The 41,523-nt window shown below is 62.0% G+C and carries 61 protein-coding genes and 2 pseudogenes; 23 read left to right on the top strand and 40 right to left on the bottom strand.

The window, feature by feature from the left end:
- Window positions 1–175: 175 nt before the first annotated feature.
- Window positions 176–391 (top strand): chlorophyll a/b-binding protein, encoded by a 216-nt coding sequence (locus H9532_RS09245; RefSeq protein ID WP_296367664.1) that lies wholly within the window; start codon window positions 176–178, stop codon window positions 389–391.
- A gap of 65 nt (window positions 392–456) precedes the next feature.
- On the opposite strand, the gene H9532_RS09240 is transcribed toward H9532_RS09245, so the two are convergent.
- The 5 genes from H9532_RS09240 to H9532_RS09220 all read right to left on the bottom strand — a co-directional run bounded on the left by H9532_RS09240 (window position 457) and on the right by H9532_RS09220 (window position 2,401).
- Entirely contained in the window at window positions 457–693 is a 237-nt protein-coding gene (locus H9532_RS09240; RefSeq protein WP_296367663.1) for a chlorophyll a/b-binding protein, read from the bottom strand.
- Between the two features lie 4 nt (window positions 694–697).
- Window positions 698–841, bottom strand: a complete 144-nt coding sequence (locus H9532_RS09235) for a chlorophyll a/b-binding protein (RefSeq protein WP_217796560.1) — start codon at window positions 839–841, stop codon at window positions 698–700.
- A gap of 335 nt (window positions 842–1,176) precedes the next feature.
- Window positions 1,177–1,371, bottom strand: a complete 195-nt coding sequence (locus H9532_RS09230; protein ID WP_296367660.1) for a hypothetical protein — start codon at window positions 1,369–1,371, stop codon at window positions 1,177–1,179.
- A 93-nt stretch (window positions 1,372–1,464) separates the two neighbouring features.
- Window positions 1,465–1,632 (bottom strand): hypothetical protein, encoded by a 168-nt coding sequence (locus tag H9532_RS09225; protein ID WP_296367658.1) that lies wholly within the window; start codon window positions 1,630–1,632, stop codon window positions 1,465–1,467.
- A gap of 94 nt (window positions 1,633–1,726) precedes the next feature.
- Window positions 1,727–2,401, bottom strand: a complete 675-nt coding sequence (locus tag H9532_RS09220) for a DUF305 domain-containing protein (protein WP_296367656.1) — start codon at window positions 2,399–2,401, stop codon at window positions 1,727–1,729.
- 76 nt (window positions 2,402–2,477) lie between these two features.
- Here H9532_RS09220 and H9532_RS09215 point away from each other — a divergent pair, with 76 nt between their 5' ends.
- Window positions 2,478–2,672 (top strand): hypothetical protein, encoded by a 195-nt coding sequence (locus tag H9532_RS09215; protein WP_296367655.1) that lies wholly within the window; start codon window positions 2,478–2,480, stop codon window positions 2,670–2,672.
- 39 nt (window positions 2,673–2,711) lie between these two features.
- Here the strand turns inward: H9532_RS09215 and H9532_RS09210 are convergent, their stop codons facing one another.
- The 10 genes from H9532_RS09210 to H9532_RS09165 form a co-directional block, all read right to left on the bottom strand.
- Window positions 2,712–2,969 carry a hypothetical protein gene (locus H9532_RS09210; RefSeq protein WP_296367654.1) on the bottom strand — a complete coding sequence of 86 codons (258 nt, stop codon included), beginning with the start codon at window positions 2,967–2,969 and terminating at the stop codon, window positions 2,712–2,714.
- 232 nt (window positions 2,970–3,201) lie between these two features.
- Entirely contained in the window at window positions 3,202–3,726 is a 525-nt protein-coding gene (locus tag H9532_RS09205) for a cytochrome B (protein ID WP_296367652.1), read from the bottom strand.
- 3 nt (window positions 3,727–3,729) lie between these two features.
- On the bottom strand, window positions 3,730–4,383 hold the full coding sequence (locus H9532_RS09200) for a TMEM165/GDT1 family protein (protein ID WP_296367651.1): 654 nt from the start codon (window positions 4,381–4,383) through the stop codon (window positions 3,730–3,732).
- A 32-nt stretch (window positions 4,384–4,415) separates the two neighbouring features.
- Window positions 4,416–5,753, bottom strand: a complete 1,338-nt coding sequence (locus tag H9532_RS09195; protein WP_296367649.1) for a HAMP domain-containing sensor histidine kinase — start codon at window positions 5,751–5,753, stop codon at window positions 4,416–4,418.
- Window positions 5,710–6,390, bottom strand: coding sequence for a response regulator transcription factor (locus H9532_RS09190; RefSeq protein WP_296367647.1), 681 nt, complete (start codon window positions 6,388–6,390; stop codon window positions 5,710–5,712). The genes H9532_RS09195 and H9532_RS09190 overlap by 44 nt, the downstream gene beginning before the upstream one ends.
- Before the next feature lie 72 nt (window positions 6,391–6,462).
- Window positions 6,463–7,071 carry a hypothetical protein gene (locus tag H9532_RS09185; RefSeq protein ID WP_296367645.1) on the bottom strand — a complete coding sequence of 203 codons (609 nt, stop codon included), beginning with the start codon at window positions 7,069–7,071 and terminating at the stop codon, window positions 6,463–6,465.
- Window positions 7,072–7,154: 83 nt separating this feature from the next.
- Entirely contained in the window at window positions 7,155–7,481 is a 327-nt protein-coding gene (locus tag H9532_RS09180; RefSeq protein WP_296367643.1) for a hypothetical protein, read from the bottom strand.
- Between the two features lie 61 nt (window positions 7,482–7,542).
- Window positions 7,543–9,159 carry a phospholipid carrier-dependent glycosyltransferase gene (locus H9532_RS09175; protein WP_296367642.1) on the bottom strand — a complete coding sequence of 539 codons (1,617 nt, stop codon included), beginning with the start codon at window positions 9,157–9,159 and terminating at the stop codon, window positions 7,543–7,545.
- A gap of 83 nt (window positions 9,160–9,242) precedes the next feature.
- Window positions 9,243–10,568: a HAMP domain-containing sensor histidine kinase gene (locus H9532_RS09170; protein WP_296367670.1), complete on the bottom strand. Its 1,326-nt coding sequence runs from the start codon at window positions 10,566–10,568 to the stop codon at window positions 9,243–9,245.
- 5 nt (window positions 10,569–10,573) lie between these two features.
- On the bottom strand, window positions 10,574–11,257 hold the full coding sequence (locus H9532_RS09165) for a response regulator transcription factor (protein ID WP_296367640.1): 684 nt from the start codon (window positions 11,255–11,257) through the stop codon (window positions 10,574–10,576).
- Between the two features lie 204 nt (window positions 11,258–11,461).
- Between H9532_RS09165 and H9532_RS09160 the strand changes: the two genes are divergently transcribed.
- Window positions 11,462–11,647 carry a hypothetical protein gene (locus tag H9532_RS09160; RefSeq protein ID WP_296367638.1) on the top strand — a complete coding sequence of 62 codons (186 nt, stop codon included), beginning with the start codon at window positions 11,462–11,464 and terminating at the stop codon, window positions 11,645–11,647.
- Between the two features lie 7 nt (window positions 11,648–11,654).
- On the opposite strand, the gene H9532_RS09155 is transcribed toward H9532_RS09160, so the two are convergent.
- The 3 genes from H9532_RS09155 to H9532_RS09145 are packed head-to-tail and all read right to left on the bottom strand — an operon-like array spanning window position 11,655 to window position 12,562.
- Window positions 11,655–11,882 carry a Nif11-like leader peptide family natural product precursor gene (locus tag H9532_RS09155; RefSeq protein ID WP_296367636.1) on the bottom strand — a complete coding sequence of 76 codons (228 nt, stop codon included), beginning with the start codon at window positions 11,880–11,882 and terminating at the stop codon, window positions 11,655–11,657.
- A gap of 10 nt (window positions 11,883–11,892) precedes the next feature.
- Entirely contained in the window at window positions 11,893–12,321 is a 429-nt protein-coding gene (locus H9532_RS09150; RefSeq protein ID WP_296367632.1) for an EamA family transporter, read from the bottom strand.
- A gap of 31 nt (window positions 12,322–12,352) precedes the next feature.
- Complete coding sequence (locus H9532_RS09145) at window positions 12,353–12,562, bottom strand: hypothetical protein (RefSeq protein ID WP_296367630.1); 210 nt, start codon at window positions 12,560–12,562, stop codon at window positions 12,353–12,355.
- 160 nt (window positions 12,563–12,722) lie between these two features.
- On the opposite strand from H9532_RS09145, the gene H9532_RS09140 reads away from it, so the two are divergent.
- Entirely contained in the window at window positions 12,723–13,430 is a 708-nt protein-coding gene (locus tag H9532_RS09140) for a 16S rRNA (uracil(1498)-N(3))-methyltransferase (protein ID WP_296367628.1), read from the top strand.
- A 79-nt stretch (window positions 13,431–13,509) separates the two neighbouring features.
- Window positions 13,510–13,680: a hypothetical protein gene (locus H9532_RS09135; RefSeq protein WP_296367626.1), complete on the top strand. Its 171-nt coding sequence runs from the start codon at window positions 13,510–13,512 to the stop codon at window positions 13,678–13,680.
- A 342-nt stretch (window positions 13,681–14,022) separates the two neighbouring features.
- On the opposite strand, the gene H9532_RS09130 is transcribed toward H9532_RS09135, so the two are convergent.
- Window positions 14,023–14,181, bottom strand: coding sequence for a chlorophyll a/b-binding protein (locus tag H9532_RS09130; protein WP_296367669.1), 159 nt, complete (start codon window positions 14,179–14,181; stop codon window positions 14,023–14,025).
- Window positions 14,182–14,668: 487 nt separating this feature from the next.
- Here H9532_RS09130 and H9532_RS09125 point away from each other — a divergent pair, with 487 nt between their 5' ends.
- Complete coding sequence (locus H9532_RS09125) at window positions 14,669–14,878, top strand: hypothetical protein (RefSeq protein ID WP_296367624.1); 210 nt, start codon at window positions 14,669–14,671, stop codon at window positions 14,876–14,878.
- Window positions 14,879–14,887: 9 nt separating this feature from the next.
- On the opposite strand, the gene H9532_RS09120 is transcribed toward H9532_RS09125, so the two are convergent.
- From H9532_RS09120 to H9532_RS09110, 3 genes are all read right to left on the bottom strand, one after another.
- Complete coding sequence (locus H9532_RS09120) at window positions 14,888–15,073, bottom strand: hypothetical protein (RefSeq protein ID WP_296367622.1); 186 nt, start codon at window positions 15,071–15,073, stop codon at window positions 14,888–14,890.
- Between the two features lie 586 nt (window positions 15,074–15,659).
- Complete coding sequence (locus H9532_RS09115; protein ID WP_296367620.1) at window positions 15,660–16,577, bottom strand: cation diffusion facilitator family transporter; 918 nt, start codon at window positions 16,575–16,577, stop codon at window positions 15,660–15,662.
- 3 nt (window positions 16,578–16,580) lie between these two features.
- Window positions 16,581–16,766, bottom strand: coding sequence for a hypothetical protein (locus tag H9532_RS09110; protein WP_296367617.1), 186 nt, complete (start codon window positions 16,764–16,766; stop codon window positions 16,581–16,583).
- A 37-nt stretch (window positions 16,767–16,803) separates the two neighbouring features.
- Here H9532_RS09110 and H9532_RS09105 point away from each other — a divergent pair, with 37 nt between their 5' ends.
- The gene (locus H9532_RS09105; RefSeq protein ID WP_296367615.1) at window positions 16,804–17,211 is read left to right on the top strand and encodes a hypothetical protein; all 408 of its coding nucleotides are present in this window, start codon (window positions 16,804–16,806) and stop codon (window positions 17,209–17,211) included.
- Here the strand turns inward: H9532_RS09105 and H9532_RS09100 are convergent.
- Window positions 17,156–19,519, bottom strand: a complete 2,364-nt coding sequence (locus H9532_RS09100; RefSeq protein WP_296367614.1) for a cation-translocating P-type ATPase — start codon at window positions 19,517–19,519, stop codon at window positions 17,156–17,158. The two genes, H9532_RS09105 and H9532_RS09100, sit on opposite strands and share 56 nt — an antisense overlap.
- Before the next feature lie 585 nt (window positions 19,520–20,104).
- On the opposite strand from H9532_RS09100, the gene H9532_RS09095 reads away from it, so the two are divergent.
- From H9532_RS09095 to H9532_RS09085, 3 genes are all read left to right on the top strand, one after another.
- Window positions 20,105–20,293 (top strand): hypothetical protein, encoded by a 189-nt coding sequence (locus H9532_RS09095; RefSeq protein ID WP_296367611.1) that lies wholly within the window; start codon window positions 20,105–20,107, stop codon window positions 20,291–20,293.
- 273 nt (window positions 20,294–20,566) lie between these two features.
- A complete protein-coding gene (locus H9532_RS09090; RefSeq protein ID WP_296367609.1) occupies window positions 20,567–20,791 on the top strand; it encodes a hypothetical protein in 225 nt (74 codons plus the stop codon).
- A complete protein-coding gene (locus H9532_RS09085; RefSeq protein ID WP_296367606.1) occupies window positions 20,791–21,174 on the top strand; it encodes a type II toxin-antitoxin system VapC family toxin in 384 nt (127 codons plus the stop codon). Before H9532_RS09090 ends, H9532_RS09085 begins: the two co-directional genes overlap by 1 nt.
- A 276-nt stretch (window positions 21,175–21,450) precedes the next feature.
- Here H9532_RS09085 and H9532_RS09080 read toward each other — a convergent pair whose 3' ends face one another.
- The 6 genes from H9532_RS09080 to H9532_RS09055 all read right to left on the bottom strand — a co-directional run bounded on the left by H9532_RS09080 (window position 21,451) and on the right by H9532_RS09055 (window position 24,174).
- The gene (locus H9532_RS09080; protein ID WP_296367604.1) at window positions 21,451–21,801 is read right to left on the bottom strand and encodes a hypothetical protein; all 351 of its coding nucleotides are present in this window, start codon (window positions 21,799–21,801) and stop codon (window positions 21,451–21,453) included.
- A 51-nt stretch (window positions 21,802–21,852) separates the two neighbouring features.
- Window positions 21,853–22,293, bottom strand: coding sequence for a cupin domain-containing protein (locus tag H9532_RS09075; protein WP_296367602.1), 441 nt, complete (start codon window positions 22,291–22,293; stop codon window positions 21,853–21,855).
- A gap of 395 nt (window positions 22,294–22,688) precedes the next feature.
- Window positions 22,689–22,901 (bottom strand): type II toxin-antitoxin system HicA family toxin, encoded by a 213-nt coding sequence (locus H9532_RS09070; protein WP_296367600.1) that lies wholly within the window; start codon window positions 22,899–22,901, stop codon window positions 22,689–22,691.
- Entirely contained in the window at window positions 22,901–23,098 is a 198-nt protein-coding gene (locus H9532_RS09065) for a type II toxin-antitoxin system HicB family antitoxin (RefSeq protein WP_255116873.1), read from the bottom strand. Before H9532_RS09065 ends, H9532_RS09070 begins: the two co-directional genes overlap by 1 nt.
- Before the next feature lie 258 nt (window positions 23,099–23,356).
- Entirely contained in the window at window positions 23,357–23,752 is a 396-nt protein-coding gene (locus H9532_RS09060) for a type II toxin-antitoxin system VapC family toxin (RefSeq protein WP_296367594.1), read from the bottom strand.
- On the bottom strand, window positions 23,749–24,174 hold the full coding sequence (locus H9532_RS09055; RefSeq protein WP_296367591.1) for a hypothetical protein: 426 nt from the start codon (window positions 24,172–24,174) through the stop codon (window positions 23,749–23,751). The genes H9532_RS09060 and H9532_RS09055 overlap by 4 nt, the downstream gene beginning before the upstream one ends.
- 224 nt (window positions 24,175–24,398) lie before the next feature.
- On the opposite strand from H9532_RS09055, the gene H9532_RS09050 reads away from it, so the two are divergent.
- Window positions 24,399–24,764 carry a nucleotidyltransferase family protein gene (locus tag H9532_RS09050; RefSeq protein ID WP_296367589.1) on the top strand — a complete coding sequence of 122 codons (366 nt, stop codon included), beginning with the start codon at window positions 24,399–24,401 and terminating at the stop codon, window positions 24,762–24,764.
- Window positions 24,765–25,002: 238 nt separating this feature from the next.
- On the opposite strand, the gene H9532_RS09045 is transcribed toward H9532_RS09050, so the two are convergent.
- The 3 genes from H9532_RS09045 to H9532_RS09035 form a co-directional block, all read right to left on the bottom strand.
- On the bottom strand, window positions 25,003–25,245 hold the full coding sequence (locus H9532_RS09045; RefSeq protein ID WP_296367587.1) for a HEPN domain-containing protein: 243 nt from the start codon (window positions 25,243–25,245) through the stop codon (window positions 25,003–25,005).
- Window positions 25,232–25,534 carry a nucleotidyltransferase domain-containing protein gene (locus H9532_RS09040; protein WP_296367585.1) on the bottom strand — a complete coding sequence of 101 codons (303 nt, stop codon included), beginning with the start codon at window positions 25,532–25,534 and terminating at the stop codon, window positions 25,232–25,234. Before H9532_RS09040 ends, H9532_RS09045 begins: the two co-directional genes overlap by 14 nt.
- A 322-nt stretch (window positions 25,535–25,856) precedes the next feature.
- Complete coding sequence (locus H9532_RS09035; RefSeq protein WP_296367583.1) at window positions 25,857–26,813, bottom strand: cation transporter; 957 nt, start codon at window positions 26,811–26,813, stop codon at window positions 25,857–25,859.
- A gap of 259 nt (window positions 26,814–27,072) precedes the next feature.
- Between H9532_RS09035 and H9532_RS09030 the strand changes: the two genes are divergently transcribed.
- Together H9532_RS09030 and H9532_RS09025 are read left to right on the top strand one after the other, a co-directional pair.
- The gene (locus H9532_RS09030; RefSeq protein WP_366664551.1) at window positions 27,073–28,374 is read left to right on the top strand and encodes a DUF2252 domain-containing protein; all 1,302 of its coding nucleotides are present in this window, start codon (window positions 27,073–27,075) and stop codon (window positions 28,372–28,374) included.
- Between the two features lie 180 nt (window positions 28,375–28,554).
- Entirely contained in the window at window positions 28,555–29,001 is a 447-nt protein-coding gene (locus H9532_RS09025) for a hypothetical protein (RefSeq protein ID WP_296367581.1), read from the top strand.
- A gap of 43 nt (window positions 29,002–29,044) precedes the next feature.
- On the opposite strand, the pseudogene H9532_RS16030 reads toward H9532_RS09025, so the two are convergent.
- Window positions 29,045–30,544: pseudogene (locus tag H9532_RS16030) on the bottom strand (N,N-dimethylformamidase beta subunit family domain-containing protein).
- A gap of 568 nt (window positions 30,545–31,112) precedes the next feature.
- Here H9532_RS16030 and H9532_RS09010 point away from each other — a divergent pair.
- Window positions 31,113–31,238, top strand: coding sequence for a hypothetical protein (locus H9532_RS09010; protein WP_296367575.1), 126 nt, complete (start codon window positions 31,113–31,115; stop codon window positions 31,236–31,238).
- Between the two features lie 178 nt (window positions 31,239–31,416).
- Here H9532_RS09010 and H9532_RS09005 read toward each other — a convergent pair whose 3' ends face one another.
- The 5 genes and pseudogenes from H9532_RS09005 to H9532_RS16025 all read right to left on the bottom strand — a co-directional run bounded on the left by H9532_RS09005 (window position 31,417) and on the right by H9532_RS16025 (window position 33,087).
- A complete protein-coding gene (locus H9532_RS09005; RefSeq protein WP_296367573.1) occupies window positions 31,417–31,653 on the bottom strand; it encodes a DUF433 domain-containing protein in 237 nt (78 codons plus the stop codon).
- Between the two features lie 23 nt (window positions 31,654–31,676).
- A complete protein-coding gene (locus H9532_RS09000) occupies window positions 31,677–32,075 on the bottom strand; it encodes a type II toxin-antitoxin system VapC family toxin (protein ID WP_296367571.1) in 399 nt (132 codons plus the stop codon).
- A gap of 8 nt (window positions 32,076–32,083) precedes the next feature.
- The gene (vapB, locus tag H9532_RS08995; RefSeq protein WP_296367569.1) at window positions 32,084–32,320 is read right to left on the bottom strand and encodes a type II toxin-antitoxin system VapB family antitoxin; all 237 of its coding nucleotides are present in this window, start codon (window positions 32,318–32,320) and stop codon (window positions 32,084–32,086) included.
- A gap of 39 nt (window positions 32,321–32,359) precedes the next feature.
- Entirely contained in the window at window positions 32,360–32,470 is a 111-nt protein-coding gene (locus H9532_RS08990) for a hypothetical protein (protein ID WP_296367667.1), read from the bottom strand.
- A 27-nt stretch (window positions 32,471–32,497) separates the two neighbouring features.
- Window positions 32,498–33,087, bottom strand: a pseudogene (locus H9532_RS16025) (RAD52 family DNA repair protein).
- A gap of 769 nt (window positions 33,088–33,856) precedes the next feature.
- Between H9532_RS16025 and H9532_RS08975 the strand changes: the two are divergent.
- Window positions 33,857–34,822 carry a DMT family transporter gene (locus H9532_RS08975; RefSeq protein WP_296367565.1) on the top strand — a complete coding sequence of 322 codons (966 nt, stop codon included), beginning with the start codon at window positions 33,857–33,859 and terminating at the stop codon, window positions 34,820–34,822.
- Here H9532_RS08975 and H9532_RS08970 read toward each other — a convergent pair.
- Both H9532_RS08970 and H9532_RS08965 read right to left on the bottom strand, forming a co-directional pair.
- On the bottom strand, window positions 34,819–35,625 hold the full coding sequence (locus H9532_RS08970) for a substrate-binding domain-containing protein (protein ID WP_296367564.1): 807 nt from the start codon (window positions 35,623–35,625) through the stop codon (window positions 34,819–34,821). The two genes, H9532_RS08975 and H9532_RS08970, sit on opposite strands and share 4 nt — an antisense overlap.
- A 103-nt stretch (window positions 35,626–35,728) precedes the next feature.
- Window positions 35,729–36,421 carry a cupin domain-containing protein gene (locus H9532_RS08965; RefSeq protein ID WP_296367563.1) on the bottom strand — a complete coding sequence of 231 codons (693 nt, stop codon included), beginning with the start codon at window positions 36,419–36,421 and terminating at the stop codon, window positions 35,729–35,731.
- A 615-nt stretch (window positions 36,422–37,036) separates the two neighbouring features.
- Here H9532_RS08965 and H9532_RS08960 point away from each other — a divergent pair.
- From H9532_RS08960 to H9532_RS08925, 8 genes are all read left to right on the top strand, one after another.
- Entirely contained in the window at window positions 37,037–37,894 is an 858-nt protein-coding gene (locus H9532_RS08960; protein WP_296367562.1) for a phosphate ABC transporter substrate-binding protein, read from the top strand.
- A gap of 6 nt (window positions 37,895–37,900) precedes the next feature.
- Window positions 37,901–38,761, top strand: coding sequence for an ABC transporter permease subunit (locus tag H9532_RS08955; protein WP_296367560.1), 861 nt, complete (start codon window positions 37,901–37,903; stop codon window positions 38,759–38,761).
- Window positions 38,754–38,963, top strand: coding sequence for a hypothetical protein (locus tag H9532_RS08950; RefSeq protein WP_296367558.1), 210 nt, complete (start codon window positions 38,754–38,756; stop codon window positions 38,961–38,963). Before H9532_RS08955 ends, H9532_RS08950 begins: the two co-directional genes overlap by 8 nt.
- Window positions 38,900–39,625: a phosphate ABC transporter permease PstA gene (gene pstA, locus H9532_RS08945; RefSeq protein WP_366664552.1), complete on the top strand. Its 726-nt coding sequence runs from the start codon at window positions 38,900–38,902 to the stop codon at window positions 39,623–39,625. The genes H9532_RS08950 and pstA overlap by 64 nt, the downstream gene beginning before the upstream one ends.
- Window positions 39,626–39,629: 4 nt before the next feature.
- The gene (locus H9532_RS08940; protein WP_296367556.1) at window positions 39,630–39,905 is read left to right on the top strand and encodes an ATP-binding cassette domain-containing protein; all 276 of its coding nucleotides are present in this window, start codon (window positions 39,630–39,632) and stop codon (window positions 39,903–39,905) included.
- A 140-nt stretch (window positions 39,906–40,045) separates the two neighbouring features.
- Window positions 40,046–40,405, top strand: coding sequence for an ATP-binding cassette domain-containing protein (locus H9532_RS08935; protein WP_366664549.1), 360 nt, complete (start codon window positions 40,046–40,048; stop codon window positions 40,403–40,405).
- Window positions 40,402–40,821: an ArsC family transcriptional regulator gene (locus tag H9532_RS08930; RefSeq protein WP_296367554.1), complete on the top strand. Its 420-nt coding sequence runs from the start codon at window positions 40,402–40,404 to the stop codon at window positions 40,819–40,821. Before H9532_RS08935 ends, H9532_RS08930 begins: the two co-directional genes overlap by 4 nt.
- 167 nt (window positions 40,822–40,988) lie before the next feature.
- The coding region (locus H9532_RS08925) for an iron uptake porin (protein WP_296367552.1) at window positions 40,989–41,523 on the top strand (535 nt) is incomplete at its 3' end.

Below are 41,523 nucleotides of genomic sequence, written 5' to 3'. Positions count from 1 at the left end.
CACTCTTTCCTGCTCACTGCGGTCGCTCAAACCCGTTTGTCCAGAGATTCCCTAGGGCCGAGGGCGGCTAGGCCGAAAACGCAGGGTGGGCCGCGGCTAAAGAGCCTTGCTACCTAGCCTGGTGGGCCGATCGTTTCGTGGGCAAGCCCGTGCGAAACGGCTCCCCCCGTTGATGATGACGAAACAGGACTACCTCTACGAGCCGCTCGAGGCCTTTGGTGAAGGTCTCACCACCCGTCGCCCCTGGAACACCCAGGCTCTGGCTGGGGTGGAGCGGCTCAATGGTCGGGTGGCGATGCTGGGTTTTGCGGCGGCCTTGATTGGCGAGTGGCTCACCGGCTGTGGCCCAGCTGGCCAAGTTCTGGCGCTCTTGCGTTGGTATCTCTCCTGAGAGAAGCATAAAAAAGCTCCAGGCTTGTGGCCTGGAGCTCAGATCAGAACGCAACGCTCCGGGGTTCAGAAGCAGAAGGGAAGGAACTGGGTGCGGCAGGCGGCATAACCGTCCACCAGAGGGCCCAGACCGATTTGGTGGGCAATGCCCGAGCCGGTGATCGCTTCGGTGACGATGCCGATCACGATGCCGAGCATGGCGGCGCGGCCGTTGAACAGTTCAACGCGCTTCAGCTGTTCCATATGGATCTGCTGCGTGGCGCGATCCCAGTACCACTTCTCGTTGGCGGGGCTGTTGGTCATGGCTTCAGCCCAGGCCGATCTGGGAAAGGATGCCCTGGCCGGTGAGCAGCTCGGTGCCGAGGCCGATCACGAAGCCGAGCATGGCCAGGCGGCCGTTCCAGGTTTCGGCAAAGCCGACGAAACCGAAGCGGGAGGTGGAGTCGGACATGAGACGTTACGGAACGTTTCGACAACCGTAACGGATCGTGAACGCTTTTGGGTGTGGGGTTGCCAAATTTGTGTGAGCGCTTCAGTACGGCTCCTGCTGAGCCAAGGTGTGCGCCGGTTCTCTGTGAACACCGCAACCGTTTCGGGCTGGCTAGGAGGGGTTTTTGCCGATGAGCCCAATCTTTCCCTGCAAGGGTTGCGGCACGTTCATCGAGCGCTCAACCCAGCACTACCGGCGGGTGAAGGGGCAGGTGCTTTGCTCCACCTGCGCTGATGCGCGGCAGGCGCAGGAGGTCCAGGCGCGGCCGGGGTTCTGGCGCCGGTTGCTTCAGCGCGTCAGCCGGCGGAGCGAAGGCGCGTGCTGATGCCAAGGCCCACTTCGATCGGCACGGTGCCGTCAGGTCGTAGAGCCTGAGGGGTGGATTGCAGGGTGTGCAGCAGTTGGGCCCGCTGTTCGGGACTCAGCTGGAGCAGCTCAGCGAGGGCGTGAGGGTCGATGCGGCCCAGGCGGGCGCGGGAGAGATCCGTCACAGGGTGGCTCCACCACTGGTGATGGGCCGGACACTAGCCACCGCATCTGGTGGTGTCATCCCTTTGCGGTCAGCTCTGCATCGCCCTGAGATCTCAACGGCGCGAGGTGATGCGCTCCCAGCCCAGGTCAAACAGGTAATAGATCAAGGTGAGGCCAATATGAATTTCAAGCGATGTCTTGATACCCGTGAAGATCGCTGTAAACGCAATGGCGACCACCCTGTAAGCCAGGGCCTTCCAGATGAGTGAGCGCCGGATCAAGGACGTGCCCTCGCCATTGGATCGCTTTTTATCACTCTGGCCGAGCCGCGGTTCAAGGCGCCCCGTGTGGATTTTGAGCAGCAGCGGCGTGGTTTCAGCGGTGGCGCACGTCGTGGCGGAGCATGCGCCGCAGCTCGATGATTTCGCGGCGCTGAGCCACGATGATCTCCCGCGCTAGGCGGCGGATGGTGGGGTTGTTGCTCTTGCGCAGGGCGTCGTGCGCCATCTTCAGCGCCCCGCCGTGGTGCTCGATCATTCCTTCCAGGAACCAGTTCACTCGCGTGTCGGGGCTTGGTGCCGTTCCGGCCATCTGCATCGCCGTGATCTGCGCGGCGGACATGCGCCTGAGCGCCGCCAGGCTGTTGGGGTCGCCGCTCGGCGGCAGCGTCACCGGATAGACGGGCGCCTGGGGGTACCAGGCCTTGCGCCACTGACCCATGGCCTTGATCTCGCGGGCCTGATCGTTCCAGATCGTGTTCGCCAGGGCCCCCACGCCGGGGGAGCCCACGTTGAACATAAACTCACTCATGCGCAGCGCGCCGGTGTGGTGCTGCACCATCGCGTCGATCCAGCGCAGGTCATAGGTGCTGCCAGCCGGGCCGACGTCATGGCCATGGCTGCCGTGGCCCCCGTGGTCACTCGCGCCGCTCTCCGGCAGCGGCGTGGCGTGCTGGCCGTGATCGTGTTGGTGGTGCTCATGGCCCGACTGAGCCAGCACAGGCGGCGTGGCAAGGGCCGCAGAGACTGTGAGAGCCAGCAGGAGGCGCATGGCCGGTTTCGCAATGCACCCAGGATTGACTCTCCCCTAAGGGGAGAGTCAAGAGGTGTGAGTGTCTTGGAGGCCGGTGAAAACGATTCGCTTCTGCGGCGATCGAGAGCTGCTCCAACCCGCGTCGCGATTCGAGGGGCGTTACCGGCTGTTTGATCAGACCGTCTATGCCGAACTGGCTCTGATTCGCAACCTCAGAGCGATGGGTCTGCCGTTGAGCTGGCAGCACCTGCGCGGATCTGCAGGCCACGCTCTGCGGCAAGCGCCATGACATCCAAGGCCGTCTTGCCGTGGTCGTTAACCGAAAGGGTCAGAGCCCTTCGCAGTGCTGCACCGCCTTGAGGTAGATCAGTTTTCCAGGGCTGTCCTGTCCCTGCAGTGCGTTCGATTGGCGCAGCTTGATCTGGGCGTCGACGCAGCGGTTGTAGCGATGCGCTTTCACGGCCTGCGGGATCTGCAACAGCGCGATGGCCACCAGGCTGAGGCTGCTCAGAGCGGCCAGCACGGGGTAGGCATGGGCGCGCACCATCTCTCGGGCGGTGAGGCTTTGGTTGCTGTGATCGCTCATGGCGCATCGGATCCTGCGCTGATGATGCCCGGTTGACAGCGCTAGGCGAGCTGGCTGGCACAGGTGTACTTCGCTTCAGGGTGATGGCTGTCGCCTCTCCGTATGTCGTCTTTCGTGACGCGGATGTGATCTGGCCGCTATCGCCGCGGCCACTGCTGGTGCCGACTTCGCTGTCTGCCGGGTTGGCGCGGGAGAAGCTGCCGTTGGGGTCTCCTCCGGCGTGCCGGACGCGTCAGCGGCGCTGCAGCAGTTGCGATACCCAGTGGCGCGGGCCATCGTTCTCGCGCACATGCAGTTGGGCCATCGAGGCAGCGAGGCGCACGCCGCCCCGACGCAGCACCGAACCGATGTGCCAGATCACGGCACCGGTGATCAGCATCCAGGCCAGGAGGTGCAGGTGGTAGGCCAGATGGTCGAGTTGGCCTGTACGCAGCCAGTCCTCCTGCATCAACTTGCCGCTGCCCACCGCCAGCACCAGCCCAAGCAGGGCTGCCGCGTTTGCGGCCTGGCGCAGGCGGGCGCGACCCAGACCGATCGCGTACACCACAAACAACAGAGCCACTGGCCAGAGCAGCGCGCCAACCGAGCCGTGGATGTCAATCCAGTCGCCCGGCACGGCAAACGGCAGGCGGACCCAGCGGCCGTCGTGCTTGGCAAGCACCACCAAGCCGCTCAGCCAGGCCAGCGGGATCAGGACAGCCGTGATGCCGTGCAGCAAGCGCAGCAGCGATGGTTGGTAGGGAATCGTGCGTGCCATGGTTCAGCTCAGGGCTTGCTGGAGCGACACAAGCGCAAAGGCAATGAACAGTCCGCCACTGAGGCGGTACAGCAGTTTCTCGCTAATCCGCCCGCCGATCCACTTGCCGGCCCCCACTGCAAGCCAGGTGACCAGGGCATGGCCGGCCAGTGTGCCGGCCAGGAGGCCTGCGAAGCCGAAGGCCGGTGCTGTCGCCAGAAAGATGGTGGTGAATTGGGTGCGGTCGCCCAGTTCCGCGATAAACACCAACGCAAAGGCTTCCCAGATCACCGCCCAGGCCGTGGTGATCCGTGATCGACTCTCCACTTCCGCAACGGCTTTCTCGGCTTCCTGCTCTTCCACCTCGGCTTCGTTGGTTGCCATGCGTTGCGCGTCGAGCAGCAACTTGCCGCCGAAGCCGGCAAAGAGCACGGCGGCCAGCCACGGCACCGCGCTGCTGGGAAGCAGTTCCTTGAGGCCGTAGCCCAGGCCCAGAGAGATCAGGGTGACAGCCGTCAGCGCCGCGAAAGCGCCGATGAACACGTCGCGCGCGCGATGTTTGGCCGCCAGGATCAAGGCCATGAAGAAGGTCTTGTCACCCAGTTCGGCCAGGGTGATTGCAGTGAGGCTGGCGCCGAAGGCCGCCAGGCCTGAGTCAGGTGGAAGCGGAGTGCTCATGCGTCAAACCTGCCGCATCACCCATGAAGAAATCATGAGGATTGACGCGCCATCGGCAGCAACACCTGCATGACGCAGCGCCCGGGTTGAGCCGTTAACACGCTGAGATCACCGCCATGGCTACGGGCAATGCTGCGGGCGATCGCCAGGCCCAGGCCGCTATGCCCCCCCTGATCACTGCTGCGCCAGAACCGTTCAAACACCTGCTCGTGGACGTGGCTGGGGATGCCCGGCCCGCGATCAATCACCTGCACGGTGACCTGGCGGGCGCTGGCGTGAACCTCGATGCCGACATGCCCGCCCACGGGGCTGTGGCGCAGGGCGTTGAGCAGCAGATTGGTGAACAGGCGCAGGATCTGATCGCTGCGGGCCTCAACCGGTGCACGAAAGCTGGCTGGATCGGGGCTGAGGCTGAGCTGGATCGACCGCTCGCTGGCCTGAGCGCTGTAGCAGCGGATCAGATCCTCCAGCAGCTCCATCAGATCGAAGTGCTCCAGGTTGCGCGCGGATGCGGCTGGGCTGTGGATCTCCTGGCGTTGGCGGGCCAGGAGCAGCAGGTCATCCACCAGTTCGCCCAGCTGGGCGGTGAGTTGGTTCAGTTCGCGCCAGGCCAGTTGGGGCTGTTGGCGCAGCTCCTCGGGAACGGCCGCCAGCAGCGCTCGCAGGGCCGAGAGGGGGTGGCGCAGTTCGTGGGAGGCATCGGCGGTGAACCGCTCCAGGGCCCGCACCTGCTGCTGCAGGGGCCAGAACGCCGCGTTGAGCATGCGGCGGCCCACCAGCAGGGCCGCCACCACGGTGACGATGCCCCCGAGCAACAGGCCACTGCGTAGTCGCCGCAGATCAGCCTGGGCAGCCCGATCGGAGAGTGCTACCCGCACGGAGCCCAGGGCTTGCGGCGTGGCCTGGGGGCTGGTGCGCACCAACACCGGCTGCCAGAGGCTGATGCCACCGGGCCATTGCTGCCACTGCGGCTCAGAACGGCTCGGTACTGGCGTGCGCGTGCCACGCGGCAGCTGGAGCTTCCCTTGTTCAAGCAGCAGTTCGCCCCCCAGGCCAAACCACTGGATCCGTTGCTCCAGCAAGGCCGGCACGGCGATCAGCTCAGCCTTCGGCTGGAATTTGCGTGCTCCGGCGGCCTCGCTGGTTTCGTGGGCAATCAGCGGCAACTGGCTGGCGGCCGCGGCCATCAGCTGCCGCAGCTCGGTGCGTTGGTCGACCTGGCGTTGCTGCGCCACCTTGAAATACAGCGAACCGGCAAAGGCGCACAACAGCAGCAGTGCAAAGCCTCCGCCCTGCCGCACGAGCCTGCGCTTGAGCCGCAACGGATCAGGGTGCAGCGAGCCGGTAGCCAAGGCCGTAGACCGTTTCAATCAGATTGGCGTGGCCCCCTGCGGCGCTGAGTTTGTGGCGGAGGTTGCGCATGTGGGCGCGCAGCGCGTCATCACCCACGACGCGTCGCCCATCCTCAAAGCCATCGAGTAAGTGCTCCTTTCTGCAGGCCGCGCCTTGGGCGCGGATCAGTTGTTCCAGGATCAGTGATTCCTTGGGGGTGAGCTCCACCAGCTGATCACCCAGCAGCGCAGTGGGATTTCCTGGTTGGATCTCGAGATCCCCCCAGCGGATCGACGGGCGCAGTGGCCGGTGGGCCCGGCGCAGCAAGGCGCGGATGCGCGCTTGCAGCAGCTCGGGATCAAAGGGTTTCACCACATAGTCATCGGCGCCGCCCTCCAGGCCGGCGAGCTTGTCGTCGCGGCGATCCCGGCCGGTGAGCATCAGCACCAGCGGTTGCAGCTGTTCCGGCCGCTGCCGCAGAACGCGGCAGACCTCCAGCCCATCGCGGTCGGGTAGGCCCAGATCCAGCAGCACCAGATCAAAAGCATCCAGCTCCAGCCAATCGATCGCTTCAGCAGCGTTGGCGGCGGACTGCGCGGCGTAGCCCCACTGCGCCACCAGCCGCAGCAGCGCCTGGCGCAAGGTGGGTTCGTCTTCCACCACCAGCAGCTTCATGCCCTCCTGAGAGCGGTGCCAAGCACCACTCTCACAGCAGAACAGCTGAGCTGATGAGGGAGATGGCTTGGCTCAGAAGGATGCAGTGAACACCTCACGCACCTTGGTGAAGAGTCCATCGCCATTGGGATCTGTGAAGGTGCTGATCTCGCGACCGTCGTGTTCACGCTCGGTTTGGATCAGATTGGTGCCGTCAAACGTCCAGGTTTCGTTGGCTTCGATGCGTTCCAGACGCCATGCGCCATCGTCGAACTCCTGCAGGTTGGTCACCTGGCCATTCACCAGATCGAAGCGATAGGCCTCGTTGCTGGAGCCTGAATCATGCCCCCAGGTCTTGTCGTCGCTGGATGACATACGCCCACCGGAGATCACGGGATCCAGGCTTTCAGCACGCCTCAGCGTGTTTTGTCCGCGACCCAGATTGGTTCGGGTCCAGATGCCGTCGTTGTTGTCGTCGGCGTAATAGCGCACCCGGCCACCACGGTTGTGCACCAGGAGCCCATCCCTCAGGACGTAGCGCTCATTGCGATCGATGTCCTCCCGTTTCCAGCGCGCGCCATACCACTCCCTCACGCTGATGACCGTCGATCCGCGGGCGCGAATCTTCAGCGCATCATCGCGGTCATCGCCACGACCCTGATCCCCATCGTTGGAATCGTGGTCACGCTCGTCGTTAGACATCAGGGTTGCCCAGCTAGGAGGTGCCGACCTTAACCAGACTGTCGTGAAGAACTCGTGAAGAGGGAGCGCTGGTGCCGGGCGTCTCAGGCCAGTGGATCGGGCGTAGCGATCAGGCTGAAGCGATCAGACTCGTGGTCGCTGTCGTGATGGTCGATGGATGATCCACCCAGGGAATACTCCGATTCATCGTGGTAGACCTCATGGCCATAGCCATGGTGATCGTCGTGGCCGTTGTGTTGATCACGAACCATGTATTCACGCTCATCAAGCCCTGATTCGCCGCCCGAGATGATCGGGTCGTTGCTGAAGTTGTCGGCTGATGTGCTCAGCGACTGGCGGCGATGGTTGTGGTCATTGTGGCGATCGCGGCGATGACGATCTCGTTGATTGCGTTGACGGTCGCGGGACATCGACAGTCTCCGGAGAACTTCTTCAACGTAGGCAGCCTCTCGTGAGGAACTCGTGAGGGAATTAACTCGGCTTGCAGCGGTAGAGGTCTGGCCCCGGTTGTGAGGTTTGATCCGCCTGGCCGATCAGGCTGCAGTTGAGCTGAGGCCTGCTGGGATTGCTGGTGCTGAGCACCAGGCGCTCCTGGTTGGTGGTGCGCAGTTGGCGCCGCGCCCTTGATCCGGTGGTGACGTCTTGTCCCAGATACCAGTTCAGGCTGGGGCGTTCGTTCTCCTGGAGCAGCAGCGGAGGGGGACCCTCCGCGCTGATGAGTGGCTGTAGCCAAGCCACTGCGGGTTGCACGCTCCATTGCTCGCTCAATTCCCAGAGCCAGATGGGGCTGGCAAACAGGTTGAACAGAGCCCCCCACAGCAGGGCGACCAGCGCTGCAGCGCCCCATTGCCGCCAGCGCGGCGTGGGCGTGATCAAGAGTCCCCCTCCGAACACCAGGCCGAGTGCGGCGGGGATCGTGACAGTCGCCGGCACGTTGAGCTGCCCTTGCACGGCCAGCAGCCCGGTGCCAGCGAGGATCCAGAAGCAGGGCACCGCCAGCAGCAGGCGATGGGTGAGCGTTGAGGTGGCTCCGCTGCGTTGGATCAACTGGGCCAAGAGTGGCCCCACGCTCAAGGCGAAGGAAGGCCAGAGCAAATGGCTGTACCAGGGAAGTTGGGTGCGCAGCGGCAGCACAGCTGCCGCGGTGAGCAGGGTGAGCCCGAGGCACCAGAACCCCCAGCGGCTGCGGCGCTGCTGCAGCGCCGTGAGCATCGCCAGCGGCCAGAGGGCCAGCCAGGGCCAGCCGCCTTCCAGTACCTCAAGCACCGGCACCCGCCAGCCGCCGCTATGCCCTTCGACCGGACTCACCACCCGTGCGAGCCCCTGACGGCCCCACATGGCGAGCGCTTCCGGCCCGCGCTCCAGCAGGTGCCATCCGTGCCAGAGCAGCCCAGGCAGCAGGCCGATCACGATCCAAATGAGGAGAGGGAGCCATTGCCTTGGCGTCCAGCGCCGCTCCCAGGCGAGCAGCAGGCAAGCGCCCACCAGTAAGGGAAGGCTGGCCGGTGCCTTCAGGAGCAGGATGGCGGAGCCAGCGGCGCCCGCGATCAAACCCCAATGGCGTTGTTGCGATCGAGAAGGGGCTGAAGGCAGGCTCAGTAAGGCCCACCATTGCAGCGCCATCGCGCTGATCAAGCTGCCATCCAGCATGGCCAGCCGGCCATGGCGCATCAGCGGCAGCAGGGTGAGGGCCACCGCGGCGGTGCAGATGGCAGCCACGCGATCGCCAGGCCGAAGGCGCCATTGCACCAAGGCCACCAGAGGAACGATCAAGCTGGAGCACAGTGCCGGAATGGCGCGCACCAGCCATTCCGGCGGGACCTGCCGGATCGCTTCGCTGCCAACGGTGTGGCGCCAGAGGCCAATGGCCAGGCCAATCAGCGCATGCAGCAGGGGTGGTTTGTTGAGGTAGGGCTGATCCCACAGGGTGGGCAGGAGGTTGGTGGGAAAGGGCCGCAGGCTGATCTCTTCGGCTACCCGTGCCACGAGAGCCTCATCCCAGTCCCGCAGGGGTACGTCGCCGAGATGCTGGAACAGCAGCACGATCGCTCCAGCCCAGAGCAGAACAATCCACCAACGCCAGGCCATGCGTGCGGCGCTGATGGCGCCCAACCAGAAACTCCTCCATAACTAGGTGAAGACCCAGTGAGGCGCCGGTCACACCTGCCGGCTTAGGCGGCGGCGGGTAGCAGCACCACCATGCGGCAGCCGCCGCTCGGGGCGCTCTGTGCCTCAATCAGCCCTCCATGCACCTGGGTGATGCTGCGCGCGATCGAGAGCCCCAGACCTGCATTGGGTCCGCTGCGGGCGGCATCGGCCTGCCAGAAGCGCTCAAACACCAGCCGCCGTTGGTCGGATGGGATTCCAGGCCCTTCGTCTTCGATCACCACCATCACCTGTTGGCCTTGCAGTTGCACCTGCAGCGTCACCGCCCCACCAGCCGGCGTGAACTGCATCGCATTCACCAGCAGGTTGCTCACCAAGCGCCTCAGCTGATCGGGGTGCCCGTGAACCATGGCTGGAGGCTTCAGCTCACAGTGCAGGTGGAGCTGCTGGCTACTGGCTCGATCTTGATAGAGAGCGGCCAGATCCTCCGCTAGTTCACAGAGATCAAAGTGCTGCCAATGCTGTTGATCCGGTGCTGCACGATCCAGGCGAGTGAGCAGGAGCAGATCCTCAACCAGGCGCGTCATCTCGGCTGTCGCCTGATCGATCCGATTGATTTTCTGGCTGAGCTCCGGTTCAGCGCGATCGAGTTGTCCCCGTTCCCGCGCGGTGCCGATCACGGCGAGGATGGCGGTGAGGGGATGCCGCAGCTCGTGGGATGCATCACTGGTGAAGCGAATCAAGCGGTGAAGCTGATCGCGGATGGGTTTGAGCGAACTGCTCACCATCCACTGGCTGAGCACAGCTGCAGCGATGGCCCCAACGGCGCCGCCCACCATCAGGCCATTGCGCAGGCGCACCAGTTCACGATCTGTTGTGGCCGTGGAGACGGCGCTGAAGACATACCCCTCCAATTCGCGGTTCGCTGCTGTCGAGTCCCGTAAATACACAGGGCGCCAGTAGGCCACGCCATTGGGCACGGCCAGAAATTGACGTTCATTGGGATTTCTCAGGCTCTGCAGGGCCTTGAGATCAGCCGGTAGTTTTCCGAATTGGCTGAGAATCTGCCTGTCTTTATCGAACAGAACGATCTTCTTGTTCTCCAGCGCTGAAGCACGTGACTCCAGCAGTGCCACATGCCCCGATTCCAATTGCAGCTGCTGATTGGGGAGGTGGCTGTATTCCTCCACTTCATGCAGGATCAGGGGCATCTGTGAGGCGGCCGCAGAAGCCAGTTGCTGCACCTGTTCCCGCAGCAGGGCTGATCGGGCGCGGCTCACCTCCAGGAACACGGCGATGCCAAACACCAACAGCACAAAGGCCGAAATCAGTACGTAGCGGCCGGTGAGCTTCCAGCGAATGCGGCTGAGATCCGGCTCCATCGCGGGCACTGCGTTCAAGCGTGGCTGGCGTTGAGGCGGAAGCCAACGCCATACACCGTTTCAATGAGATCAGGTGGGGCTCCCACCTGATTGAGCTTGGCTCGGATGTTTTTCACATGGGTTTTCACGCTTTCATCCCCCGGCACATCCGCCCAGGCCCATGCAGATTCGATCAGTTGCTCCTTGGAGCAGGTGCGTCCTCCGGCTTTCAGCAGCGCCTCCAGCAGAGCGTGTTCCTTGGGGGTCAGCCGTAGGTCTTGTGCGTTGAAGGTGGCGGTGCGGCCATCGAGGCCGAGTTGCAGCGCTCCCCAGCTCCAGTCTTCGCGCAGCGGCCGTGCGGCGCGGCGCAGCAGGGCCTGGATGCGCGCCTTGAGCAGGGCCGGCTCGAATGGCTTCACCAGGTAGTCATCGGCGCCCTGCTCGAGCCCGAGCACGTTGTCATCCAGGCTGTCGCGAGCGGTGAGCATCAGCACCAGGGGCTGATTCACAGGGAGGTGCCGCAGTTTTCGGCACACCTCCAGCCCATCGAGGCCGGGCAGGTTGAGGTCGAGCAGCACCAGATCAAAGCTGCCGGCCTCGAGCAGGGTGAGAGCCTCAAGCCCTTCGCCGCACGCTTCCGTCACCAGGCCCCAGTGCTGCAGCAGTTCCTTGAGCGCGTCACGGATGACGGGATCGTCTTCCACGATCAGCACTTTCATGCCAGGGGGTGGCCCGTCTGGAGCCTCATGCTCACTCGATCATGCGGAGCGTGAGGTGAAGAAGTCGTGAAGCTCTTCACGGGTTCTCCACGCTGCCGGGGTTAGTCGATCAGTGCTGAGCGCTGGAGTGGATGACGCATGCACAGGTTGATGCTTTCGGTTGCAGTCCTGTTGGCAGGACTTGGGTTTGGAGCCCTTCCAGGCTTGTCTTCACCCCATGCCCAAGGGCCCTGTACCGGGCGTTTGCAGGCACTCGGCTACAGAGCTGTGGAGCTCGATGCTGTGGAGGCCCACAGTTCCCTCTACGAAGCGCGGCGTGGCCGTGATGAGGTGAAGCTGATGGTGAAGAACGGCAGCTGCCTGGTGGAGCGTATGTGGCTGGATGAGTGAAGCCCGTCTAGACGTAGCGACCGGGATACTCACCGGGATGGTCGATGCGGGTCACTCGGACCCCTGAGGCGGTTCTGCCCGAGAAGCGCAAGAGATCGCTGCCGCTCACTGGATAGCCCAGCTCCTGGGCGAGCAGAGCCACGGCGTCGGCGGTGATCGCTTCGCTCACGTGCTGCCGGAGGGTTGGATCGGCCTGCACCCGGGCCAGGAACTGCTCCAGAGGCGTTGTTGTCACGGCCGGCTGCTCACGCCCAGGCCACCAGCGTCGCACCGATGGCCATGGTCACCACCCCAATCCAGGCTTTCAAGCCAAGGGGTTCCCCCAGCACCAGCCAGGCCAGCAAGGCCACCAGCACCACGCTCAGCTTGTCGAGAGCTGCCACAGCTGCCACGGGCCCCAGCTGCAGGGCGCGGTTGTAGCAGAACCACGACAGCCCGGTTGCCAGCCCTGAGAGGGCGAGTGCCAGCAAGCCGCTGCGCGGGAGTTGCAGCAACGTTGACCAGGCCAAGTCTCCGCGGCTCACGAGCACCAGAGCCAGGGCGATCGCCACCACCAGGGTGCGAACCAAGGTGGCCAGGCCGGCATCGATGGCTTGCACACCGAGCTTGGTGAGCAGGGCGGTGATGGCGGCGAACAGCGCCGCGGCGGCGGCCCACAGCTGCCAGCTCTGCACGGCTGCGTTCTCCAGGGGTTGTGCCTTGAGGCTACGGGGCCTGTTCGCTGTCGCCGGTTGGGGTCAGGTGATCGTTGCTGTCCCAGTCCATGCGGATCAATAAGTCCATGGTCTGGCGTTGGATCTCGATCTGTTGGAGCAGCAGGTGAGCCGCCTGCTTCGCCTCCTCAAGGGTGGTGATGGCTTCGATTTCGCGCCTGACAACCTCGCTGTTGAAGGCGCGCCCCAGTTGTTGATCCATGGACTCTCATGCCGTGCCAGAGCTTGGCGAGAGCGGCTCAGTCGTGCCATCAATCTCAAGAGTTGATTTCGATTGTGGCCTTGGTTTCGCCCACCTGGCTGGTACGGTTCGGGAGCAGGTTGCGATGGATCCTGGATCGAGTGGGCTGTGAGATGTTCATATGAATCTTGTTCTTCTACGCGACGAGGATTGGATCGATTCTGATCGCGTTGTGTTGCGTGATCATCGCGCCGATCATCTGCGCAATCTGCTCAAACTGCAGGTCGGCGATGCGGTGCGGGTGGGGCGCCTTGGCGGGCTTCGGGGAGAGGGGCTTGTGTTGGCGATGGATGCCGATGGGGTGCAGCTAGAGGTTCAGCTCCATCAAGCACCGCCGCCGCGCCATCGTTTTGATGTGGTGCTCGCCCTGCCACGGCCGAAGATGCTGCGCCGCATCCTGCGGACCGTGGCCGAATTCGGGGTGGCGAATCTGCACTTGATCAACACCGCGCGGGTGGAGAAGAGTTATTGGCAGAGCCCATTACTTCGGCAGGCCAAGCTGCAGGAGGCTCTGCTGGCGGGGATGGAGCGCTCCAGCGATACCATCGCTCCGAAGGTGCATCTTCACAAGCGGTTTCGTCCCTTTGTTGAAGATCAGCTGGTGGATGTTTGTGCCGGAAGACACTGTTGGATCGCGCAGATGGATGCGGCGCGTTCACTCGCCCATGTGCCTCCCGATCCGGCTGTGGTGATGATCGGCCCGGAAGGTGGATTTGTGCCGTTTGAGGTGGAGCTCGCAGAACGGGTGATCGCTCAGCGCGTCCATCTCGGTGGACGCGTGCTCAGTGTGGATACAGCTCTGCCTGCCGCCTTGGCCCAGGCTCTCTAGGTTCTGCAGCGGCTCGCCGCCCGCGATGCCCTGCACGTGCCCTTGAATCGCTAAGAGCAGGAGAACGCCAGCAGGGTTGATGGAGCAGCTGAACTGGGGCTATGTGCAGCTGGGGTTGTTTGCCCTGGCCTTTGGCGGACTACAGATCTGGTGGATCGGCAGCACCCTGCGCCGGCAACGGCTGCCACGCCCCCTGAGCGAGGGTGAGTTCCGCCGCAGCTTGGAGCGCATCTGGCAGAAGCAGGACTGAGCGCCAGGCCCATGCATCGCAGAGCCGTTGAGCACTCAGCCCTCGCGTTCTCCCAGGGTCGACAACAGCCAAAAGCCCAAGCTCATCACCGCAGCGCCGAAGGCCAGGAAAGCAATCAGCAGGTCGGAGCGTTCCATGAAGCAATCCTGCGTGCTCGGACGTTGTGGTGCTGTGGTGATGGCTGCCTGAATCAGGAAACCCTGGCCATGGAGCCTGGATCAAGATTGGACTGATGCGGTGCGCCAGCTGGGAAGCAGCTTCTGCCTCAGGCGCTGGCGGAACGGCCAGCCAGGGCCGTGACCAGCCAGGCCGTCATCAGCAGAGCGGGAATCAGGAGGCTCATCAACCCAAACCCAGCTGGCCGAGGATGCCTTTGCCGCTCAGCGCTTCGGTGGCGATGGCGATCACGAAGCCGAGCATGGCCAAGCGGCCGTTGAGGGATTCCGCAAAGGGGACGAAGCCGGTGCGCTGGTAAGGGATCTTGAAATCGGAGCCGGCCATGGCGGTCAAGCATTCGTTACAGATGTTAACGCCTTGCCGCGAGTTGGGGCCGCGGGTGCCGGCCATGCGCGGTGCAGGTCGGGATGTCGTCGCTGGCGATCCTGTTGCGTAGCGACTGATCATCGACGCGGGCGTGGGCCTCGGCCAGGGTCCAGGCGCAGAGACGGCAATAGAAGTGATGTGCGTCTGGATTGGTGATCCATCTCAGGAAGGGGGGTGCTGGCGGTTTGCATCAACCGCTGACCCTTTTGCTTCACATCCACGTCGATCGCCAGTGGACCATTGAAGGGGGCGCATCAGCCGGTCTCGCTGCCCTAGTGGGCCTCGGTCGGGGTGTTCCACGCCTTCCCATTCCATGGCCAAGAACCTTCGCTGTGAAGGTGTCATGCTGCAGAGCTGCAGCATGTTGCGCGCCAATCTGAGGTGTCTCAATCGATGCGCACAGATGCATCTGCCGCATAGCGTAAGGATACGTACATCAGCATCGATGGCCGATCTCATCGACATCCGTCTGCTCATTGCTGCAACCCTTGAGCAGGCTCGACTGGCTCAACTTCTCTCGCCAGGCCTTTCGCACATCGACCTTCTTGATCGGACCGCTGCCGCCATCAGTACCCTTTTGCCGCGCCTGCCCGATGCCGTTCTGGACTACGCCATGAATGAGGCCGCCCAACTCCTGAATGCAGCCCCGGCCTGATCTGCCCGATCAGCGGCTCTTGCGCACGAAGCTCGAAGGCCTTGAGCGATCGATCGCATGGCGCCCATGGTCGGGTTCTTCTGCCTGATCGGTATGGACTTGCTTGTGATCGAGCTTGCGCTCCTCATCTGGTTCCCAGGTCGTCTCGTTCTCCGCGTCTGACTCAGGCATGAAGTGGTGATGAGTGGCAGACATCGCTGATTGCGTCGCTGCGTTGATCCAAGGCCCTGTTCTCCACTGAGGCGGGCCCTGCTGCGGATCAGCTAGCGGAATCCATCAAAAAGGCGCCCCGTAGCGGGCGCCTTATCACCGGTTGCGGATGGTCACCTTGGCAATTGAGGTGCCGTCCGGTCGGGTGCCTGTGGTTCAACGATCTCAATGGGTTTGGCCCCGTGGTTGTCTCCCTGCCGTGTCGCGGCAGGGATCGAATGGACGAGTGACGGCACTGAGCAGAGATGCTCAAGGCTTGGCCTGCTCAGTTGTTCACTCCGCCTGGGTTATGCAGCCCAGGTTTGGCCGGTGGAGAGTTTGTGGGTGGCATATGGCTCAACCGCTACGGGATGGCGCTCACGCCGCGCCATCGAGGACAAGGTTGGTGCTGGTGTTTGACGCATTTCGAGCGCACCTCCGTTGTGCGCACCGGCTCGGGTGATCCCTGGCCGGACTCTGTTGGAGGCAGAGGTGTCGGGGTGGTTCCCGCTACTCCCCTCAATTTCACGTTACGCCGATTGGCGATGACCGGTGGCTGCACAAAGGTTCCTCTTCCCGAACATCCACGGCTTCATTGGTGCTCACCGCAGCGGTGGTGGGTGGTTTCCAGTTGCAGGGTTGTTTTGCCGATGCCCAAGGCGGCCAGGGCGTCTTGCGCTTGATGGATCAACTGCTCCTGGCTGAGCTGGCTGGTGGCCAGGGCGGCTGCATCAATCACCAGGTGGGCGGTGAGAGCGGTGCGCGAGGTGCTCAGGCTCCAGATGTGCAGTGCCTCGACGGCTTCCACGGCAGGCAGGGCGCGCAAGGTTGCGTTCACCTCGAGCAGGTTGATGTGGCTGGGCGCGCCATCGAGGTTGAGGGCGATCGCTTCTCGCAGCAGATCAAGGGCACTCCAGATCACGACACCGCCAACGCCGATCGCCGTGAGGGCATCGAGCCAGATCCAGCCGGTCACTCCCACCAGGAGAGCACTGATCAAGACGGCCACCGAGACGGCTGCATCGGTAAGCAGATGCAACACCGCGGCCCGTTGGTTGAGGTCGTGGTGATGGTCGTGTCCAAACAACTTGGCTGAGCCGAGGTTGATCACGATCCCGGCTGCAGCGGCCCAGGCCACCGGGCCTGCAATCACAGGAACGGGATTGAACAGTCGCTGAATCGCTTCCACCACCACCACCGCGCCGGCGCCAAAGATCAACAGACCGTTAATCAGCGAGGCGAGTTGAGTGCTGCGTCCATAGCCGTAGGTAAAGCGACCGCTGGCGGGGCGGCGGCTGAGGTGATCGGCACCCCAGCCGAGCACCAGGCCGATGACATCGCCGAGGTTGTGCAGCGCATCGCCGATCAGGGCGAGGGAGCCAAAGCCAAAGCCGATTACCAACTGAAGGGTGGTGAGGCCGGTGTTGAGGGCAATGCTCCAGCGGAAGGCCCGCCCAGCTCGGCTTGAGGCCTCCTGATGGTTGTGGTGATGCGCGTGATGGCTACCCATCGCTCAGCTCTCCTGCTGGGCAGCCAAGTAGAGGGCGATCATCTCTTCCATCCCCTTTTGAGTGCGGCCGTGGGGACGATGGCCCTGGGCGGCCCAGACCCGATCGAGTTCCATGCGCAGCTCGGGTGTGATCCAACAGGAGAGCAGCACCTTGCCCTCACGGCTGGAGGTGCAACGCTTGGCGGCCATGGAGCTGGATCGAGACCTGATCGCAATGTATACAAGTGTGCGAGCGACTCTGTTGTTGGGGTTGGCGCTGCTGTCCCAGGCCGCTGCCAGGGCTTTGGACTGCCAGGCCCTCAACGACCAGCGCGATCAACTCGTGCGGCGTGCCATGAAGGATGAAGTGGTTGTGCTGCATGAGCTGCGGCTGAAGCTCTGCCCGCAACAGGAAGCCAGCGCAACGGCGGAGGATTCCGCATCGGAGAGCCAGCTGGATTTCGGGGCCTACATCCGCTGCCGGCAACAGGCTGAGGTTCAGCTGCAGAACACCAAGCCAGTGCTCTATACAAACCCCAGCGGATTCCGATGGTTCACCCCGCAAGGTGCTCGTCTGGCCAGAGAGGCTGATGCGCTCCTCAGGGAGATGCAGCAACACTGCGCCGCCCCGTCACCAGCAGGCCCGCCGCCATGAGCCCGATCACGCCCGCGGCATGGGCAGAGGACAGTGCTGAGATCTCCAGTAGGGATGCAAGGCCAGGAATCAGCTGCACCACTAGCCAGAGGCCAACGCCAATGAGCGCCCCCCAGCGGGTGATCCGGCTGTGACGATCGCCATTGATCCACACGAGTGCACTACCGCCGAGCAACAGCAACAGCAGCACCCAACCGCGTTGCTGCTCGATCGCGAGATCAGGCCAGAGCAGTGGCCCCATCATCAACGCGCTCAACACACCGCCTTGCTGTAAGGCTCGATGCCAGGTCTGCACGCCAAAGAGCGGTGCATCTGGTGGGCGAGGCGGTTGCTGCATCAGCCGAGCAGGTGCCGGCAGTGCCTCAAACACCACCGTGCAGGCCGGATCAATCACCAGATGCAGCAAGGCGATGTGCACCGGTAAGAGCACCAGTGGCAGCTGAGGGATGAGCAACGGCAGCAGGCTCAGCCCCGCGATCGGCAGATGAATGGCAAGCGTGTAGCCAAGGGCGCGGTGCAGATTCGCCTCGATGCGCCGGCCGATGGCCAACGCTTCCACCAGGGCCGAAAAGTCGTCGCGTAGCAGTACCAGATCGGCCGCTTCCCGGGCTACAGCTGTGCCGCGCTCACCCATGGCCACACCGATGTCGGCTGCTTTGAGGGCAGGGGCGTCATTGACGCCATCACCGCCCATGGCCACCACCTCGCCTCGGGCCTGGAGCGCCTGCACCAGCCGCAACTTTTGCTGTGGCATCACCCGGGCAAACACCGTAGTGGCGCCGATGCGATCCATCAGTTGTGCGGGATCGAGGTGCTCCAGCTCCGCACCACAAATCGGCTCACCGGGAGGCAATCCCGCTTGATCAGCGATGGATCGCGCCGTGGCTGGCGCATCGCCGCTGATCATCACCACCTGCACCCCTGCTGCCTGGGCACGCGCGATCGCAGCGGGAACCTCAGGTCGAATCGGGTCGGCCAGGCCGATCAGGCCAATGGGCTCAAACAGAAAGTCATGCACCTGCTCGGGCGGGCGCTGAGGGTCTACCCCTGCGAGCTCGGGATGGAGGGGCGCGCCATCGAGGCCAGCGGCAACTGCGAGCACCCGCAGACCATCGTGGGCCAAGGCGGTTGCGGCTTGCAGGAGCCGAGCTGAGGCTTCTTGATCGAGGTGGCAAAGCTGAGCAATGGCCTCGGGCGCACCCTTGGCGGCCACGTGCCGGGCGCCGTCGTGGCTGGTCCACAGCTGGGAGACCACCAGGAGATCTGGGGTGAGCGGATACTCCCGCACCAACGGCCAATCGGGATGCAGGTGCTCTTGGTGCTCACCCTGTAGGCGTTCAGCCGCCAAACCTCGGATGGCCACATCCATGGCATCCACTGGATCCGCGCGGCTGGCCAACACGGCCAGCTCCAGCAGCGGGTGCCAGGCTTCTGCCAAGGGCAGCTGCGGCTCCCAGCGCTGCGCCTCCGGCCAGGTGAGCAGCGCCTCCACCGCCATGCGGTTCTGGGTGAGGGTGCCTGTTTTATCGACGGCCAACACCGTTGTGCTGCCAAGGCTCTCCACCGCCGCGGGCCAGCGGGCCAAGACCCCGATCCGCCCGAGCCTCAGCGCACCCAGGGCCAGAAACAGCGCCAGCACCACCGGGATTTCATTGGGTAGAACCGCCAATGCCAGAGCGAGGGCTGCAAGCAGGGCCTGCTCCCAACGCCCTGTCACGGCACCATCGATCACGAACAGCGCGGTGGTGATCCCTAGGGCAGCAAGCGTGAGGCGGGCAGTCAGCCGTCTGGTTTGGCGTTGCAGACGCGTTAACGGTGGCTGCACCGTGAGCAGGCTTGTGGCGATCTGGCCCAAGGCGGTGTGTTCGCCCGTAGCCACCACCTGCGCACGGCCTCGGCCGCTGGCCACCAGGGCCCCAGCGCGGATCTCTTCACCGCTGTGCTGGTGCAACACCGGGAGCGATTCACCCGTGAGTAGGGATTCATCGAGCCAAAGGGTTGCGGGCTCCATGAGCCGTGCATCCGCTGCCACCCGATCACCCTCCTCCAGCAACAAGCAGTCGCCTGGTTGGAGGTGTTCGGCCGCCAGCCGAACGATCTGTCCCCCACGTTCCACCCGAACCGCTGGTGCAGCCAGCCGCGCCAATTCCTCCAGCGCCCGGCGACTGCGCCGCTGCTGCCAGGCATCCAGCCCACTGATCAGCGCCACAAACAGAAGCAGAATTCCTGCTTCTGAGGCTTCGCCGATCCACAGGTAGATCAGCGCACAGGCCAGGAGCAGCAGGTTGGTGGGCTCCAGCAAGGCCATCCGATCAGAGCCCAACGGGGGGCATGTTGGCCCCAGGATTCAGCGTTAACCCACGCTGTCGCTGATCTGCCTCAGCCCCCTGATGACTGCGCCGCAGTGGGGTGAACCACAAAACTGGCGCCCGTGATCCGGTCATCCACCCGCAGGCGCAGTGGGTGCACGGCTTCCACGCACACGCCCACTTTGTTGCCAGGGGTGTAGTCCCAGAAGAAGCCTGTTGTCCCCAGCTGAGCGGGCCCATCCAGCCGTTGGGTAGCTGACGCAGGTCAGGGTGAACCACTGCTCGATCTGCTCATCATCGTGATAAAGATTGGTCGGATTGATCCACAGAACCGGCCAGAATCCTTGCGGCGCAGGTGAAGGTTTCACTGCTTTCGAGGGTGATGGTGTATGTGGCCATGGACGAGTAGCCCTTTTCTATGGAGGGTGGTTGCGCTTCCGCTCGATTGTTGTGGCTGCTGATACCGCGAAAGCCAATCACTGAATGGCGTTCTTATGGATTTCTACTGAATTCCTTGATCCCGAAGATCATCGGTAGATTTCGATGCATTTATGCCTCTAGCCAGGACAGTGTGATCGCAACTGGTGAGCCGCTGCACTTTGGTGATCGTGATTCAAAGCCGCGCCAGTGGTGAACTCGTCTGGCGTGATGAAGTGTCGAGGAGTAACCACGTCAAAGCCTCCATGACGGCCAAGGCGAAAGCGCGGGTGACTGGCCGCGTCTACCGACTGGTGGATCGAGATGGTCTTGTTCTGGAGCAGATTTGCTGCTAATGCTGGCCTGTTTCCAGCTGCGATGGGCGAGCGCTCTCAAGCAAACTTTGAATGGTTGAGCTGTTGATGACGTGACGCCCTATATCGCTCCATTGCTTATGAGAGTGGGTGGTCTTCAGCAGCTCCTTGTTGAGCTGCCTCAACGGGGTGTACGCCCCTGTAGTGCCGGTCGTACCGTCATCGGCTGGAGGGAATGGAAGAACATGCAAGGGAAGACCCTCCACGAGCTGATTCCGATCTAGGCTGCTAGCAGCGAGCAAGCAGAAGCAAGAGATGAGCCGCACCCTCTACATCCGCCACGTGCCCGACGAGGTTGCTGAGCGGTTGGAAAAGCTGGCCAGCCGAGCTGGCGTGCCGCTGAGCACCTTTGCGCTGCAGGAGCTGAGTGAAACCGCAAGGCGTGCCGACAATGCCGAGCTGCTTGGAGCCTTGCCCTCGTCTGCGATCGAGCCCGCCACCATCCTGGAGGCGCTGCGCCAGAGCCGGGTTGAACGCTGATGCTGGTGGTGGATGCCTCGGTGCTCGTGAACGCCCTACTGCTCAACGGCGCAGTCCGGGCCCGCCTGGTCGATGCCAACTTGCAGGCGCCAGATCTGATCGACGCCGAAGTGCTCTCGGTGATGCGCCGACTCGTGCTCGCCGATCAACTGCCCGAGCAGCATGCGTTGCAGGCCTTGTCCATCGCCCAACAGCTCGGCTTGCGGCGCTATTCCAGCCGGTTGCTATGGCCCCGCGCTTGGGAACTGCGCACCAACCTCACTGCCTACGACGCGCTCTATGTGGCCCTGGCTGAGCAGCTCGACGCGACGCTGCTGACCGCCGACAGCCGCGCAGCGCAGGCTCCGGGTTTGCGCTGCCGTGTGGAGGTGATTGCCCCATGAGTGTCCACCTCGAACTCGCCTTTGAGAAGGAGGTCTGCGACTACCTCGGCAACCACGGCTGGCTCTACGAAGGCAACACGGCAGACAACTAGGACCGCAAGCCTTACGGAAATGGTGTCCAGCTCGGAAGTGGCCAGCGGATTTCAACCGTTGCAGCGTCACGCTGTGCATGCTGAGCTCCTCAGCCATTTGTTGGGTGCAGATCCACTGGCTTTGGGGCGTCGCACTCATTGGTGAGAAGGCATGTCATGGAGGCTATTGGTGCTCGATGGCCAGTCAGGGCTGGCCCTGCCCCCTCCCGCCAACGGAGCTCCCCAGAGCCAACCCCGCCAGGATGCTGAGCCCCTGATTCACCGCATCATCAATGCGGCCTTGGGGCCGGGCACAGAACAACGCCAACGGGTGCTCTGGAGTGGAACCGCCGGCAGGTTGCGGCGGTGCATCGGGATCAACCACGTCACCGGAACTGCCTGGCTCGTCCACCCGCCGCTCGATCGCGGGCAGCCCGTTCATGCGCACATGCAGCCAGCTCAAGGCGGTGCAGTTGAGCAGGTCGAACGCCAAGGTGGCGCCCTGGAACCCCAGGATCCCGGTGGAGATCCAGACCACCAGCCGGCGGGAATCCATGGCGTGCATCAATGAACTGCGCCATAGGGTTCCGTGTCCGGCGGGCTGATCTCAGAGACTGCGCTCGGCGAATGGATCTGATTCCACTTGAATCAACATCAGGACTGCTTCTTCTGGTCCGACCGCTCCGGATCGATGACCTTTGGCTTCACCCATTAATCGGCAATTCTGATCAGCACCGAAGGAAAGCTCGCCAGGCCCCATCTCGACTCGAGCGCCATCCATGGTTTCGACGAACCAACGGCCACTGATTGGCACAATCCATTGTGGTGCTGGATTTTCATGCCAGCCGTAATCCACGCCAGGAACGAGCGTCAGAAAGAAAACTTTGGTTGGATTTGGCGAAGCATCTGACTTCCAGATGCTTGTCATTCCCTCAATGAAGGTGGTCAACTCGAAATCAGCAAATTGGACCTTCTTCTGACGACTGATTCCATCGCCATCGCGCCACACATACCAAACATCAGCGCCAGGTCTGACAGGAAGATCCATACCAGTCATGCATCAATCTCAAGCCAACTGTAAGAAGGTCCCCTGTTTTTGCCCAGAAGAGCTTGTGCCGCCCTGCGCCCATTGCTTACGCTCATCCTGGTGCGCCGACAAGAACACGCTCAAATACGGGCAGGGCGATCCATCTCTCCCAGGGAGGCTCTTGCCGCTGGGCCACGACCGAAAAGGATCGGTGGTACCGGTCTCGCCTCAGATACTGGAGCGCGTTACAGATTCAGCGCCCATTGTCTGGGATTGGGGCAGATTGCGGCTGAGTCAAGACTCGAGCCTGGTCTGTCACCGCCGGAACCCTCAAAGGTTCTCTGCCTCGCCTCAATGTCACTCACTCTTGAGGGCTGGACCCTTCTCAAAACCTTGTGGGGTTCCGGGGTTGGTGCTCAGAGCAGATCGCGGAATTGCTGAGGGGTCACACCTGCATCGCAAGCGATCGCGCCCATGGTGATGGCGTTGATCGGGTCATGACGTGGGATCACCAATCGACGCTCTCCGTTGCTCATGATCAGGTGGCCCGACTCGCGCACCACGCGGTAGCCGAGTTTCTGGAAGACCCTTACGGCGTCTTTTTGACTGACACCTGGCAGCCGCGGCATCAGACAGCCAGCTCCAGGGTCTCCACGGTTTTCACGCCGGCCTCTTCAGCCTCGACCTCCAGCCAGAGCTGGATGGCCTCGCGAATGTTCGCCAGAGCTTCATCGCGGGTGTCGCCCTGGGAGTGACAGCCGGGCAGATCAAGGCAGCTCACTGACCAACCCTCATCGGTTTCGAGCAGGCGTATGCGGTACGACATCCATGGCTCGGCAGCGTCTTCACCCTATCGGCGCCCACCGTTAACAAGCAGCCATTGGGCTGGCTCCGCCCGGCCTGATCCTTGCCGCCTTCGACGCAGTGGGCACGCTGGGAGGGTCCAAGCCGCTTCCATGACACGGCCCGCCGCGGCTGTGTGGTGAGCCGATGACTGGTGCGGACCGCAAGGGAAAGCATCAAGGCCTGTGACCATGAGTGGATCCCCGAGAGGGTGAGCAGTCCACCAGATGTGACACCGCGGTTATGACTCTGGTTTCACAGCCACATCCGGAAACAGCTCCAACAGCTTTCGATCAAACGTCAGGAGTGGGCACTCCAGTTGCTTGGCAAGCAGCACGAATTCAGCGTCGTAGCTGGAGCACCCGTGGGCATGAGCCAACTGAAGGACATCCGCACTCCCGATGTTGCTGGTTTGAGGCAGAAACCGCTCTTCCGCATCACGGAGATGGAGAAGTGCCTGATCAAGATTCAGCAGTCCCGCCCTCAGGTATTTCAAGTGAATATGGCGAAACTCGCAAACCCATAACCGCGGGAGCCTCCAATCGGCATCTGCAATCCACCAACACGCCACAGCCTCAGCATTAGAGCTTGGCAGAAACAGCTCGATCAGCACATTGGTGTCAACAACAACGGTCAAGACTGGGGCTGCTGCAAAGGGATCAATGGTTCAAGCTCACGTGGATGGCTCTCTCTCTCGATCGCCGCAATGATCTCCTCAGTCGTCACCGGTGGGCCCTTGAAGTGGCTGCGGAGTTCAGCAAAGCGGTCGAGTTCGGCCTGAATCTCTTCCGGAGTGCGTGGGTCGACCTGCGCGGCGCGTGCAGTCCCTGGAAAGCGGGCTTGAATAGCACGAATCTTGGCTAGCGCTGCCTCCCGGTCCACCAACGGGGGCACCGGTTGTGGCATGCCGCCAGAGCCTGCGGGGGAAGCTTCCGCCGCATCCGCCAACTCCAGGGCAGCGATGGTTTCGTTGTTGAGACTGCGACGGTGCCGCTTGGCGCGCTCCTTAAGGCGAGCCACCAGGTCGTCTGGCACATTGCGCAGGGTCAGCGTGGCCATCAGCCCAAGCCTCCAGATCCGCAAACAATGAGCTGAATGCATTGTGACAGCACTTTGCCTTCTATGAGCAGCTACGCCGCCTTCTCCCATGGCACGACCCGCCGCGGCTGCGGGATGAGCCGATCGCTGGTGCGGACCTTCCAACGGTGCAGCAAGACCAACGACCATGAGTGCAGTACCAGGGAATTCGCGCCACATCAGCCAGGAGCCGCGACGATGGATCCATGGCTCCCCCATCGCCTCCAGCCCTGGACGAGCTGCGCCGGTTAGTGCCGACGCTGCAGGGGATCACAGCTGCCCATGGCGCTTTGGGTCTGCAGGTGTTCGGCTCGGTAGCCCAAGGCTCGGCAGGGCCGGGGAGCGACCTTGATCTGCTGGTGGAGTTCCCCGCCAGCCCCATCTTTGAGCAGTTTATGGATCTCAAGCTGGCGCTTGAAGATCTCCTCAGCGTTCCGGTGGATCTGGTGACACGCCGAGGTTTGCGAGCCGAGCTGCGCCAGCGCATCGAAGACGAGGCCATTCCTCTTGGCCTTGGAAATCCCGGGCCATGGCATGAGCATCTTCTGCAGGAATCAGGCGGATCTTTTTGACGGGCTTACCGCGGCGACCGATGGGGGTGGTGATGCGCTCGTGGCCATAGGCCTTGATGCCAACTGCTTCGCAGAAGCCCAAGGGCTACGGGATAGGTGTGCTGCACCAGGAAGCGGATCTCGCAGCAGGGAACGGTGGGGCGTGCCATGGAAGGGGAAGGCGTGGAACACCCTGACCGAGGCCCGCTGTGGCGTGTCAGAACTGCACGGCGTAGACCGTCAGAACGCCAACCCCCTTTCAGCGAGTGGCGTCCGCTCCGCGAGCAGCCAGTAGACGAAGCAGTCGCCGCAGGTCATGGGTCAGGGGTGGATCGTCATCACCCAGGTGCAGCAGCCACGCTTTAAGGGCTTTCTCCACTGCTTGTTGCAACCAGAAGCCCCAGGCACCCTCGCGAAACACGGTTGGATCAGTGGATGCCACGGCTGTTTCGAGGTCTGCTGCTGCAATCCGCAGCAGCCCCTCCGCCTCAGATAGCGCCATTGAGGAGCTTCCCCTCGCGGTAAGCGCGGCCGATCACATGGCTGCGCCAATGGCGCCTGGCCTCGCATTCACTCTGGGAGTAGAGCAGCAAGTCCAGGGAGACATCCGCCTGTGCCAGTTGATCCCACAGGTCGTTGAGCACCGCAAAGCGGTGATGGTGCTCCAACCAACTGTCGGGCGCCGTGATCAGCAGATCAATGTCGGAGTCGGGCCCGGCCTGGCCGCGGGCCCTGGAGCCGAACAGGCGCACTTCACTTCCAGGAATCGCCTGGTGAATCACAGCTGCCATGGCTGGCAGCCGCTGCTCAATCGATGGAGCACTCAAGGCAGTCATGAAGCCATTCTGCTGGGTTCGATCGCCTCTGCCAGGAAACCCTCAATCCCACGCTGTTCCCTGCTGGGGGTGATCAGTTCCGTCAGGGAGGCCTCATCCAGGCCGCTTCCATGGCCCGGCCCGCCGTGGCTGTGTGGTGAGCCGAGTGCTGATGCGGACCGGAAGAGAGAGCATCAAGGCCTATGGCCATGAGCGGATCACCAGGCGCGTGAGCAGTGCACCAGATGCACCCCACCGGCTCAAGGCGCCCCACCAACAACATCACGCTACTGAAGCGTCAGTGTGCGGCTTCTGCGTAAGGGTGAACGGCGGTGGGAATCACCTCACACAGCACCGGGGTCTGCAGAGCCTTAACCAGCTGTTGCTCCACTGCCAGACGTAGATCGTCAACCTGACCCGCCGTCATGGCGTTCTCCGGCTCCACATAGGCCACCGCCGTGACGGTCCGGCCGAGGCGAATCATCGCCAGCTCAAGGAGCTCACAGCCCTGCTGTTTCAGCACAGGCACGATGGCGTTGGCGCAGGTGATCTGGGTGTCCTGGCCAAGCGATCGACTGGACCCTGCCGCTTCGGCCACGGCGCCCTTGAGAATGGCGATGGGCTCCCCCAACAGCGCGGCACACAAAACGAGCACTAACAGGGAATCGGCGATCGGCATCAGCGGGGCTAGCGGTGTGCCCAGCAGAAGGGGCACTCCCAGAAGAGTGAGTCCGGTCCCAGCTGAAATCAGGGCATCAAACCGGGCCGAAATCGCCATGCCGCGCAGCATGTCGTTGTTGCGGCCGCTATGGCTCCAGCTGCGCACAAACACCTGCCACAGCCACAGGTTGAGCAACACCATGGCGCTGAAGTACAGCCCCAGTCCATCGAGCCTGACCGCTGCCACAGGCCCACCCTGCAGGTGGGTGAGCACCTTGCCAGCCGCCGACACCATTGCAAACGCGATGATGCCCAGCAACACCAGGGTGCGGAACAACACATAGAGCGGTTCCTGCCCCGAGGCTCCAAAGGGGTAGGCACGGCTGCGCGGCTGCAGGGCGGCGAGGCTCACCCGGCCAGCAATGACCGAGGCTCCGGCCATCACGGCGGTGTACAAGCCGTCGAGCAGCAGTGCATCAGATCCAGAGCGCAGATAAAACACCAGGGCGGCTAAAGCTCCGATGACATTGCAAAGAGTTCCCAGCTGTAGTGCTCTGGCCTCTGTCGCTGGATTCCGCAACTGCGCGACACTCACACCGCTTGCCTGTTCTGATGATCAGTTTGCTTCTTTGGCTGCCAGGAAGGCAAACGGTTGTGCTGGCTCAAGTTGGTTGCCTACATCACCGCTGTAGATACGGCCCCCGGATGCATCCAGACGGCGCACCGGCTGACCAACATTCAGATTGATTTTGTCGACCTCTACCCAGAATGCCTACCAACGTGCCGGGCTATGACGAACGGGTTGGCACCTGGACCGTCTACAGCTACGACTCGGATAGTTGAAGGTCGATTCCGTGGATCAACCAGTGGCACGCCAGGACCCCATTGAACTATTGACCCGACAGGAGGCAGCGCGCTTGTCGTGGCTTGTTCCTGTGCGGCACAGCCGAATGGCTGAAAACCCATTCGCCTTCTTCCGGGGCGCGGCAGCTGTCATGGCGGCCGATCTAGCGCGCAAGCCCAGCTCGGGCCTGATGGTGCAGCTATGCGGCGATGCTCATCTGCTCAACTTTGGTTTCTTCTGCTCTCCTGAGTATCAACTTCTGTTTGATATCAATGACTTCGATGAAACCCATCCTGGTCCATTTGAGTGGGATGTGATCCGGCTGGCAACCAGTTTCATCTTGGCTGCACGAAGCCTTGGTTGCAGCGAAAAAGAGCAGAGCAAGGTGTGCCGCAGCGGTGTGAGGGCCTATGCAGAGGCGATGGCTGAGTTTGCTGGGATGCGCTTTGAAGACATATGGGTCCCAAATCCAGCTCTCCAGCACTTGATTGACGAGCGCACGAAGGGCTCGTTGCGGGCCCATCTCAAGAAACTCGCGGCTATGGCGCTGCAACGCAACAGCCGCCAGGCGGTGCGCAAGCTCTGCGAAGTTGACAACAACGGAACGCTGCTGTTCCGGCACCAACCGCCCTTGCTCTGGCGGTATTCGCTCCTGCCACCTGAAGCCCTGGCGGGCATGGACTGGCAACACCGACTCAACGTGATCTATGCCGAGTATCTCGCCAGCGTTCGACCGGATGTCCGTCGGTATCTCAGCGAATTCCGGATGAGTGACGCTGCCTTCAAGGCTGTGGGCGTTGGCTCTGTAGGCACTCAGTGCGGCATCCATGTGTTTATGGGGGTACACCCGGAAGACGTTCTGGTGCTCCAGAGCAAGCAGGCGGAGCCGTCGGTGCTTGCTCCTTACGTCAATGGAGATAACCAGGTTCCTGCACATCAAGGACAACGCGTGGTGGAAGGCCAACGCTTGATGCAAACCGCGAGCGATCCCTTCCTGGGGTGGACCACGACTCCAGAAGGCACGCAACTCTACTGGCGTGTGTTCCGTGACTGGAAAGCATCCGTGGATGTGAACGAACTCGATGTGGAGGGATTAAAGGATTACGGCAAACTCTGCGCCTTGACCTTGGCCAAATCTCATGCTCGCAGTGGTGACCGGAAAAAGATCCATGCTTTTATCCATGACCCGAAGATGTTCGCCACCACGATCTATGAGCAGGCCATCGAGAATGCAGATCTGGCAGAGCAGGATCACAAGGCTCTACTGCAAGCGATTGCTGATGGGCGCCTCGAGGCATCCATGGTGTACTGAGATTTGCTCGCGGCCATGCCGACGTCAATAAACGGCAAGGTATATCATGCTTATCCTTTGACTCAGGAATTGACCAACTGTCTCTAGATCAATCGGCAAGATCGGCGGGCGTCAGTGCGTCATTCTTGTTGGAATTAGGGGTAAACTGTAAACCGGCACTCTCACCTCGATTGGCACCGAATGCCCCAGCGCATCCAGGCATTGCTGCTGACCACCTTTCTGGTGGCCATTGACTGGTTTTGGGGTTGGTCGTTGACGACTTTTGCCAAGCCATGGCTGTTTCAGCTGCTTGGTTTTTCCGCGTTGGAGGCTAAGGCGTACTACGAGAATATGCTGGAGCCAAGGCTCTGGATTCAATACGCGGTCGTCCTGGCTGCACAACTGGTTTGGGTCATTCTGCTCGCACCTAGCCCCTTGAGTCATCAACAGCTGAAGCTGTTTTGGTGGCTTGGCTGTTCAGTCGTGATCGCTAGCGGGGTGATCCTGCAGCTGGGTCTGACCTTGTCCGCTGGGGCCTCACTTGTTCTTTTCGGCGTGCTCATGGGTGATCTTCTTCTCCTGTATTGGTTGGCCACCCGGTTGATGACGCCCAAGCCACAACGCAACGCGATTCCTGGGTGGTGGTGAGCGTGAAGGTGTAGCGCTCTGGCGCTCACCACCTCGATGGATCTCAGGCTGCAGGCTTGGGGCCGGACAGCCGATCCAACACCGTCTTGGTGAGTTGCTCCACAAACCAGTTGCGGCGTTGCAGGCCCACCACCCAGTCGGTGCTGCCGGCCACGAACACGGTGCCATCACCAGGGCCAACTCCCCGGTCATGGCTTGCGATCATGCCGGCGCCGTAGCGGGGGTGCCTGGCGCCTTCGTGCTCCTCGAGCTCGGGCAGACCGGTGCTATCACCCTTGATGGCGGGCGTGGACACGGAATTCATCTGGCTGGCCGTACTCGCCTGGAAGTGATCCTCTTCGTGCATCAACGCCGGAGCCATCGCCACAATCGCCAGGTTCTCGGGAGCGCCATCGCGGCCCGTCGGATAGGGCAGGCCATCTCGCATGGTGAAATCGCAACCGTCGATCTCATAGGCGACGATGCAGTCGGGGCGTCCACCGATCACATCGCCGTAGTAGAGGTCGCTGCCTTCCAAGCTCCAGTGCCAGGGGCGATACACCGTGAAACCACCGCTGGCCCGCGGCGCTGCACCTCCGTACATGGCATGGATCACCTGTGACCCCGTGAGGCCAAATGTCTTGGTGATCGGCCAGCCGGTGCAGGGCAGATCCCAGGCATTGCTCACAAAGCGCTCCTGATCGGTGCCCAGCAGCGGGTCGGTGGTCTCATCTTTGTGGTTCACAAAGGTGGTGCCGCCATCCTCGTAGCGCACCTGCCAGATGTTGTTGCCGGCAAAGCGCGCGTGGTTGCCGCCGGCCGCCAGCTGGTTCTCGATCGCTTCGCGCATCGGCCAGCTGCTGTATTCGTCGTGCCCGACGATCACTGACAGCCGATAGGGCACCAGGGTCTGCGGATCTTCGTGCAGATCATGCTGTGTGTAGTAGTCGAGGGTGTAGCCATTGGCCTCAGCCCATTCGATAAACAACTTGCCGTAGAGAGCTCAGCTGGCATCTGCGTAATCGCGGGCGTAACCGTAGTGCCGCGCCCAGGGGTGGGCTGGCAGTTGCGGCACCGCAAAGGGCGGGAGCTCAGCGGTTGATACGGCGCGTGGGGCACCCAGCGGAAGCTTCACCAGTCCGCGGCTCCAGGGCCGCCGCAGCGAGGTGCGGGCATAGGCCTGTTTGAAGCGGGGTGTACCGCCCTCACCGTGATAGCTGTTGCCGCCGCCCCAGTCGTTGTAGGCGTTCATGGTGCAGGTGGACACCATAAAGGCGATCGAGCTGGCGGCTGCAGGCACGCTCGGCTTCACCACAACGAAGTGCTCACGCTCGAACACCTCGCCATCGGGTTCGCGCAACCGCACCACCATCACGTAGAAGCCCGAACGCCAGGCCGGATCCACCGTGACCTGAACAGCCACTGGCCAGTCGCAACCCTGCACATGAGCGTGCTCTGGAGTGGCGGCCGCGCTGGCTTTGATCCCGCGTTGAGACAAGACCTGCTCAGGTTTGGGCCCCTCGCGGGTGATCTCCAGCTCAAACTCAGGGCGGGTGCTGTGCACGTGGAGGTCGATCACCTCACCAGCGCTGTAGCTGTAGCGCGGTGTGTAGCACCAGATCTCTGCAATCGTTGGATCGTTGAGCGGTTTCTCGTAGGGCCAATCGTGACGGCTGTCGTTATGGGCCGCTGGACCCGGGCCTGGGATCACCCGGGGCCGGCCCAGCAACGAGGGGCCGTCGTTGAATCCACTCGAGCTAGACACATCGACTCCGCTGCCATTCCACGTGTTAGCTGTGGATGAATCAGCTGACCGTTCTTTAGCCAACTGTTACGAGCAAGAGCTTTCTTGGGTTAGCCGACGTGGCTGTAGTGCGAGCCGGGAACTCGCTCGGACCGTCTGCAGGGTCAGCAAGGTCAACAGCTTTCTGCGCATCACCAGATGCGCAGCGCCGGGCACCTCCAGGATCGCTCCTGGTCAAGGCCTGCGCGAGGCGAGCTGACTGTTTGGTGTAGCTCGATCGCCCCGGCTCCGCCGGTGCTCACCGCGCATCAGCTGATGGATTCGCCCCTTAACTGGCGGGGCGGTCCTGTAGGCGTCCCGTCGCTGCGCCGTAGGGCGTGAGGTCGCTATGGCTTCGCATGTTCTGGTGTATGGCCCCGAGGATCCTGTTGGTTTGATGGAGTCCTGCTATCGGGCCGTGGAGTGGATCCTCACCACCCACACCGCCAGAGGGCTTCTGATCCACAGGCCCTAGATCGATTATCCCTATGGGGAGGAGGAGTTGCCTCCAGCGATGGCAGGGTTCCTCGCTTGTGTGGAGGCGATTGATCGAGCGATTGAGGCCGATCAGGAGCTGGTGTTCATAGCTCATCAGGCCCACTGAAGGCCAGGCCGGCGGTGGCCGGCCTTTTCTGCTGTTCCCGGTGGGCGGGTCAAGGGATGCGCACTACATCAGTGCTTCCGGCTGCGCTTCTGGCGGCATGTTCGAGCACCAGCCTGGCTTGCTCGGTGGTCACGCCCGGGAAGAGTTCCATGAACTCAGAGAGTGACACATCGTCATGGAGGTTCTGAAATAACGCTGCAACCGGAACACGCGTCCCCCTGAACAGCCAAACGCCGCTGAGGCGCTGGGGATCCCGTTCCACTGCAGGGCAGTCAGCCCAGTTCATCTGGCCTCATCCTGATCGGGCATTCAGATCCAGTTTTCATAGAGCAAACCCTCAACTCGTTCGAATTCCCGCAGGTTGTTGCTGACCAAAGTGAGCCCCTCACTACGCGCATGGGCGGCGATGTGCAGGTCGTTCACGCCGATCGGTGTGCCGCGTCGCTCCAGGGCGGATCGGATCTGTCCGTAATGCTGAGCCGCTTTGGCGCCGTAATCGAGCACATCGAGCCTGCTGCAGAAATCCTCCACCACCGAGAGGGTGCGCTGCGGCTGAGAACTCTTCTCAGCCCCGTGCAGCAGTTCGGCCAGGGTGATGGCGGAGATCGCCAGGTGAGAGGCCTTCTCATTGAAGCGATCCAACAGCGATTCAGGCCTGCGCTTGATCACATCGATGCAGATATTGGTATCGAGCAGATAACGCAACATGACTGCTCTTAGAATGCTTCGCGCTCGGGTTGCTCCTGGCTAGATCGTTCGGCCATGAAGTCATCCGCCACCCGTGGGCCGTCATGGAAAAAACTGTCCCAACGCTGACCAACAGGCGAGATGATCCGCTCCTGACCGCAAGCACGCACCTCAACAGCTTTGACGGAGTCCGGTAGGCGCAGGTGAGCGGGGATGCGCACCGCCTGGCTGCGATTGCTCAGGAACAGCTTGGTAATGCCGACCACGGCACACACTTCAATGGATATACCAACAGTCTATCCCGCTCAATTGAGACTGGCATGCGCCTCTAGGGAATCCAGATCAGCAGCCTCGAGAAGCGGGTAAGCGGCCAGGATCCGTTCGCGGCTGACGCCACTGGCCGCAAGGTCAACGATGGTGCCGGCTTGTGGTGATCAAACCCGCTAGCGAAGGCTGGGCATCGGGCACCTAGAAGGCAGCGCAGAAGCCCTTGGAGAAGGCCTCGAGGCGAGCAGGAACAAGGGCCTGATCTGCTCCTGTAGCCCGGAAATTGGAGCGGGCTGAAGAGGAGAGTCAGCTACCCCAGACATGGGATGTTTCGCGCCGTTGGGCTCGGCCGCCGGTGTTGCGGCAGCTGCGCTGCTCACCTGGCGCTGCTGCTTGTCGTAGAGGGCCAGGCCGAATGGATTGCCAAAGGTCATCAGCGCCCTCTTGGTGGCATCGGTTTCGGCTTCCTTGAGCGCCGATTCATGGGCAGGCCCTTGTCGGCATCAATGCCATGGCCGGCACCTGAACCCTCGCGGATCATGGTGCGGTGGCCGGCGGTCACCGTGATGCGCACGCGGGCGGTGTAGGTCACACCCCAACCGCTTTTACGATCCCGGCTGATGGGCCGTTCGTGTTCGGCCACGCAGCGGGCCGAGAGGGTGAGACGCTCCCAGCCGTCAAAGCCAAAGATGCGGTTGGCCTCTGCAATCACCTGCCAACCCTCCAGGTAGCTCAGCCGCGTGCGGCCCTGCTCCCGCTGGCGCACATTGGCGCAATCCAGCGGTGCCGATAAATCCGCCAGTTGCCGGGCAGTCAATTCCCCACTGGGCCCGTGGGCGGGGCAACCCGTCTGAAAGCGGATTATCCATCAAGCGCCAGGAACGCAGCCACCACAGTCGCTTCTAGGAGCATCAGGCAGGCCCCAAAGCGCTGAGCCACCGCAGCCGCGTGAGGACGCTGTGCGTGATGAAGCAACGCCACACATTCCGGCGGAGGCAAGGACACAAGAGATCACGCGAGCGCCAGGGCCGGTGTCCGCGCAGCGGCTACGCCGGCTCGCGCAGCCCTGGCGCCGTGTGATAGCGACAGAGGGTTTAAGGCTGATTGATAAGAAGTGTGCATTGCTTCCATCAACAACCTCGAACTCAGAATTCGGCTACATCTGGTCAGACCCTGATCAGGGTTCATTCACACCTCATCTGGCAGATCAGATTTGGCTGGTGACAGGTCAATCGACACCGCTGTTATCTAGCCTCCTCACACTCCGCCTCAAACAACATGACCGTCTTGCCGCTTCCGCGTCGTTGGCTGCCCCGAAAGGCGCTCCGCAGCCTTTGATTCTTAACCACGACCATCAACCGACTATTCCGAAATTAGGGTTTATATCACTCGAATCTGATTGACTCAGAACCATAGAGCCCTCTGCGTCTATCAGTCTCAGGTTTCGCTAAAATCGCTTTGCCAAGGGATTTCAAATATCCGTAGCGATCCAGAGGCGGCGGCATTAATATGATTGATAAAACGGAATCCAACACATGATTCCAGCCAAATTAGCACCCCTTGCTCTCCTGGGTTATGTGCTCTTGCGCGGCTGTGATGCCAGTGTCCTGAAGTGGCTGCAGGAGAGAGCTTCCGCCACCTTGGTTCGAACGGCGGGAGGAGAGGATCCAATCAGCTTTGCCAACGTCTTTTTCTACGCCAATCTGGCTACGGGTTTGGTCGTGCTGCTGCTCGATCGCGGGTGCTTGAAGCGTCAATTGCCGCAGCTTGCACTGCGCGATCGAAGCTTTTTATGTTTACGCGCAGTCCTGGGGAGCCTGATTGGGCCGATCTGTTATTTCCTGGCCCTGCAAAGGCTAACCGTGATCAGTCAAACGCTATTGTTCACACTGATTCTCCCAATCACTGCTCTGCTGGCTCAACTTGTCCTACGGGAACCTCTGCCCAAGCGATTCGGGTTCAGTGTTGCACTGCTGCCCTTGGGACTACTGATCAGCCGTCATATTGATCTTTCCTCCACCTCCGGTGCTCCCTGGAGTGGGCTTGATCCAGTTGGTCTTGCCTTGGGCTTGCTGAGTGTCGTGGCCTTCTCTGCGGCCGGAGTTTTGAATCGGGCCGTAGTGGACAAAGGCTGGGGTGTAGGCCTTGCGATTGGCCTGACGAACCTGCTCGCAGCATTGATCTTTGGGACGATCACATTGGCGTTCTATGGTCCAGAGCAGTTTCTTTACATGCGTTGGTGGTGGCTGTTCGGCTTGCTCTTGATTTACACCGCCTGCATTAATCTTGGTGGTGAGTTATTGCTTTTGATGAGTTACCGCGGACTCGGAGCCGTTACGGTGGCTCTATGGGGTAATGCCGGGATCTTTGTGTCGTTGGTGAGTGCCTATCTGCTCCTTGGTGAATCCCTCAGCATCCAGACCTTGATGGGAGCTTTGTTGATCTTGCTGGCCTTAGTCATGGCAGGCACGAAATCCGTGGTCAATCCTGAAGCGGCCTAGCGCACATAGCCAGCACTCCGCATCAACTCTTGCGCTTCACTAGAGACAAGGAAATGAAGAAAGGAGCTGGCCTGTGGATCTGCAGAAGTCGACACAGCAATGCTGAGGTCTCTCCAGATGCTTCGATCACTCGAGATGGTTATACCCTGGAGGATCTTGGGATTGTCAACAACCCATTCAGGCCAGGTGATCCAGGCGTCAGCGTTAAGCCTCTGGAATGCTTTGAAGCTGGCGCCAGAACCCGTAGAAAAATCCACAATATTGCTTCGAAACCGCTTGACATCCTCCAGTCTTCCCAAGCGCCCGGCGATGTCTTCCCACACGCCCGTGCCTGAGGTATTAGCAATGCCAGACCCTTCAGTCACGACAATGCGAATACCTGGCTGGAGTAAATCCTCAAAACGTTGAATACGGCGTGGGTTTCCAGCTTTGACAGCAATAATGGCAGGACGCAGATAGACTGGAGCAACATCCTTTGATGGAAACCCAGGGAATGATTGCAGAAATGCAGTCATTGACTGCTCTGATGTTCCCCAGATGATGTCTGCATCAAGCTGTGCTTGTTTGGACCATGATGGCTCTGGTCCGCAGGTGATCTTGACTTTCAGGTCGTTGCTTCTTTCCCATGCATCTGCCACTTGGCGCAGAGCATTCTGCGGTCCGCAGGCGCCATAGAGCCTGATCACGCCGTCTCGGACCTGGTCACGGTTCTCTTCAGCAGGGATCGACAACCCCTGGGCGGTGGATGCAGTAGGCATCAGGATGGCGACGATTGCCAGGAGGGTGTTCAGTCTTAGTCGCATGGAAACCTCATTCTTGCAAAGAACCACAAATCTGATTGTGCAAAGACTTCAATCAGAAAAGAGCAGAGACGCTCCAGGAAGTAGATCCATGAAAGTCTTCACTTTAAAGAAGTCCATCTTTTAGAATCAGAATTACGTCTTTGCGCTTGGCAGTGCAAGCTGCTTGCGTACTTCTTGGAGTGCAACGCCGATCGCTTCTCCTCACTTGAACCAGGGAGTCACCGAGTTCAAATGTTTTGAATCCTGCGGGGAAAGACAGCAAGAGGATGGCCGGTTGATCACCGATTGTTTCGGTCCAGTGGGTCATCCCTGCAGGAAGGACAGCGACCATTCCTTGGGTGAGAACTTCTTCGTGAACCTGGCCTTTCTCGTCAATGAGGTATGTCTTTGCCTCGCCGGAGATCAGGACTTGCTGCTCCCAGGTGTCATGCCAGTGTGGTGCACGTGCGGCTCCTGGTCTGATCTCTATTATTGCTGCATCGCTGGGAGAGATCTCCAGATCTTTTTTTGTACAGTATGCAACCGTGCCTCCCTTGTATTGAGCAATGCCATGGCTCCTTGGGTCGCAAGCGAACCTTAACGCTGACGGATTTGAAGACGATCCGGCATTGTTAGGTGATGAACTAATTGGGTCATCAGCCTTGACAGAGCCTCCTGTTTCTCTGTTGTTCGCAGAGGCAATAAAGGCTTCTTTGACCTGGAGATCCCGAGTCCATCTCGGGGATGCTCCACCGCGAAAGGTCATGAAAGAAAGTCCCGTGGCGAAAGCAAGAAGAACTATGCCGCGAAGTCTCATTCTTCTGTATTAGATACAGATCATTCTTCTACTCTTGCTAGCTCAATCCAGAAGGCCAGACATTTTCATAAAAGTTGATCTGCCTCACCCAGCGGAGCGGTGTGCAGGTCTTTATGTCTGGGAAGCGAGTGAAACAGCTGCACTGGAAGCTGGAACAGAAGGAGAGGTCATCCTCGGTTTCGCTGGCGCCTTGGTGACTGGCTCGAGCAGATCAAAGACCGCCTGCAGTTCCACCTGGGGCTCACGTTGCACGACAGCGATCACTCAAGCCCAGGCGCTGCGGCAGGGCTCAGCTCCGCCCCTAGGGCGCCTTGCAGTTGGCCCGCCAGCTCCATTGCCATCCTGGGATCGAGCCATCGACCGCCGCTACCGCGAGGCTTTGCAACCACTCCTCTGGATGATCCAACCACTGAGTTGAAATCAACGACAGCACGTCAGGCCGCAACTCCTGGTCGAGGCAATACAGCGACACCTGAAAGCAGTCCACTCCGCTGCAGCAGGTGGCAACAGGCACCGGAGCCGGGCAACACATCGCTGAGCCCACTGCAGTTCATCACAACGGCTTGCCGATTCGGCCCCACTCTCCACAGTGAGCGCAGAACGGGGAACCGAAGAATGCCAGAGCTGAGCCCTCAGCGCGTTGCTGTTCGCTCCAGCTGGCCGAGGGGATTCGCTCCAATTGCCATCCTTGCGGCGCTCACGACCCTCAGCGGATGTGGTCGCCAGCAGGGGCAGCGCATCACCGTGACCGGCTCAAGCACCGTTGCACCCCTGGCCACGGAAATCGGCAAGCAATTTGAACAGCAGAACCCTGGCTGGCGTGTGGATGTGCAGATGGGTGGCTCCTCGCGGGGGATAGCCGATGTGCGCAGCGGCAGCGCCATGGTGGGCATGGTCTCGCGCGCCCTCAAACCGGCGGAGCGCGATCTCAAGGCGCGCACGATTGCCCTCGATGGCATTGCCTTGATCGTGAACAAAGCCAACCCGATCCAGAACCTCAGCGACGCTCAAATCGTTGGCATCTACACCGGCAAGATCCGCAACTGGCGTGAGGTTGGTGGTGCAGCAGCACCCATCACGGTGGTGAACAAAGCCGAGGGTCGCTCCACGCTTGAGCTGTTCCTGGAGCACTTCAAGCTCAAGGCACCGCAGGTCAAAGCCTCAATCGTGATCGGTGACAACCAACAGGGCATCCTCACCGTCTCCAAGGATCCCAACGCGATCGCCTACGTCTCGATCGGCACTGCCAGTTATGAAGCCACCCATGGTGCAGCCATCCGTCTGCTGCCGCTGGAAGGAACGCCCCCCACGTTGGCGGTGGTGCAATCCGGCCGCTATCCCCTCGCTCGTCCCCTCAACCTGGTGACCCGTCCCGATCCCACACCGCCAGTCCGCCGTTTCCTCGACTACGCCTCCTCCCCCCAGGTGGATGGGTTGATCAACAAGCAGTTTTTTGTGGTGCCCCGCCGTTGAGCATCGATGGGACAAGGGGATCGGCTGTTACTCACACTGCTGCGCTGCTCCGCCTTGCTGGCAGGAGCCATCGTGCTGGTGATCCTTGGATTCGTCGTGCGTGAATCCTGGCCGGCTCTGCAGGAACTCGGCACCAGGCGCTTGTTCAGCGATGGCAGCTGGCATCCCGCTGGCCCCAGCTCTGAGGCCACCTATGGCCTGGGGCCGATGCTCGCCGCCAGCCTCGCCGCCAGTGGGGGAGCCGTCCTGCTGGCCACACCCCTGGGCTGGCTGTCCGCGCTGTTGAGCGTCGTCTATGCCCCGAGAGGTATCGCGCGCCTGTACCGCGGCCTCTTGTTGATCCTCGGCGGCGTGCCGTCGGTGGTGGTGGGCTTCTGGGGCCTGGTGGAGCTGACGCCACTGATCGGTCGCTTGCACCCGCCCGGTCAGAGCCTGCTGGCCGGGATCCTCTGCCTCACCTTGATGATCCTGCCCACCACCGCGCTCCTCAGCGAAGAAGCCCTGCGCCAATTGCCCGCCGAGCAGCTCAAGGCCGCCGCACTCCTGGGACTCTCCAGGCCAGCCACGGTGCTCGGTGTGATGTGGCCGCTGGCCAGGCCTGCCTTGATCGGAGCGGTGCTCCTGGCCGCTGGTCGCGCGCTCGGGGAGACGATGGCGGTGCTGATGGTGGCCGGCAATGTGATCGCGTTGCCCACCAGCCTGTTCACGCCGGTTCGCACCCTCACCGCCAACATCGCGCTGGAACTGGGGTATGCCCTGGAGTTGCACCGCTCCGCCCTGTTCGTGGGAGGGCTGCTGCACATGGCCCTGGTGGGTTGCGTGATGGCCCTGGCCTGGTGGCTGGAGCGGCAGGAGGCCTATGGCTAAACCGCGGCAGGGCATGGCGATGGATCAGCTCCTGGATCGCACCCTGGCGACAGCGTCCTGGCTGGCGGCAGCGCTGATCGTGGCGGCGCTGGCCTGGATCTTGCGTGACTTGCTGCACCAGGGGCTTCCCCATCTGGACTGGCGGTTCTCACCGAGGAGCCCAGTGACAGTGGCCGAGCCCGAGGGATCGCGCCGGTCCTGATTTCTACCCTGTTGATCCTGGCTGTTTGCTTGGGGACGAGTGTGCCGCTGGCCTTGGCCAGTGGTTTGTTCCTGGCTGAATTCCAACGGCGGCGTGGGGGTGTGGCGCCTCTGGTGCGCTATTCGCTGGACACCCTGGCAGGGGTGCCATCGATCGTCTTTGGCCTGTTCGGCAATGCCCTGTTCTGCCGCGCCCTCGGGCTGGGCTACTCCCTTCTGGCGGGTGGACTCACCTTGGCCTGCATGGTGCTGCCACTGCTGATCCGAACGATGGAGCAGGCGTTTCGCGCTGTTCCTGATGCCCACCGTCAGGCGGCGGTGGCGCTGGGCCTGCCGCGATGGCTCACCATTCGAGCCGTGATCCTTCCGGTTGCCTTGCCGGGGTTGATGGTGGGGCTGGTCTTGGCGATCGGCCGTGCCCTGGCCGAAACCGCTGCGCTGCTGTTCACCAGCGGCTATGTGGATCGGCTGCCCGCCTCGCTGTTGGATTCAGGCCGTGCCCTTTCTGTGCACATCTATGACCTGGCGATGAATGTCTCCGGTGGTGCGCCGTTGGCCGCTGCCTCGGCGCTGTTGCTGTTGCTCCTGGTGCTGCTGCTCAGTGGCGGGGCCACCGTGATCGCCGAGCGCTGGCGCCGCGAGGTGTTGGACCTGAGGAGCTGATGCCGTGAACGCCCCTGACCCACCGCGCCTGGAGCTGAACGGAGTGACGGTTCGCTATGGCGGCCAGACGGCGATTCGTGATGTGACGCTGCGCGTCAACAGCGGTGAGGTGTTGGCCATTGTGGGCCCCTCAGGCTGCGGCAAAAGCACACTGCTCGGCTGCCTCAATCGCATGACGGACCTGGTGGAGGGAGCCGAGGTGCAAGGGGGGATCCGGCTGGATGGGGAGGAGATTCTGTCTCCCTCCATCGATCTCCAACGCTTGCGGCGGCGGGCATGATCGCGCAGCGACCGAACCCATTCCCGTTTTCCATCCTGCGCAATCTCACCTTTCCCTTGCGCCATCACGGCGTCAAGCGGCGCAGCGAGCGCTAGTCCACCGCCTGCGAAGCCCTGCAGCGTGTCGGTCTTTGGCAGGACGTGAAGGATCGACTGCATCAGCCGGCCCATGTGCTTTCAGGCGGGCAGCAGCAACGCCTCTGTCTGGCGCGGGCCCTGGCCCTGCGGCCGGAGGTGTTGTTGCTCGATGAACCCTGCAGTGCCCTTGATCCGATCGCCAGTGGAGTGGTGGAAGATCTGGTGGCCAGCCTCACGCCGGAGCTCACGGTGGTGATCGTCACCCACAACCTGGCCCAGGCACGGCGGATCGCTGACGAAGTGGCGGTGTTCTGGAGTGATGACGGCTGCGGGCGGCTGGTGCAACACGGCCGGACCGAGCAGATCTTCCAGGCACCCAGCCACAGCATTACCCAGGCTTACATCGCAGGTGTGCGGGGATGACGCGAGCCGCGATCCAGAAGGTGATGTTGGTCTGCCGGCAGAACTCGCGGCGCTCGCAGATGGCCCATGGTCTGCTGGCGGCCCGGGCGCCCCGCGGTGTTGCCGTTTACAGCGCAGGGCTCGATGGCGCTGGTGGCCTTGCCGAGGAGGCCATCAGCGTGATGGCAGAGCAGGGCATTGATCTGCGGAGCCAGAGCTCCAACGCCTTGCAGGAGTATCGAGCCGAGGAGTTCTGTGCGGTGATCGTGCTCTGCGGCTGTCTGGCTGAACTGCCACAGGCCTGGCAGCAACGACCATGCGTGGAGGACTGGGACATCCCTGACCCCACCTCAGGCGATCTGGACTCCCATCGCCGGGCCAGAGATCAAATCGCCAGCCGGATCGATGACCTGCTGCAGTTCCTTGCAGAGGGATGACACGCCGGTGCAGAAGAAGGTGAGATCGATGCGGATTGATGCTCCCTGACGGGTGGCCGGGGCAGCGCCCATCGGATGAGGAACTGAACACATCAACCTTCCTCTCACGTAGGTCTACCGGAGACATGGGCGACCATGGCCGAGACCGTCTGTCACGCTCCTGCCCCATGCCTTCCTTGGGTTCTGGCCTGTCCGCAGCCGCGACCGCTGCCCTGCTTGTTCCGGCTGCCCTGGGCTGCAGTCTTGGCGTTGCTGCTGCTGAGCGCGAGAACATCAATCTCGCTGGTATTGGCCAGTACGGCGCCAGTGCCGACCAGGTGACGTCGATCACCCAGTTCTCCGACGTGCAGCCCACCGACTGGGCTTATCAAGCACTGAGCAACCTGATCGAGCGCTACGGCTGTGTGGCCGGCTACCCCAACGGCACCTACCGCGGCAGCCGTGCGATGACCCGCTATGAAGCGGCCGCCCTGCTGAACGCTTGCCTCGACCGGATCACCGAAGTGACCGACGAGCTGAAGCGCCTGATGGCTGAGTTCGAGAAGGAACTCGCCGTGCTGAAGGGCCGTGTGGATGGCCTCGAGGCCAAGGTGGGTGAGCTGGAAGCCACCCAGTTCTCCACCACCACCAAACTCTCGGGTCTGGCGACCTTTGTGGTGGGTGCCAATGCCTTCTCGGGCTCAGCGATCAACCGGGGTGCCA

Source organism: Vulcanococcus sp. Clear-D1 (assembly GCF_014654725.1).
Lineage (GTDB): Bacteria > Cyanobacteriota > Cyanobacteriia > PCC-6307 > Cyanobiaceae > Vulcanococcus.
Note: the sequence above shows the minus strand (reverse complement) of the source record. Positions and strands in the feature narration are given on the sequence as shown.

What these genes read in the sequence shown, in the direction of transcription:
- H9532_RS09245 (WP_296367664.1), top strand. Translation starts at nt 176, where the DNA reads ATGACGAAACAGGACTACCTCTACGAGCCGCTCGAGGCCTTTGGTGAA.
- H9532_RS09240 (WP_296367663.1), bottom strand. Translation starts at nt 693, where the DNA reads ATGACCAACAGCCCCGCCAACGAGAAGTGGTACTGGGATCGCGCCACG.
- H9532_RS09235 (WP_217796560.1), bottom strand. Translation starts at nt 841, where the DNA reads ATGTCCGACTCCACCTCCCGCTTCGGTTTCGTCGGCTTTGCCGAAACC.
- H9532_RS09220 (WP_296367656.1), bottom strand. Translation starts at nt 2,401, where the DNA reads ATGCGCCTCCTGCTGGCTCTCACAGTCTCTGCGGCCCTTGCCACGCCG.
- H9532_RS09210 (WP_296367654.1), bottom strand. Translation starts at nt 2,969, where the DNA reads ATGAGCGATCACAGCAACCAAAGCCTCACCGCCCGAGAGATGGTGCGC.
- H9532_RS09205 (WP_296367652.1), bottom strand. Translation starts at nt 3,726, where the DNA reads ATGGCACGCACGATTCCCTACCAACCATCGCTGCTGCGCTTGCTGCAC.
- H9532_RS09200 (WP_296367651.1), bottom strand. Translation starts at nt 4,383, where the DNA reads ATGAGCACTCCGCTTCCACCTGACTCAGGCCTGGCGGCCTTCGGCGCC.
- H9532_RS09190 (WP_296367647.1), bottom strand. Translation starts at nt 6,390, where the DNA reads ATGAAGCTGCTGGTGGTGGAAGACGAACCCACCTTGCGCCAGGCGCTG.
- H9532_RS09185 (WP_296367645.1), bottom strand. Translation starts at nt 7,071, where the DNA reads ATGTCTAACGACGAGCGTGACCACGATTCCAACGATGGGGATCAGGGT.
- H9532_RS09180 (WP_296367643.1), bottom strand. Translation starts at nt 7,481, where the DNA reads ATGTCCCGCGACCGTCAACGCAATCAACGAGATCGTCATCGCCGCGAT.
- H9532_RS09175 (WP_296367642.1), bottom strand. Translation starts at nt 9,159, where the DNA reads ATGGCCTGGCGTTGGTGGATTGTTCTGCTCTGGGCTGGAGCGATCGTG.
- H9532_RS09165 (WP_296367640.1), bottom strand. Translation starts at nt 11,257, where the DNA reads ATGAAAGTGCTGATCGTGGAAGACGATCCCGTCATCCGTGACGCGCTC.
- H9532_RS09145 (WP_296367630.1), bottom strand. Translation starts at nt 12,562, where the DNA reads ATGGATCAACAACTGGGGCGCGCCTTCAACAGCGAGGTTGTCAGGCGC.
- H9532_RS09140 (WP_296367628.1), top strand. Translation starts at nt 12,723, where the DNA reads ATGAATCTTGTTCTTCTACGCGACGAGGATTGGATCGATTCTGATCGC.
- H9532_RS09135 (WP_296367626.1), top strand. Translation starts at nt 13,510, where the DNA reads ATGGAGCAGCTGAACTGGGGCTATGTGCAGCTGGGGTTGTTTGCCCTG.
- H9532_RS09130 (WP_296367669.1), bottom strand. Translation starts at nt 14,181, where the DNA reads ATGGCCGGCTCCGATTTCAAGATCCCTTACCAGCGCACCGGCTTCGTC.
- H9532_RS09125 (WP_296367624.1), top strand. Translation starts at nt 14,669, where the DNA reads ATGGCCGATCTCATCGACATCCGTCTGCTCATTGCTGCAACCCTTGAG.
- H9532_RS09120 (WP_296367622.1), bottom strand. Translation starts at nt 15,073, where the DNA reads ATGTCTGCCACTCATCACCACTTCATGCCTGAGTCAGACGCGGAGAAC.
- H9532_RS09115 (WP_296367620.1), bottom strand. Translation starts at nt 16,577, where the DNA reads ATGGGTAGCCATCACGCGCATCACCACAACCATCAGGAGGCCTCAAGC.
- H9532_RS09110 (WP_296367617.1), bottom strand. Translation starts at nt 16,766, where the DNA reads ATGGCCGCCAAGCGTTGCACCTCCAGCCGTGAGGGCAAGGTGCTGCTC.
- H9532_RS09100 (WP_296367614.1), bottom strand. Translation starts at nt 19,519, where the DNA reads ATGGCCTTGCTGGAGCCCACCAACCTGCTGCTCCTGGCCTGTGCGCTG.
- H9532_RS09090 (WP_296367609.1), top strand. Translation starts at nt 20,567, where the DNA reads ATGAGCCGCACCCTCTACATCCGCCACGTGCCCGACGAGGTTGCTGAG.
- H9532_RS09085 (WP_296367606.1), top strand. Translation starts at nt 20,791, where the DNA reads ATGCTGGTGGTGGATGCCTCGGTGCTCGTGAACGCCCTACTGCTCAAC.
- H9532_RS09080 (WP_296367604.1), bottom strand. Translation starts at nt 21,801, where the DNA reads ATGGATTCCCGCCGGCTGGTGGTCTGGATCTCCACCGGGATCCTGGGG.
- H9532_RS09075 (WP_296367602.1), bottom strand. Translation starts at nt 22,293, where the DNA reads ATGGATCTTCCTGTCAGACCTGGCGCTGATGTTTGGTATGTGTGGCGC.
- H9532_RS09070 (WP_296367600.1), bottom strand. Translation starts at nt 22,901, where the DNA reads ATGCCGCGGCTGCCAGGTGTCAGTCAAAAAGACGCCGTAAGGGTCTTC.
- H9532_RS09065 (WP_255116873.1), bottom strand. Translation starts at nt 23,098, where the DNA reads ATGTCGTACCGCATACGCCTGCTCGAAACCGATGAGGGTTGGTCAGTG.
- H9532_RS09055 (WP_296367591.1), bottom strand. Translation starts at nt 24,174, where the DNA reads ATGGCCACGCTGACCCTGCGCAATGTGCCAGACGACCTGGTGGCTCGC.
- H9532_RS09050 (WP_296367589.1), top strand. Translation starts at nt 24,399, where the DNA reads ATGGCTCCCCCATCGCCTCCAGCCCTGGACGAGCTGCGCCGGTTAGTG.
- H9532_RS09045 (WP_296367587.1), bottom strand. Translation starts at nt 25,245, where the DNA reads ATGGCGCTATCTGAGGCGGAGGGGCTGCTGCGGATTGCAGCAGCAGAC.
- H9532_RS09040 (WP_296367585.1), bottom strand. Translation starts at nt 25,534, where the DNA reads ATGGCAGCTGTGATTCACCAGGCGATTCCTGGAAGTGAAGTGCGCCTG.
- H9532_RS09025 (WP_296367581.1), top strand. Translation starts at nt 28,555, where the DNA reads ATGCCCCAGCGCATCCAGGCATTGCTGCTGACCACCTTTCTGGTGGCC.
- H9532_RS09010 (WP_296367575.1), top strand. Translation starts at nt 31,113, where the DNA reads ATGGCTTCGCATGTTCTGGTGTATGGCCCCGAGGATCCTGTTGGTTTG.
- H9532_RS09005 (WP_296367573.1), bottom strand. Translation starts at nt 31,653, where the DNA reads ATGAACTGGGCTGACTGCCCTGCAGTGGAACGGGATCCCCAGCGCCTC.
- H9532_RS09000 (WP_296367571.1), bottom strand. Translation starts at nt 32,075, where the DNA reads ATGTTGCGTTATCTGCTCGATACCAATATCTGCATCGATGTGATCAAG.
- H9532_RS08975 (WP_296367565.1), top strand. Translation starts at nt 33,857, where the DNA reads ATGATTCCAGCCAAATTAGCACCCCTTGCTCTCCTGGGTTATGTGCTC.
- H9532_RS08970 (WP_296367564.1), bottom strand. Translation starts at nt 35,625, where the DNA reads ATGCGACTAAGACTGAACACCCTCCTGGCAATCGTCGCCATCCTGATG.
- H9532_RS08965 (WP_296367563.1), bottom strand. Translation starts at nt 36,421, where the DNA reads ATGAGACTTCGCGGCATAGTTCTTCTTGCTTTCGCCACGGGACTTTCT.
- H9532_RS08960 (WP_296367562.1), top strand. Translation starts at nt 37,037, where the DNA reads ATGCCAGAGCTGAGCCCTCAGCGCGTTGCTGTTCGCTCCAGCTGGCCG.
- H9532_RS08955 (WP_296367560.1), top strand. Translation starts at nt 37,901, where the DNA reads ATGGGACAAGGGGATCGGCTGTTACTCACACTGCTGCGCTGCTCCGCC.
- H9532_RS08950 (WP_296367558.1), top strand. Translation starts at nt 38,754, where the DNA reads ATGGCTAAACCGCGGCAGGGCATGGCGATGGATCAGCTCCTGGATCGC.
- H9532_RS08930 (WP_296367554.1), top strand. Translation starts at nt 40,402, where the DNA reads ATGACGCGAGCCGCGATCCAGAAGGTGATGTTGGTCTGCCGGCAGAAC.